At 64.1% G+C, this 56,189-nt stretch carries 54 protein-coding genes, 1 tRNA gene and 5 pseudogenes (1 of these 60 running past the window's edge); 30 read left to right on the forward strand and 30 right to left on the reverse strand.

Annotated elements, in window-relative coordinates; translation table 11 throughout:
- The 3 genes and pseudogenes from E4A53_RS12410 to E4A53_RS15100 all read left to right on the forward strand — a co-directional run.
- Positions 1-105 (forward strand): annotated as a pseudogene (locus tag E4A53_RS12410) (IS5/IS1182 family transposase); the annotation flags it as partial.
- A 129-nt stretch (positions 106-234) separates the two neighbouring features.
- A tRNA-Thr gene (locus E4A53_RS12415) sits at positions 235-309 on the forward strand.
- A gap of 455 nt (positions 310-764) precedes the next feature.
- Positions 765-857 (forward strand): hypothetical protein, encoded by a 93-nt coding sequence (locus tag E4A53_RS15100; protein ID WP_168694386.1) that lies wholly within the window; start codon positions 765-767, stop codon positions 855-857.
- Between the two features lie 121 nt (positions 858-978).
- Here E4A53_RS15100 and E4A53_RS15025 read toward each other — a convergent pair whose 3' ends face one another.
- On the reverse strand, positions 979-1,110 hold the full coding sequence (locus E4A53_RS15025; RefSeq protein ID WP_275401806.1) for a hypothetical protein: 132 nt from the start codon (positions 1,108-1,110) through the stop codon (positions 979-981).
- 141 nt (positions 1,111-1,251) lie between these two features.
- Positions 1,252-1,758, reverse strand: coding sequence for a hemerythrin domain-containing protein (locus E4A53_RS12430; protein WP_136163440.1), 507 nt, complete (start codon positions 1,756-1,758; stop codon positions 1,252-1,254).
- Between the two features lie 139 nt (positions 1,759-1,897).
- Between E4A53_RS12430 and E4A53_RS12435 the strand changes: the two genes are divergently transcribed.
- From E4A53_RS12435 to E4A53_RS12450, 3 genes are all read left to right on the forward strand, one after another.
- On the forward strand, positions 1,898-2,509 hold the full coding sequence (locus E4A53_RS12435; RefSeq protein WP_136163441.1) for a PRC-barrel domain-containing protein: 612 nt from the start codon (positions 1,898-1,900) through the stop codon (positions 2,507-2,509).
- An 85-nt stretch (positions 2,510-2,594) separates the two neighbouring features.
- On the forward strand, positions 2,595-3,554 hold the full coding sequence (locus tag E4A53_RS12440; protein WP_136163442.1) for a manganese catalase family protein: 960 nt from the start codon (positions 2,595-2,597) through the stop codon (positions 3,552-3,554).
- Positions 3,555-3,998: 444 nt separating this feature from the next.
- Positions 3,999-5,918, forward strand: coding sequence for a hybrid sensor histidine kinase/response regulator (locus E4A53_RS12450; protein WP_275401807.1), 1,920 nt, complete (start codon positions 3,999-4,001; stop codon positions 5,916-5,918).
- Positions 5,919-5,932: 14 nt separating this feature from the next.
- On the opposite strand, the gene E4A53_RS12455 is transcribed toward E4A53_RS12450, so the two are convergent.
- The 4 genes from E4A53_RS12455 to E4A53_RS12470 form a co-directional block, all read right to left on the reverse strand.
- Positions 5,933-6,520, reverse strand: coding sequence for a DUF1989 domain-containing protein (locus E4A53_RS12455; protein ID WP_136163445.1), 588 nt, complete (start codon positions 6,518-6,520; stop codon positions 5,933-5,935).
- Positions 6,517-7,221: a guanitoxin biosynthesis heme-dependent pre-guanitoxin N-hydroxylase GntA gene (gntA, locus tag E4A53_RS12460; RefSeq protein WP_136163446.1), complete on the reverse strand. Its 705-nt coding sequence runs from the start codon at positions 7,219-7,221 to the stop codon at positions 6,517-6,519. Before gntA (E4A53_RS12460) ends, E4A53_RS12455 begins: the two co-directional genes overlap by 4 nt.
- A 92-nt stretch (positions 7,222-7,313) precedes the next feature.
- Positions 7,314-8,375, reverse strand: coding sequence for a sensor histidine kinase (locus E4A53_RS12465; RefSeq protein WP_136163447.1), 1,062 nt, complete (start codon positions 8,373-8,375; stop codon positions 7,314-7,316).
- Positions 8,376-8,589: 214 nt separating this feature from the next.
- Positions 8,590-9,861: a cation:proton antiporter gene (locus E4A53_RS12470; RefSeq protein ID WP_136163448.1), complete on the reverse strand. Its 1,272-nt coding sequence runs from the start codon at positions 9,859-9,861 to the stop codon at positions 8,590-8,592.
- 183 nt (positions 9,862-10,044) lie between these two features.
- Between E4A53_RS12470 and E4A53_RS12475 the strand changes: the two genes are divergently transcribed.
- A complete protein-coding gene (locus E4A53_RS12475) occupies positions 10,045-10,308 on the forward strand; it encodes a DksA/TraR family C4-type zinc finger protein (RefSeq protein ID WP_136163449.1) in 264 nt (87 codons plus the stop codon).
- A gap of 161 nt (positions 10,309-10,469) precedes the next feature.
- On the opposite strand, the gene E4A53_RS12480 is transcribed toward E4A53_RS12475, so the two are convergent.
- Together E4A53_RS12480 and E4A53_RS12485 are read right to left on the reverse strand one after the other, a co-directional pair.
- Positions 10,470-10,949, reverse strand: a complete 480-nt coding sequence (locus E4A53_RS12480) for an Hsp20 family protein (RefSeq protein WP_136163450.1) — start codon at positions 10,947-10,949, stop codon at positions 10,470-10,472.
- A 191-nt stretch (positions 10,950-11,140) separates the two neighbouring features.
- Positions 11,141-11,359 (reverse strand): YdcH family protein, encoded by a 219-nt coding sequence (locus E4A53_RS12485; RefSeq protein WP_239018293.1) that lies wholly within the window; start codon positions 11,357-11,359, stop codon positions 11,141-11,143.
- Between the two features lie 148 nt (positions 11,360-11,507).
- On the opposite strand from E4A53_RS12485, the gene E4A53_RS14705 reads away from it, so the two are divergent.
- Positions 11,508-12,080, forward strand: coding sequence for a hypothetical protein (locus tag E4A53_RS14705; RefSeq protein WP_168694388.1), 573 nt, complete (start codon positions 11,508-11,510; stop codon positions 12,078-12,080).
- A pseudogene (locus tag E4A53_RS12495) lies at positions 12,038-12,713 on the forward strand (SDR family NAD(P)-dependent oxidoreductase). Before E4A53_RS14705 ends, E4A53_RS12495 begins: the two are co-directional and overlap by 43 nt.
- Before the next feature lie 192 nt (positions 12,714-12,905).
- On the opposite strand, the gene E4A53_RS12500 reads toward E4A53_RS12495, so the two are convergent.
- Genes E4A53_RS12500 through E4A53_RS12520 form a run of 5 tightly spaced genes read right to left on the reverse strand, consistent with a single transcriptional unit; the run spans position 12,906 to position 19,792 of the window.
- On the reverse strand, positions 12,906-16,166 hold the full coding sequence (locus E4A53_RS12500; RefSeq protein ID WP_136163494.1) for an error-prone DNA polymerase: 3,261 nt from the start codon (positions 16,164-16,166) through the stop codon (positions 12,906-12,908).
- The gene (locus E4A53_RS12505) at positions 16,166-17,980 is read right to left on the reverse strand and encodes a DUF6504 family protein (protein ID WP_136163451.1); all 1,815 of its coding nucleotides are present in this window, start codon (positions 17,978-17,980) and stop codon (positions 16,166-16,168) included. The genes E4A53_RS12500 and E4A53_RS12505 overlap by 1 nt, the downstream gene beginning before the upstream one ends.
- Complete coding sequence (locus E4A53_RS12510) at positions 17,898-18,674, reverse strand: ImuA family protein (protein ID WP_206366318.1); 777 nt, start codon at positions 18,672-18,674, stop codon at positions 17,898-17,900. The genes E4A53_RS12505 and E4A53_RS12510 overlap by 83 nt, the downstream gene beginning before the upstream one ends.
- 57 nt (positions 18,675-18,731) lie before the next feature.
- Positions 18,732-19,187: a DUF1810 domain-containing protein gene (locus E4A53_RS12515; protein ID WP_136163452.1), complete on the reverse strand. Its 456-nt coding sequence runs from the start codon at positions 19,185-19,187 to the stop codon at positions 18,732-18,734.
- A complete protein-coding gene (locus tag E4A53_RS12520; protein WP_136163453.1) occupies positions 19,184-19,792 on the reverse strand; it encodes an SOS response-associated peptidase in 609 nt (202 codons plus the stop codon). The genes E4A53_RS12515 and E4A53_RS12520 overlap by 4 nt, the downstream gene beginning before the upstream one ends.
- Positions 19,793-19,845: 53 nt before the next feature.
- Here E4A53_RS12520 and E4A53_RS12525 point away from each other — a divergent pair, with 53 nt between their 5' ends.
- From E4A53_RS12525 to E4A53_RS12535, 3 genes are read left to right on the forward strand one after another with little or no spacing between them, the layout of a single operon-like run.
- A complete protein-coding gene (locus E4A53_RS12525; protein ID WP_239018294.1) occupies positions 19,846-20,364 on the forward strand; it encodes an SOS response-associated peptidase family protein in 519 nt (172 codons plus the stop codon).
- Positions 20,365-20,378: 14 nt separating this feature from the next.
- Positions 20,379-20,798: a thermonuclease family protein gene (locus tag E4A53_RS12530; RefSeq protein WP_206366319.1), complete on the forward strand. Its 420-nt coding sequence runs from the start codon at positions 20,379-20,381 to the stop codon at positions 20,796-20,798.
- A complete protein-coding gene (locus tag E4A53_RS12535) occupies positions 20,795-21,361 on the forward strand; it encodes an alpha-ketoglutarate-dependent dioxygenase AlkB (protein WP_136163454.1) in 567 nt (188 codons plus the stop codon). Before E4A53_RS12530 ends, E4A53_RS12535 begins: the two co-directional genes overlap by 4 nt.
- Positions 21,362-21,367: 6 nt before the next feature.
- On the opposite strand, the gene E4A53_RS12540 is transcribed toward E4A53_RS12535, so the two are convergent.
- Complete coding sequence (locus E4A53_RS12540) at positions 21,368-21,739, reverse strand: PRC-barrel domain-containing protein (protein ID WP_136163455.1); 372 nt, start codon at positions 21,737-21,739, stop codon at positions 21,368-21,370.
- 191 nt (positions 21,740-21,930) lie between these two features.
- Between E4A53_RS12540 and E4A53_RS12545 the strand changes: the two genes are divergently transcribed.
- The gene (locus E4A53_RS12545) at positions 21,931-22,197 is read left to right on the forward strand and encodes a DUF2171 domain-containing protein (protein WP_136163456.1); all 267 of its coding nucleotides are present in this window, start codon (positions 21,931-21,933) and stop codon (positions 22,195-22,197) included.
- A 3-nt stretch (positions 22,198-22,200) separates the two neighbouring features.
- On the opposite strand, the gene E4A53_RS12550 is transcribed toward E4A53_RS12545, so the two are convergent.
- A complete protein-coding gene (locus tag E4A53_RS12550) occupies positions 22,201-22,779 on the reverse strand; it encodes a hypothetical protein (RefSeq protein WP_136163457.1) in 579 nt (192 codons plus the stop codon).
- A 193-nt stretch (positions 22,780-22,972) separates the two neighbouring features.
- Between E4A53_RS12550 and E4A53_RS12555 the strand changes: the two genes are divergently transcribed.
- Positions 22,973-24,076, forward strand: coding sequence for a sensor histidine kinase (locus E4A53_RS12555; RefSeq protein WP_136163458.1), 1,104 nt, complete (start codon positions 22,973-22,975; stop codon positions 24,074-24,076).
- A 30-nt stretch (positions 24,077-24,106) separates the two neighbouring features.
- Here the strand turns inward: E4A53_RS12555 and E4A53_RS12560 are convergent, their stop codons facing one another.
- On the reverse strand, positions 24,107-24,418 hold the full coding sequence (locus E4A53_RS12560; RefSeq protein WP_239018295.1) for an endonuclease/exonuclease/phosphatase family protein: 312 nt from the start codon (positions 24,416-24,418) through the stop codon (positions 24,107-24,109).
- Between the two features lie 17 nt (positions 24,419-24,435).
- Positions 24,436-24,771 (reverse strand): annotated as a pseudogene (gene ligD / locus E4A53_RS12565) (non-homologous end-joining DNA ligase LigD); the annotation flags it as partial.
- Positions 24,772-24,776: 5 nt separating this feature from the next.
- Between ligD and E4A53_RS12570 the strand changes: the two are divergent.
- The 3 genes from E4A53_RS12570 to E4A53_RS12585 all read left to right on the forward strand — a co-directional run bounded on the left by E4A53_RS12570 (position 24,777) and on the right by E4A53_RS12585 (position 26,625).
- On the forward strand, positions 24,777-25,814 hold the full coding sequence (locus E4A53_RS12570) for a hypothetical protein (RefSeq protein ID WP_206366320.1): 1,038 nt from the start codon (positions 24,777-24,779) through the stop codon (positions 25,812-25,814).
- A gap of 228 nt (positions 25,815-26,042) precedes the next feature.
- Positions 26,043-26,333 (forward strand): type II toxin-antitoxin system RelE/ParE family toxin, encoded by a 291-nt coding sequence (locus E4A53_RS12580; protein WP_136163459.1) that lies wholly within the window; start codon positions 26,043-26,045, stop codon positions 26,331-26,333.
- A complete protein-coding gene (locus tag E4A53_RS12585; RefSeq protein WP_168694389.1) occupies positions 26,323-26,625 on the forward strand; it encodes a HigA family addiction module antitoxin in 303 nt (100 codons plus the stop codon). Before E4A53_RS12580 ends, E4A53_RS12585 begins: the two co-directional genes overlap by 11 nt.
- Before the next feature lie 149 nt (positions 26,626-26,774).
- Here the strand turns inward: E4A53_RS12585 and E4A53_RS12590 are convergent.
- Positions 26,775-26,904 (reverse strand): annotated as a pseudogene (locus E4A53_RS12590) (transposase); the annotation flags it as partial.
- A 222-nt stretch (positions 26,905-27,126) separates the two neighbouring features.
- Positions 27,127-28,155: a PAS domain S-box protein gene (locus E4A53_RS12595; protein ID WP_206366321.1), complete on the reverse strand. Its 1,029-nt coding sequence runs from the start codon at positions 28,153-28,155 to the stop codon at positions 27,127-27,129.
- Positions 28,156-28,474: 319 nt separating this feature from the next.
- On the opposite strand from E4A53_RS12595, the gene E4A53_RS12600 reads away from it, so the two are divergent.
- The 3 genes from E4A53_RS12600 (at position 28,475) to E4A53_RS12610 (ending at position 32,743) form a co-directional block, all read left to right on the forward strand.
- The gene (locus tag E4A53_RS12600; RefSeq protein ID WP_136163461.1) at positions 28,475-29,416 is read left to right on the forward strand and encodes an NAD(P)/FAD-dependent oxidoreductase; all 942 of its coding nucleotides are present in this window, start codon (positions 28,475-28,477) and stop codon (positions 29,414-29,416) included.
- 147 nt (positions 29,417-29,563) lie between these two features.
- Positions 29,564-31,717 carry a catalase gene (katE, locus tag E4A53_RS12605; protein ID WP_136163462.1) on the forward strand — a complete coding sequence of 718 codons (2,154 nt, stop codon included), beginning with the start codon at positions 29,564-29,566 and terminating at the stop codon, positions 31,715-31,717.
- Between the two features lie 27 nt (positions 31,718-31,744).
- Positions 31,745-32,743, forward strand: coding sequence for a glycosyltransferase family 2 protein (locus E4A53_RS12610; RefSeq protein WP_136163463.1), 999 nt, complete (start codon positions 31,745-31,747; stop codon positions 32,741-32,743).
- 74 nt (positions 32,744-32,817) lie between these two features.
- Here the strand turns inward: E4A53_RS12610 and E4A53_RS12615 are convergent, their stop codons facing one another.
- The 4 genes from E4A53_RS12615 to E4A53_RS12630 all read right to left on the reverse strand — a co-directional run bounded on the left by E4A53_RS12615 (position 32,818) and on the right by E4A53_RS12630 (position 35,185).
- Positions 32,818-33,411, reverse strand: coding sequence for a DUF1989 domain-containing protein (locus E4A53_RS12615; RefSeq protein ID WP_136163464.1), 594 nt, complete (start codon positions 33,409-33,411; stop codon positions 32,818-32,820).
- Complete coding sequence (gene gntA / locus E4A53_RS12620) at positions 33,408-34,082, reverse strand: guanitoxin biosynthesis heme-dependent pre-guanitoxin N-hydroxylase GntA (RefSeq protein ID WP_136163465.1); 675 nt, start codon at positions 34,080-34,082, stop codon at positions 33,408-33,410. The genes E4A53_RS12615 and gntA (E4A53_RS12620) overlap by 4 nt, the downstream gene beginning before the upstream one ends.
- The gene (locus E4A53_RS12625) at positions 34,051-34,473 is read right to left on the reverse strand and encodes a hypothetical protein (protein WP_136163466.1); all 423 of its coding nucleotides are present in this window, start codon (positions 34,471-34,473) and stop codon (positions 34,051-34,053) included. The genes gntA (E4A53_RS12620) and E4A53_RS12625 overlap by 32 nt, the downstream gene beginning before the upstream one ends.
- A 400-nt stretch (positions 34,474-34,873) precedes the next feature.
- Positions 34,874-35,185, reverse strand: coding sequence for a hypothetical protein (locus E4A53_RS12630; RefSeq protein ID WP_136163467.1), 312 nt, complete (start codon positions 35,183-35,185; stop codon positions 34,874-34,876).
- Positions 35,186-35,361: 176 nt separating this feature from the next.
- Here E4A53_RS12630 and E4A53_RS12635 point away from each other — a divergent pair.
- A pseudogene (locus E4A53_RS12635) lies at positions 35,362-36,279 on the forward strand (conjugal transfer protein TrbE); the annotation flags it as partial.
- On the opposite strand, the gene E4A53_RS12640 reads toward E4A53_RS12635, so the two are convergent.
- From E4A53_RS12640 to E4A53_RS12670, 7 genes are all read right to left on the reverse strand, one after another.
- Entirely contained in the window at positions 36,245-36,535 is a 291-nt protein-coding gene (locus E4A53_RS12640; protein ID WP_136163468.1) for a type I-C CRISPR-associated protein Cas8c/Csd1, read from the reverse strand. The pseudogene E4A53_RS12635 and the gene E4A53_RS12640 overlap by 35 nt on opposite strands.
- Positions 36,532-37,203, reverse strand: a complete 672-nt coding sequence (cas5c, locus tag E4A53_RS12645) for a type I-C CRISPR-associated protein Cas5c (protein ID WP_136163469.1) — start codon at positions 37,201-37,203, stop codon at positions 36,532-36,534. Before cas5c ends, E4A53_RS12640 begins: the two co-directional genes overlap by 4 nt.
- A gap of 80 nt (positions 37,204-37,283) precedes the next feature.
- Positions 37,284-39,641 carry a CRISPR-associated endonuclease Cas3'' gene (locus E4A53_RS12650; RefSeq protein WP_136163470.1) on the reverse strand — a complete coding sequence of 786 codons (2,358 nt, stop codon included), beginning with the start codon at positions 39,639-39,641 and terminating at the stop codon, positions 37,284-37,286.
- A 421-nt stretch (positions 39,642-40,062) separates the two neighbouring features.
- Positions 40,063-40,512 (reverse strand): c-type cytochrome, encoded by a 450-nt coding sequence (locus E4A53_RS12655; protein WP_136163471.1) that lies wholly within the window; start codon positions 40,510-40,512, stop codon positions 40,063-40,065.
- Positions 40,509-41,780, reverse strand: a complete 1,272-nt coding sequence (locus E4A53_RS12660) for an alpha-hydroxy acid oxidase (RefSeq protein ID WP_136163472.1) — start codon at positions 41,778-41,780, stop codon at positions 40,509-40,511. Before E4A53_RS12660 ends, E4A53_RS12655 begins: the two co-directional genes overlap by 4 nt.
- A gap of 46 nt (positions 41,781-41,826) precedes the next feature.
- On the reverse strand, positions 41,827-43,086 hold the full coding sequence (locus E4A53_RS12665; RefSeq protein ID WP_136163473.1) for an alpha-hydroxy acid oxidase: 1,260 nt from the start codon (positions 43,084-43,086) through the stop codon (positions 41,827-41,829).
- Positions 43,087-43,121: 35 nt separating this feature from the next.
- Positions 43,122-44,477 carry an MFS transporter gene (locus E4A53_RS12670; protein ID WP_136163474.1) on the reverse strand — a complete coding sequence of 452 codons (1,356 nt, stop codon included), beginning with the start codon at positions 44,475-44,477 and terminating at the stop codon, positions 43,122-43,124.
- 387 nt (positions 44,478-44,864) lie between these two features.
- On the opposite strand from E4A53_RS12670, the gene E4A53_RS12675 reads away from it, so the two are divergent.
- From E4A53_RS12675 to E4A53_RS12715, 9 genes are all read left to right on the forward strand, one after another.
- Entirely contained in the window at positions 44,865-45,545 is a 681-nt protein-coding gene (locus E4A53_RS12675) for a DUF2848 domain-containing protein (protein ID WP_136163475.1), read from the forward strand.
- Complete coding sequence (locus E4A53_RS12680) at positions 45,542-46,840, forward strand: amidase (RefSeq protein ID WP_136163476.1); 1,299 nt, start codon at positions 45,542-45,544, stop codon at positions 46,838-46,840. The genes E4A53_RS12675 and E4A53_RS12680 overlap by 4 nt, the downstream gene beginning before the upstream one ends.
- A gap of 1 nt (position 46,841) precedes the next feature.
- Entirely contained in the window at positions 46,842-47,231 is a 390-nt protein-coding gene (locus E4A53_RS12685) for a cupin domain-containing protein (RefSeq protein ID WP_136163477.1), read from the forward strand.
- Between the two features lie 66 nt (positions 47,232-47,297).
- Positions 47,298-47,822, forward strand: coding sequence for a MarR family winged helix-turn-helix transcriptional regulator (locus tag E4A53_RS12690; protein WP_136163478.1), 525 nt, complete (start codon positions 47,298-47,300; stop codon positions 47,820-47,822).
- A 15-nt stretch (positions 47,823-47,837) separates the two neighbouring features.
- Positions 47,838-48,326, forward strand: coding sequence for a flavin reductase family protein (locus tag E4A53_RS12695; RefSeq protein WP_136163479.1), 489 nt, complete (start codon positions 47,838-47,840; stop codon positions 48,324-48,326).
- A gap of 22 nt (positions 48,327-48,348) precedes the next feature.
- Complete coding sequence (locus tag E4A53_RS12700) at positions 48,349-49,833, forward strand: 4-hydroxyphenylacetate 3-hydroxylase family protein (protein WP_136163480.1); 1,485 nt, start codon at positions 48,349-48,351, stop codon at positions 49,831-49,833.
- Positions 49,834-50,096: 263 nt separating this feature from the next.
- On the forward strand, positions 50,097-52,448 hold the full coding sequence (locus E4A53_RS12705) for a S9 family peptidase (RefSeq protein WP_136163481.1): 2,352 nt from the start codon (positions 50,097-50,099) through the stop codon (positions 52,446-52,448).
- A 384-nt stretch (positions 52,449-52,832) separates the two neighbouring features.
- Positions 52,833-55,850, forward strand: a complete 3,018-nt coding sequence (locus E4A53_RS12710) for a TonB-dependent receptor domain-containing protein (RefSeq protein WP_136163482.1) — start codon at positions 52,833-52,835, stop codon at positions 55,848-55,850.
- A 135-nt stretch (positions 55,851-55,985) separates the two neighbouring features.
- Positions 55,986-56,189: the start of a DUF885 domain-containing protein gene (locus E4A53_RS12715; RefSeq protein WP_136163483.1), read on the forward strand. Its footprint extends 1,557 nt past the window's final position; only the first 204 of its 1,761 coding nucleotides appear in the window; its start codon is at positions 55,986-55,988; the stop codon falls past the right edge of the window.

The raw sequence follows: 56,189 nt of genomic DNA on the forward strand, positions 1-56,189 counted from the left end.
GGCCGTCTCAAGGACTGGCGCCGCGTCGCCACGCGCTACGACCGGTGCCCGCAGGCCTTCTTCTCCGCCATCGCACTCGCAGCAACCGTCATCTTCTGGCTCTGATCAATGGGTCCTGACCCTAGCGATTTTCCGCATCAGCCGGCACCAAACCCGGTTCAGCGACACTGTTCCAGGGCGCCTTGACAAGCACGCCGCCCTCCGCCCATAGGCGCGCCTCATTCTGTCGACCGTGCTGCCGTAGCTCAGTGGTAGAGCGCATCCTTGGTAAGGCTGAGGTCGTGAGTTCAATCCTCACCGGCAGCACCATTTTTCGAAGTAAGTTCAAGGGGTTACCACCGCCAATTTGGCGGAAGGTCCCCCGAAATGCCTCTGCGGAATCACTGCGGAATCACCGCGACGGAAGTTCTGGGGCGCGCCGGGGTACAATTTCCTTTTCAGTGATGCCTTGGGGAGACGCGAATGTTGCTAATTCGGCGGACACGGCCCGCCGAATCGCTCAGCGAACGGCGCCGCAGACGGTCACGCCAACTGGGGCGGACGTTGCTGCTTCAACTCAGCGTCAAATCGTCGCGCATAAACGAAGGCGATTTCCTCGGCGGGAATTTCATCGCCGCCACTCCATACGGCAGCGCCGGAAGGCGGGGACAGCGGCGGGCTGAAGGTGCCTCAAACCGAAGAGCCGAACTATTGGGAGTTTGCATATTTCGCCGCTGCGTCGGCATGACCTTCAGACCGCGGACATCGACGTCCTGTCGCGGTCGATGCGGCGAACGCTGCTGTTCCGCGCGATCGCAGCGTTCGTTTTCAACATCGGCGTCATCGCTTTCGCGATCAATGTCATGTGCAGTAGCTGATCGGGCCACTCCAAAAGAGAAGCTTTGTGCGGCACAACGTATCGCCCTGCTGCCAATTAGGCCGGCAGCCGATGCGATTTCACCATGTCCATTTATGATTGCGTCATTCCGAATTCCATTATCAGGCAGCGAGCTGATGTTCGGGATCGTCGAAGCGCCTCAACCCGGCGCGCACTTCGGCTTCGAGAGGATGCGGGACGCCTTGCCATCGCCCCCAGTCGAATATCGCGGCAAGCACCGAGAGTTGCACCATCGAGTCCGGATATTCGCTCGCCGTAAGGGGAGGACATAACGATGGCCGTAATGGCGAATGGTCGCTTCGGGGGCCTGTCGAGATCGATCAGGGTCTTTTCGGCGCGCGATCCAATCGGGCATTCGATCGCCCATGTCCGCGTCAGACCGTCGCCTCGGTGAAGGTGGTCGTTTCCGGTCCAGCCAGACCGTTCTTCTTGTATTCAGCGACCAGCTCTTCCTTGCGGGCACGGAGCTGGTCGCCGAGCGTATCCATGTCGAGTCCGGCATGACGGGCCTGGCTGAACATGCCTTCCATGCGCTGCTCTTCTTCCTGGACATGGTGCTCGATCTGCTCGGACAGCACCTTGACCTTGGCGTCATAGAATTCGTCGCTCGGCGTACCGGCCTCGATCTCGGCGATGAGCACCTTGGCGCCGTCATGCTCGACATAGGCTTCCTTGAGCAGATCTTCCTCGACCTTGCCCTCGCAGGCCGGATAGAAGATCCCCTCCTCGATCTTCGCGTGGACGGTGAGTTCCTGACAGATCGTCAGCGCGATCTTCTGCTTGCGGCCGTCGCCGCTCGCCTTCTCGAATTGCTCGAATAACCCCTCGACCTTGCGGTGATCGGATTTCAGAAGGGCGATCGCGTCTTGCTTGTCGGCCATGTCAACTCTCCTCGATCGAGCCTGAACCTTCCGGGAAGCCGGTTCGTTCCGATCGCGGCACTGTTGCGAGTCGTTAGCGGCGCCGGAGAAACGCATGTCCGACCATTTCTCCCAGCTCCCCCGTCGCGTGGACGTCTAGATGGGAACGGCCGCAACCTGGATCGCCCCCGTCGCGACGATGATCGCGGCGATGATGACCGCCGCCAACCTCGGCGTGCGCATCACCGGCTGGGGCTTCGTCGTCTTTGCCATCGGATCGGTCTGCTGGTCGATCGTCGGGATCGTCTCTCACCAGCCCCATCTGCTGGTGGCCAATGCGTTTCTGACCCTTGTGAACCTGATCGGCATCTGGCGCTGGCTCGGACGCCAGGCGCAGTATGAGAAGGGCGGCCGAAAGGCGGCCGCCAAAAGCATTAACGCCGCCGGTCCGGACTTGCTGCCGGTAGGCCAGCTCGCAGGAGCGAAGCTGATCGGGCGCGATGGGGAAGCGATCGGTGAAGTGATCGATGCGATGATGTCGAGGGACGGTCGCCTGACCTATCTGGTCGTCAGCGAAGGTGGTCTCGGCGGCGTCGGCGAGCGATTGCACGCCATCGACGTCAACGAAGTATCGTTCGAGGAAGCCGGGGTCGCCTGCGGTTTCGACGAACATGCGCTGTCGAGGCGGCAGCAGCTCACCTCCGATACCTGGCCGACCCGTACTAGGCTCGGCCGGGCGGCTGGCCAGGGCCCACCCATCGGCAAAGCATGATGTCGATCAGTCAGATATATCTCCCGACGCAGGAACAGGGGTCTCTGCTGCTTTGTTTATACCAGACCCTCGAGGAGCAATTCCCATGTTCATGCATAACAAGACGCTGCAATATACCGTGCGCGTCGCCGATCCGAACCCGGCGCTCGCGTCGCTGATCCTCGAGCAGTTCGGCGGCGCCGACGGCGAGCTGGCCGCCGCGATGCGCTATTTCACGCAAGGGCTGGCCGAGGAGGATGCCGGGCGCAAGGATATGCTGCTCGACATCGCGACCGAGGAATTGAGCCACCTCGAAATCGTCGGCTCGATCGTCGCGATGCTCAACAAGGGCGCCAAGGCGCAGCTTGCCGAGGCGGCGATGGAAGAGGCCGAGCTTTACATTTCGATGACCGCTGGCGGCAACAGCCATACCCAATCGCTGCTGTTCGGCGGCGGTCCGTCGCTCACCAATTCGTCGGGCGTGCCGTTCAGCGGCGCCTATGTCGACAGCCGCGGTGATCCCAGCGCCGATCTGCGGTCGAACATCGCGGCGGAAGGGCGGGCCAAGATCATCTACGAGCGCCTGATCAATATCACCGACGATCCCGGCCTCAAGGATGCGCTGGGCTTCCTGATGACGCGCGAGGTCGCGCACCAGAAGAGCTTCGAGAAGGCGCTCTATTCGATCAACGACAATTTCCCGACCGGCAAGCTGCCCGGTCTTGCGCCGTTTGCGAGCCTGTACGTCAACACCTCGCAAGGCGACGGCGATGTCGACGGCCCATGGAACAGCGGCGAGCAATGGGACCGCATCGACGATGTCGCGGCGGCCATTCCGCTTGATGGCGGCAATGGCCTCGCGACGGTCAAGCTGGGCAAGGACGACAAGGCGGTCGTCGCTGCGCTGGCGGCACGCACAGCCTCCGACGCTTCGGCCAATCCGACCACCGGCGCGGACCTGGGCGCGGGCCCCGGCGCCGGCCGAATGTCGGACGAAGACATGGGCGGTGCGAAAGACATGCCGGAAGCCGCTGCGATGGCCGATGCCGAGACGGACCATGGTTAAGCGATCAGGTGCGAGCGCCTGGAGCGCGCTTGCCTTGGACAGTTGGGCGCTGGGTTGGGAAGCGTCGACCGTCATCGGACTGCGCATGGCGAAAATCGGCCGTGGTGACGGCAGTGCGCTTGGGGAGGCATCGCTCATGGTATCCGAGAAGGTGTCGGCCGCGATCGAGTTGAACGCGGCACTACTGCGCAGGACTGCCGGGATGACGCCGCTGGCCGGTGCCCAGCACGCCGTTGGGCTGTATCGTAGAAAAGTGCGAGCAAACCGTCGACGTCTCGGCTTGCCCGTCGAGGGCAGACGATGAAAGAAAGCCGCGCCGAACGAGCATAACGGCTGCGGACGGATCGATTCGAAACCGTCGCCTGCATCGCCTTGCTCCTAATTTCTAACCTATGTCGCTCGCGCGGCACGACAATGGGATATAAAGTGGATCGCGGGCAACGCTTGACCGACGCGGTTTCGGAAGAAGGTCGCTATCGGCTGCTAGTCGACGCGATCAGCGATTATGCGATCTACATGCTCGATCCCGACGGCATCGTGACCAACTGGAACGCGGGCGCGCAGCGCTTCAAGGGCTATGCGGCCGAGGAGATCGTCGGGCAGCATTTCTCGCGCTTCCATACGCCGGAGGACCAGCGCGCCGGGGTGCCGGAACGCGCGCTGGCGACAGCGCAGCGCGAGGGCAAGTTCGAGCGCGAAGGATGGCGGGTCCGCAAGGATGGCGAACGCTTCTGGGCGCATGTCATCATCGACCCGGTTTGGGGAAGGGACGGCGAGCTGGTCGGCTTCGCCCAGATCACGCGGGACCTGACGGAGCGGCAGGCGGCCGCGGAAATCCTTCGTCAAAGTGAGGAGCAGTTCCGGCTGCTCGTCCAGAGCGTCACCGATTATGCGATCTATCGGCTCGATCCCCAGGGCAATGTCGCCAGCTGGAACGCGGGCGCGGAGCGGATCAAGGGCTATTCGCCGGCCGAGATCATCGGCTCGCATTTCTCGCGCTTCTATACCGAGGAAGACCGCGCCGCGGGCGAACCGGCCCGAGCCCTGGGCATTGCGCGCGAGCAAGGGCGCTTCTCGGCGGAAGGCTGGCGCGTCCGCAAGGACGGAAGCCGGTTCCGCGCCAGCGTGGTGATCGATTCCATCCTGGACGAGAAAGGGCAGTTGCAAGGCTTCGCCAAGATCACCCGCGACGTGACCGAACGCGAAGAGACGCAGCACAAGCTCGATATCGCGCGCGAGGCGCTGTTCCAGTCACAGAAGATGGAAGCGATCGGGCAGCTCACCGGCGGGGTGGCGCACGATTTCAACAATCTTCTCATGGCCATTCTCAGCAGCCTGTCGCTGCTTGAAAAGCAGCTGCCGGACAATGCTTCCGCCCGGCGATTGATCGGCAATGCCCGGCAAGGCGCCGAACGCGGTGCCGCGCTCACGCAGCGGATGCTGGCCTTCGCCCGGCGCCAGCACCTCAATCCGGAACCGGTCGACGTGCCGCAGCTGGTTCGCGGGATGAGGGATTTGCTGCAACGCACGCTCGGCCCGTCGCACCCGATCCGACTCCAGTTTCCGCTGTCCTTGCCCCATGTGCTCGCCGATGCCAATCAGCTCGAAATGGCGCTGCTCAATCTGGCGGTGAATGCCCGCGATGCGATGCCGGAAGGCGGCCCGATCTCGATCGCGGCGGACGAGGGATCGGTCGAGGATGGCGAGGTCGATGGGCTCGGCGGTGGCCGGTATGTCAAGCTCGCCGTCATCGATACCGGCAGCGGCATGGACGCAGCTACCCTGGCGCGCGCGACCGAGCCCTTTTTCACGACCAAAGGGGTGGGCAAGGGCACGGGTCTCGGCCTGTCGATGATCCACGGGCTCGCCGACCAGATGAAGGGCGCGCTGGTGCTGCGAAGCGTGGTCGGGGAAGGCACGACGGCCGAGCTCTGGCTGCCGGTCACGGAGGTGCGCGAAACCGCTGAAGCCGAGACCGGGCAAGCTGCGCCGGCCGCCATTCCGCCGCAACGTCAGCTACGCATCATGACCGTGGACGATGACGCCCTCGTGCTCATGAACACGGCTGCCCTGCTGGAGGACCTTGGCCATATCGTGACCGAAGCCGGTTCGGCCCACGAAGCGATGGCCCGTCTTGACGAGGGCGTGACAATCGACTTGCTCATCACCGACCAGGCAATGCCGGAAATGACGGGTGCCGAACTGATCGAGGAGGCGCGCCAGCGCATCCCCGGCCTGGGGGTCATCCTGGCCACCGGCTATGGCGAAATTCCCGCCACCATGCCCCGCGACATCGTCAAGCTCGGCAAACCGTTTGGCCAGCCGCAATTGGCCGCCGCGATCCGGGAAATCGACGCCCGGTAGCCGGTCCGGGTCCGCTAATCGATCCGGTACTGGATCGGCTTGAACGTCCCGCCGTTCGAGGCCGGGGCCGAGCACGCGGTCAGCCCGATGATAAGATCCATGTCGGCGCGGAAGGTGATGCTGTCGCCCGCCTTGCTCATCGGCGGCAGCACCTGGAGCTTGCCGGTATCGGCGTCGACCGGCACGTTCATGAAGCAGTTGAACGCGGTCGGGATGCGATCGGACGTCACGCCATAGGGCGCCAGCGCCTCGGCGAGATTGCCGAAGCATCCGCGATGCGGCGGCAGGTCCGGATAGAAATGCAGGAAAGTATCGATCGAACAGGGCGTCAGCAGGAAATCATGCCGGCCCACGGTATCGCCGATGATCTCCAGCATCACCCGGCTGCGGTTCGAATAGAGCTTGTGCCCCGCCGTCAGGCAGATCGTTTCGGCATAATCGAGCGTGCGGCCTGACGACATCACCTCGTCGATATCGTCCGCATTGAAGGCGAGGAGATCGGCGACCTGCTCACCTTTGGGGTCGATCACGGCCAGCGTGGCGCCGCGCGGCAGCGCAAAGGCGGTGCCGCTGCGCTCGGGGATGGTGACGACGTCGCTCATTTCGATCCCGAATAGCGGAAGGGGCATTGCCAGGATTCATCGACCTGCCGGCCTGAATATTGCCGAGCCTCGCTCGCCTCGCCATGACGCGCCAGCATTGGGTTGCGCGATCCGGCCAGCGCCTCGTCGCGAACCATGATCTTCTCGCGCATGCCTTCGTACTTGCCCGCCTCGCGCAACTGCTCGAACTGGTCGTGAAGATTGAAGATCAGCGCCGGCTTGGCGAAACGCCGCGCCGGCCGGCTCGCATGGGGATGCAGCCCGACGACGAAGAACGCCTCTCCGCCGAAGCTCAGCGAGAAGTGCGAGTCTTCCGGGTTGGCGCTCACGCGTTCGTCATATTCCTGCCCGCGCCATACGTCCTTGTCCGAGAGCGACTGGACGCGATCCCACAATGCGCGTTCGAACGCCTGTTCGCCGAGATCCTCCGGCCCATCGAAAATGACCGCAAAGCTCCGAAACAACCCCGGCGCCTCGCGATAGGTCTCGGACCAGTCCAGCAGGGCGTCATGGATCCGCAGATCGTCCCACGCGCTGTCGATCGTGTCGCAGGCCAGCACCTGAAGCGTGCCGTTGGACAGGGCCGCCTTGGCACCGACGCACGGGAAGTCCGGGTCGCGGACATGATCCTCGATCAGCGATTGAAGTTCTTCCTGCGCCGGATGGCGCCAGGCGAATAGTGAAGTGCTCGGTTTTTTCATGCGTGATCATTACGCTTCGCCAGCCGTAACCGTTCCGCTTTATCGTCCTGATCCAGGTCAGCTTTTGGATTTGGCCGGGATCGCCCACTGGGCTATGCCGCCTTTTTCGGCGGTGTCGGGTCGGGGCCGTCGGCCTCCGTCGCTGCAACGTGAACGATCGAGACCGTCGTGCCGGGATACCCGCCCTCGGTTTCGATTCTCGCGTCGAGCTGGTTGGCCAGCGCTTCGACGATGCCGGTGCCGAGACCCGGCTTGGCGTCAGCCATCTTTTCGGGCGTGCCGACGCCGTCGTCGCTGACCGACAATTTCCAGCCCTTTCCGCGTGACCGATAATCGACGAGGATCTTGCCGCTGCGATCGTCGGGAAAGGCGTGCTTGAGCGCATTGATCACCAGCTCGGTGACGATCAGCCCGAGACCGACCGAGATATCCGCTTTCACCTGGCTGTCATCGGCGGTCACCATAAGCGACAATTGGTCGTGATCGTGGATCATCGAGGCGCCGAGGCTCTGGCACAGCTGAGTGAAATAGCCCCGTAGCTCGACATCGCCAAGGCGCGAGGCCGCGAGCTGCTGCTGGACAGTGGCGATCGACATCACCCGGTGATGCGCGTCCCGAAGATGGCTGCGCGTTTCGTCGGATTGCACGCGCCGCGCGCTCTGCAGCAGAACGCTGGCGATGATCTGCAGGCTGTTGGCGACGCGATGCTGGATTTCCTGGAGCAGGATCGCCTTCTCGCGGAGCAGATCGTCCTTGAGCTTCTCGCTGATGCGCGCCTCGGTGACATCGGAAATCGTCAGGAGCAGGCGCCCCTGTTCGGCATCGCCATACTCGAGCTTCTGCGCATTGAGGACGAGCCGGCGTGGTCCGGCGTCGCCCTTGAGGTCCATTTCATAAGCCTCGATCCTGGCATGACCCGACAGCGTGGCGGCGAGGAGCGAGCGGAGTTGCGGCACGTCCCATTCGCCGCTGCCCAGCTTGAAGAACGGCTGTGCGGTGACATGCTGCGGGTCAGGGGCGAACGCCCGGTAGAACGACGTGCTGGCGGCGATCACTGTCAAATTTTCGTCGAGCAGCAGTGCAGGCGCATTGGAAGATGCGAGGATGGCCAGCGCCAGATTGTGTGCGACGTCGGGATGGGTTGTTCGGTTCATGACAAAACCCCCTTTCGGGGAAAACCGGAAAGCTCGCGGGGTGAAAGCCCGATCCGGGCGATCTGCGCTCCTTGTAGCGAAAGCACGGACTCGCAACGGCATCCTACCATGAATCGTCCTGGTAACCGGCGTTTATTCGGCGCCGACGCATATTTCAGGTCAATAAGCCGCTTTGAGATAGAGCATCGACAGCAGTCGATCAGGTCGCGGATGGTCAGCGCGAGGGATAATTTTCGTATTCAAAATGGCCCGCCGTGTCGCCATGACGACCGCGAAGCCGATCAGCATATGCCATCAATGGCGTGGACAGGACGCCGTGGATTATGATCGATGCCAGAATCGCCATCCCTGCGATTGCCCAGAGTTGTCCTCGTTCGGTAAATTCACCGCGCCCCAGCGCGTAAAGCAGATAGTAGATGGTGCCGATCCCGCGGATGCCGAAGATAGCTATCAGACGCTTGGACGTTCGGGGCGCCGACGATCCGATGAACCCGATCCAGCAAGCGACCGGGCGAAAGAGCAGGATAAGGGCGAGAGCAAGCACGCCGCCTTGCCAGGTCAGCGAAGCGAGCAAGCCATGGCCAAGCGCCCATCCGAACAGGACCAGCACGAGCATCACCAGCACGCGTTCGACCTGGTTGGTCAATTCGGCCATCTTGGCGTGGAACTCGTCCTCGGGCCGGGCCGAGCGGATCGCCAATGCGGCGACGAACACGGCGATGAAGCCGTTGCCATGAAGCAACACGGCTGCGGCATAGGTCAGCAACGTCGCACCGACCGCCACAAGTCCGTCCCCGGTATCGGATAGCTTCATGTGGATCGGCTGGAACATCGCAAAGCCCATGAGACGTCCAAGTGCGAAACCGAGCCCGATCCCGATCAGCATTTCGCGGATCAAGTCGATCGCCAGCCAATGCTCCCATGTCGCCGTCCCCGCTTGAAGAGCGAGAGCGAGCAGAACGAAAGGAAAGGCGAAGCCGTCGTTCATGCCGGCCTCCGACGTCAAGCCGAAGCGCGTCTCGCCGTCGTCGCCTTTGCCGGGCGCGCCGGTTTGAACATCGCCGGCGAGAACCGGATCAGTCGGGGCGAGGACCGCGGCCAGGAGCAATGCTGCCGGTGCGCCAAAGCCCAGTCCCCAATGCGCCGCGGCGAAGACCGCCATCATGGTGATCGGCATTGCCACGAGGAGAAGACGCCAGGACGTGCCCCACGCTCGCCAGCCGAACTTGCGATCGATCCGGAGACCTGCACCCATCAGCGCCAACAGCATTACGATCTCGCTGATCGTCTCGGCGGCAGGCGTCGCCGCCGGGTCGGCTGCTGAAGCGACGCTGAGAATAGACGTGAACGAGGAAGCGTAGCCGATCGCCACGCACATGATCGGCAGCGACAGCGGCACGCGCCTGAGCAGCATCGGCAGCCATGAAATCAGCAAGATGAGGCCGCCGCCGATCAGGAGCGCGAAGAGGTGGTCATTGTGTTCCATCGCATCCCTTCGCAAAAATCCCCATCGGCTATGCCCGCAATACTGGCCGCGGGGTGATAACGCCTCAGGATGCAATTTGTCCGATCGCGCCCTTCTCCGAAGACCCGGCCGTCGAGCGGTTGGCGGGAGCATGGAAAATGGCTCGCGATTTCCTATGTCGGATGCATTGAAAGGAGTGGCCCGATGGCAAATGGATGGGCGCCTGACGGTGCTGTTCAGGACCAAATCGATGATACGGTAGCCGACGCTGTGAAGCGAGCGCGGGTGATGATGCCTGCCGGCGAAAGCGCCGATTATTGCGAAGACTGCGGAGAGCCGATTCCCCAGGCGCGCCGCGACGCGCTGCCTGGCACGCGGACCTGTATTTCCTGCCAGTCGGCCCGCGATGCCAGAATCCGCAGCGTGGGGATCAACCGGCGCGGCAGCAAGGACAGTCAGCTTCGCTAGGATGGGTAGGTCGCGGCCAAAAGCTTAGGGGGCGACTCCCAGGTCCAGGGAACGAGATCAGGAATCGCCATGATGGTCTCACCTCCTTCCGGGCTGGAATAGGTGAGACCTGCCGGCCCGTCCGATGAGGGCGGAACCGGCAAGTCGTTGAGATCGCGCAATCAGGCGGCTTCGAGCGCCGGATCGTTGCGCGGTTCGATCCGCTCGGGTGCGGAGGTGCCGCTTCCGATCGCGATCTTGCGGGGCTTCATCGCCTCGGGGACGACGCGCCTCAACTCGATCGACAGCAGGCCGTTGTCGAAGCCCGCTGCGTCGACCTCGATGAAGTCGGCAAGCTGGAAACGCCGCTCGAAGTCGCGCGTGGCGATGCCGCGGTGCAGATATTCGCGCTGACCGTCCTCCTCGGCGCGCTTGCCGGTAACGGTGAGCTGGTTCTGCTGCGCGACCACCTCGATCTCGTCGGGGCGGAAACCCGCGACCGCGAGCGTGATACGATAGCTGTCGTCACTGTCCTTCACGATGTCGAAGGGCGGATAGCCATCGGATGCGTCGCCGCGCATGCCGGTTTCGAGCAGATCGAAAAGACGGTCGAAGCCGACCGTCGAACGCCGATAGGGCGTAAAGTCGAAGTTGCTTCTCATCTCCAAATCCTCCTTTGCGAAGCAATTCAGGCATGAGATACGCCGGTGACAAAAGAGCCGACGCTCTCCATGTCCAACCGGACCCGAACATGGCGTCCGGCATAAAAAAGCTAGGAAGCGCGATTCCGGTTTCAAGAGGTTTCGTGAAGGGGCCAAAAAGGCGGAGCCGATTCCACGGCTCCGCCCGGCCGTCAGGCGACCTGATTCTCGCCGAAATCGCGGTACCAGGCCGCGATCTGGTCCTTGATCGCGAGCTTGAGCTTCTTGAGCCGCGCGATCGCGACCTCGTCGGGTCGCGGCCCGCGTGCCGCAAGCTCGATCTCGTTTTCGAGACGGGCATGCTCGCGCTTGAGATAGTCAAGGTGCTTATCGGACATCATCATCTCCGTGCCAAAGTTGAGGATGTTCACGCCCCAAGGGCGCAATACCAAGATGGTCCTCGATCGCGAATTTTCAACTCGCTACTGCACGCAGATCATACGGGTGATCACGGTGCCATAGATCGCGGAGCGGCCCTGATTTTCCAGCGACCGGATATTGCTCAGGCACGGGAAGCTCATGCATTCGCCGGCGCATTTCATCGGGCGGCGCCGCGCGACAGATGTCCCAATCCTGTTCTTGCGGGTGAGCGCCGACAACGAGGAAATCGCTGCTGACCGCCAGCCGGCGATGGTCGGTGCCGACCGGCAGCACCAGAGCATCGACGGCGCCGACTTCAAGCTCGCGACCGCCGGGGCCGCCGAGCAACAGCGTGCCGTAGCCTGTCGCCACGCCAAGTGCTTCGTGCGCGGTCGAGTGATAATAGTGATAATCCTAGATCGTATCGCGCCATTGGGGCAGCTATCCATGATCGCCGAACAACTCCTCGACGCGCTCTGCAGCTTTCTTGCCCTCGGCTTTGACCGCGTCGCGATAGAGCAGGATCGGGAGCCGCTCGTTGTTCCGCACCCAGTCATTTTCGTGCAGGACGAACTGTTCGGCGCTCCTGAAAGGAGACTAATCGGATCGTCCAACAAAGTGGGCTTCGGAACGACGGCGAGGTCTCATGATTTGACGGCAGACGTGATCAACCGGAAGGAGAACTCACGATGCCGACGCCCCGAGCAGACCAAAAACCCTCGACGGCCCTGATAGTAGGTGCGTCGCGCGGCCTTGGATACGCCCTTGCGGCAGAGTTCGTCAAAAGGGGATGGCACGTAATCGGCACTGTTCGCTCTGAAGCGCGAACCGGGTTGCACGAACTGGCCGAGGATCCATCCGGTCTGGTCGACATGGAGATGCTCGACATCACAGATCGACGTTCTGTTCGTCAATGCCGGCACCACTGCCGAGGACGCGAATGGTCTCCAGCGCATCGGGGGCGTGTCGCTGGACGAATTCGTTCGCGTCATGGTCACCAATGCGCTGAGTCCGATGCGCGTTATCGAAACTCTACAGGACCTCGTGCCGGAAGATGGTCTCATCGGTGCGATGTCGTCCGGCCAGGGCAGTATTAGCAACAATGAAAAGAGAACGCGGGAACTCTACCGCGGCAGCAAGGCGGCACTAAATATGTTCATGCGCAGCTTTGCTGCGCGTGAGCGAGAGACATCGCGCGCGATGCTCCTGCTGGCACCTGGATGGATACGCACCGATCTCGGCGGTCCGGAAGCTCCCTTCACCCTCGAGCAATCCGCTCCGCGACTGGTCGATATTCTGCTCTCGAAACGCGGAAAAGCAGGGCTGGAATGTCTCGATCGAGACGGCCTGGTCGCGCCGTGGTGAAACCGGTCGCGGCCAATCGTCCGATTACGGAGATCGCGAGGGCTGTCGTTACGTCTGGATTTGAAGCCGCATGCTTGGTGGTCGAAGCCATCGGACTCTGTTCGGCTTGCCGTAGCGCGGGATCCATCATGGACTCGCATTCCTATTGAAAGGCGGGACATTCTCCGCAGCCCGCCGCGCGTCGTGGCCGTCTCAATGAAAATCATGGCTGCGAACGCGCAGTAGTTCCTCGTCTTCGTTACCAAATGGCCGCGACGCCAATGTCCGTGCGCGCGGCGCCCAGTTCGGATCGCGCGGATCGGGACCGCCGCCACTCTTCGCGCCGTCGGCGCGGCTCGGGTGAATCGCAAAATCCATTCGCGCGATCGACCGCAGCATCTCGTCATGGTCTGTGATGCGGTCGCAGATGATATGGATGATCTCGCCCTCCTTCTGAAGGCGCCCGCGCATCGCGATCATCGAGGCGGACATGACCTGTCGCCGATAGATCTCGAACTTGTCGGGCCAGAGGATGCCGTTGGCGATGCCGGTCTCGTCTTCGATCGTGATGAACAGCACGCCGCGCGCCGAGCCGGGGCGCTGGCGGACGAGGACGACGCCGGCGACCTCGATGTTGCGGCCGTCGCGAATCGAGGGAAGGTCGGCGCAGCGCACGATATTCATGGCGGCGAGCTGGTCGCGCAGGAAGCTGATGGGTTGGGCGCGCAGCGATAGCTGGGTCGTGCGATAATCCTCGACGACCTCGCGGCCATCGGTCATCGGCCGCAGCACCACGCTCGGCTCCCGGCCTTCGGGCGAGAATTTCGCCTCGCGCTCGTCCGCCGCGGCGAACAGCGGCAGCGGCGCTTCGCCGAGACCTTTGACCTTCCAAAGGCCCTGGCGCCGGTTCTCGGCGATGCAGTGGAAGGCGTCGGCTTCGGCGAGCCGTTCGATCGCGGCGCGGGGAACGCCGGCGCGTCGCCACACCTCCTCGACGCTTGCATAAGGGGCATCGCCGCGCGCACCGACGATCGCGGCGCCGTGGACGTTGGCGAACCCGCGCACCTGCCGGAAGCCGAGCCGCACCGCCATGAACTTCCCGCGCGTGGGCTCGAGCGTGCAATCCCAATGGCTGTCGTTGATTGACACCGGCCGAACCTCGACGCCGTGCTTGCGCGCGTCGGCGACGATCTGTGCGGGGGCGTAGAATCCCATCGGCTGGGCATTGAGCAGCGCCGCGCAGAAGACGTCGGGATGATGGTGTTTCATCCAGCAGCTTGCATAGGCGATCTTGGCAAAGCTGGCGGCGTGGCTCTCGGGGAAGCCGTAGGAGCCAAACCCCTCGATCTGCTTGAAGGTGCGCTCGGCGAAGTCCTTGGGATAGCCGCGCTCGACCATGCCGCCGACCAGCTTGTCGTAGAAATGCGAGACTCCGCCCGTCAGTTTGAACGTCGCCATCGCGCGGCGGAGCTGGTCGGCCTCGGCGGGGGCGAAGCCGGCGCCGACGATCGCGACCTTCATCGCCTGCTCCTGGAACAGCGGCACACCCAAGGTCTTTTCGAGCACGGCGCGCAGCTCGGGCTTGGGATATTCGGGCTTCTCCTTACCCTCGCGCCGGCGAAGATAGGGATGGACCATGTCGCCCTGGATCGGGCCGGGCCGCACGATCGCGACCTCGATCACGAGATCGTAGAATTTGTCGGGCTTGATCCGCGGCAGCATCGACATCTGCGCGCGGCTCTCGATCTGGAAGACGCCGAGCGTGTCGGCCTTCTGGATCATCGCGTAGACGTCGGGATCATCGTCCTGCAGGTCGGCCATGCCGACGCGGATGCCTTTCATCTCTTCGAGCAGGTTGAACGCGCGATTCATGCAGCCGAGCATTCCAAGCCCCAGCACGTCGACCTTCATGAATTTCAGCGCGTCGATATCGTCCTTGTCCCACTCGATAATCTGCCGATCCTCCATGCGCGCGGGTTCGATCGGGACGAGATCGTCGAGCCGCTCCTGGGTCAGCACGAACCCGCCGGGGTGTTGCGACAGATGGCGGGGCGTGCCAATGAGCTGGCGGGCAAGGTCGAGCGTCAACCGGAGACGATGATCGTCGGCGTTGAGGTTGAGGCTCGCGACCTGTTCGTCGGTGACGCCGTCCATCGACCAGCCCCAGACGAGCCCGGTCAGCATCTTGGTCAGGTCGCGCGGCAGGCCGAGCGCCTTGCCGACCTCGGCGACCGCCCCGCGGGTGCGATAGCGCGTGACGACGGCCGTCAACGCTGAGCGATGGCGACCGTAGGTCTCGTAAATCCACTGGATGATCTCTTCGCGGCGTTCGTGCTCGAAATCGACGTCGATATCGGGCGGCTCCTTGCGCTCGCCCGACACGAAGCGCTCGAACAGTAACTCGTGCTTGATCGGGTCGATCGAGGTGATGCCGAGCAGGTAACAGACGCAACTATTCGCGGCCGAGCCGCGCCCCTGGCAGAGGATGCCGCGGCGGCGGCTTTCGGCGACGATCGCATTGACCGTCAGAAAATAGGGTGCGTAACCGAGCTGGTCGATCAGTCGCAGTTCGTGATCGATCTGGTCGCGGTATTTGGGCGGCAGGCCACCGGGGAACATCCGCGTCGCGGCTTCCTCGGTCAGCGCGGCGAGGGCCTGTTGCGCGGTCCGGTCAGCCATCACTTGCTCATAGGGATATTGATACTGGATCTCGCCGAGGTCGAACCGGCACTCGCTGGCAATGTCGGCGCTCGCCTCGATCGCGTCGGGAAAGGCCGCGAACCGGCGTTCCATCTCGGCGGGGGATTTCAGGGTGCGGTCCATATGGCGCTCGCGCCTGAGTCCGAGCGCATCGATCGTCGTCCTTTCGCGGATCGCGGTCATCACGTCCTGAAGCGGCCGCCGTTCGGGCGCGTGGTAGAGCACGTCGCCCGTCGCAACGCTGCGCACGCCGGAGCGGCGGGCGAGCGCGTCGAGGGCATGGAGACGGGCGGCGTCATCGGGCCGGCGCCGCAGCGACAGCGACAGATAGGCGCGCGCGCCGAACGTATCGCGCAGTTCGGCGAGATGCGCCGCCGTCGCCTCATCCGGCATGTCGGGCACCAGGACAGCGATCAGGCCATCCGAGTGGGCGACGACATCGCTCCAGTCGAGGACGCAGCAGCCTTTGCCGCCGCGCGCCTTGCCGACCGACAGCAGCCGCGTCAGCCGCGACCAGGCCGTGCGGTCGGTGGGATAGAGGAGTAGCGCGCGGCCATCGGTCAGGTCGACGCGCGCGCCGGGGATCATGCGCACCCCGGTCGTCTTCTGTCCGTCCCAGCCGCGCACGATGCCGGCGACACTGCCCCGATCGGCGAGGCCGAGCGCGCTATGGCCCTGCATCGCGGCGGCCGCGAACAGTTCTGCCGGCGACGACGCGCCGCGCAGGAAGGAGAAATGGCTCGTCACCTGGAGCTCGACATAGGTGGGGGTCATCAGCCGAACAGCCCGTGCATATACCAGGAGAGATCGCCGGTCGGCGCATCGACGCCATCGCCGCGGCGGAACAGCCAGAAGCGTTCGCCGCCCTCGGCCTCGACGCGGAAATAATCGCGCACCGCCCACATCTCGCGTGACGTTCGCCACCATTCGCCGTGGATGCGCTCGGGGCCGTCGCCGGCGACGATGCGATAGGGCTTGCCGCGCCAGACGAACCGACGCGGCGGATGGTCGGGGAGCAGTGCGACCACCTGTCCCAGCAGTTCGGGACGGGCGAGCAGCCGCACAGGTCGTTTCCAGCGCGGCCAGCCCGTGGGAGTCGCGAGCGCGGGCGCGCGGCACGCCGCTCGCTCGGGAACATCGCTTTCGCGAGGGGTCATGCGGAACAGCGCCTTTTCGCCGACGCGGCCCGCGAGCTGGTCGACCAGCGGCGCGATATCGGGCGCGCGGTCATGGTCGGCGAGATCGGCACAGAGCTCAATCGGGTGCAGTTCCTCGACGCGCGGGGCAGCGAGCGCCATCGCCTCGATGCCGAGACCGGGTTCGATCGTCTCGACTCGCATCGCCGCCAGTCGTTTTAAATGCTTCGCGTCACGGGTGGCGCGCGCTGTGCCGAAGGCGATGCGCTGCTCGCCGCCGTCGACGCGCAGGCACGTCAGCGCCGCGGCGCGCAGTCCGAGGCCGCGCGTTTGGAGAAGCGTCACCATATCGTCGATAAGATCGCCGATGACCTGGGTAATCGCCTCGGCGGTGCCGATCGGCTCAAGCAGGCGCCGTTCGACACGCGGCATCTCGAAGGGGACCACGGGAACGATCGGCTCGGCGACAACGCCGCGGGCCTGGTCGAGCCGCGTCACCGTCGAAAGTCCGAGCCGCTTCGCCAGCGGGCCGCGCGGCATTGGATAAAGATCGCCGATGCGTTCGAGCCCGAAGCGCGAGGCTGCCGCAAGCGCGTTCGGCGCGAGCCGCAGTGCGGCTAGCGGCAGATGCGCGATGGCTTCGGTATCGGCGCCGGGCGGGAGGATGGTGATCGCCGCGCTGCCATAGCGCGCCAGCGCGTGCGCGGCGCCGGGCGTGCCGGCGATCGCGATCGTCGCGGTGAAGCCGATGCGCCCGAGGAAGCGCAGCAGGCGGCGGCAGAAGCGTTCCTCACCGCCGAACAGGTGCGTCGTGCCGCTGAGGTCGAGCCGCAGCCCGTCGGGCTCCGCGACGCTGGCGATCGGCGTCCAATGGCAGACCGCGTGGAGAGCGAGCCGGGCGAGCAGCGCGCGATCGCTTGCCGGATCGGCATCGCGCACGTCGAGATCGGGAACGAGCGCGCGGGCGTGCGCCGCGGCCATGCCGGGGCGAAGCCCGAGGTCGAGCGCCACGGGGCATGCGGCCGTGACGACATCCTTCTGGCCGACACGCTCGATCAGGATCATTGGTCGCATGATTGCCGGGAACGAGGGCGGCCAAGCGAGCGCGGCGCCGGCCATCCCTTCGTCGGGCGGCATTGCGCGAAAGGGATGATCGGCCGCTTCGCTACGGCGGCTTCGTTCGTGCGATGCGGGGCGCTGGTGCGCCGGTAATGCGTCGATCTCGGCCTGCGTCGGTTTCGCCGGCAGCGCGCCGTCGCGCGCCCAGCGCGCGCCGGGACGCCAGCCACCGCCCTTCGGCACCGAACAGGCGCCGGGGTTGTCGTCGACGGCCGCGGGAAGCCGCGGTTCGAGCGGAACGGCGCCGCGCTCAGGCGGCCTGGTGGAGCGCTCGGGCCGGCGCAGCCGTTCTATCGCGAACTGCGGCAGGTAGAGCGAGGCGACCCGTGTCATCACACGCTTCAACTTCGAGAGAAAAGGGAGGGCCGTTCCGCTGGCGGACCAGTTCGACGGACCAGCGTTCGCGGCCGACCCCGGCATAAGGAAGACGCTCCGACGCCACGCAGCCGATCCGCCAGCGGGTCATGGCGGCCGAGGTCTGGTCGAGCGGACAGCGATCGCGCGCGCGGTGGCGGCGATAGAGCAGCATCGGCGTTTTGCCGTCCGAGGCCGCGAGCTGGAGGCGGCGTGTTGCCGTCTGGCCGGCTGCCTTCACCTCGGCGATGACGCAGGCGAGCGATCCATCGCGCAAACCATCCTCTGCGATCGCCAGCACATCGGCATCCTTGCGGCCCTGTGCATAGAGGATCGTGTCGGGGCCAAGCCCGACCTGCTCGAGACCCGGCGCATAGAGGTCGAACCGGGTGAGAGCCCAAAGTACCGTGAATCCAGGCCGCGCCGCGAACCGAGCCGCAACGCCCGCTGCAAACAGTGTCGCCGCCGCGTCGTCGTTCAGGGTGGACGACGCGGCGGCGATTTCGTGGAGGCCGGCACCATCCAGCCCATGATCGGCAAGCCGGCTATCGATGGCCTCGATCCCGAACGCAAGCGCCGGTCCGCGCGCCGCCTGCGCAGCCGCGAGCTGCGTGCGAAGCACGGCGAGCTGTTCGGCGCGTGGCCGATCGGAAAGGGCGTATTCTGCGGGCATCGGTCAACAACATCGACTCATTTGTTCCTATTATGTTCCATTGAGTCTTCGTTCCCGTCAAGCGGATTGACCGTCGCCAGCGGCAGCGGACGGCGCTAGTCCCAGAAGCCGTAGCGTCATCTCATCGCGCTTTCCGCCGAACCAGCGGTCGAGCGCTGCCGCGACGAGCGAATCGGGCCGCGCCGACTCGAAGAGTGTGAGCGAGGATCGCAGCTTCATCGCGTCGACTTCGCCGAATACGGCGACCAGATCGCTGATCGTCAAATCCTGCAAGGCGGCGACGCATTCGCGGTAGCGGACCCCAAGCACGGGATGATCGAGATAGGCGCGCGCTTCCTCGATCGACCGGATCGCGAAGTGCCGCGCCGTCGAACTGCGGCAGAGGCCGGCAAGCTGCGGGAAGACGAACCACATCCAATGCGTGCGCTTGGCGCCGCGGCGGATCTCGGCGAGCGCGGTCGCATAGACGAGCGTCTGCGCCTCCACGAAGCGGTCGAGCGATTCCGCGGTCACAGCAACGCACCTTGCGGCGGATAGACCTGGCTCGCGGTGAGGCTGCCCTTGGGAAGCACGCGCAACACGTCAGCGGCAGGCACGTCGGGATCGAGCCAATCGGCCCACTGATCGCGCATCAACGGAATGACCTGGCGCTTGTGGTAAGGCGCGATATCCTCACCGGGTTCGGTGGTCAGCATCGTGAAGGCTTCGCCGACGTCCGCGTGCGCACGCCAGATGCCGGCGATGCAGAACCAGTCGTGATCCTTCAGCGTGAACAGCCACTTGGTCTTGCGCTTTTCGCCGGGCTGCGGGTCGGTGAACTCGTAAAGACCATCAGCAAGGATCAAACAGCGCGCCGATGGAAACTCGCGGCCTTCCGACCGAAAATTATAGACCGGCCGCCCATTCTGGCCCGGCCAGCTCCACCGCCGGTTGACCAACTCGCCGGCGCCACGCGCGCCCTCGACGCTGCGCACGATCGGCGCCACGTCGGTTATGTTGATATCCTCGCGCGCCGGCACGTTCGGCGTGCCCTCGGGCATGCTGATCCTGATCTTGAGGTCGTCGAAATCCTCGACGATCGAGGCGATGTCCACCTCCAGACGATAATCGTTGCACACGCCCCTATCCGCCTTCCTTGCGATTCATCTTCGTTCCTATTATGTTCTAGACTATGGACTCGCCAACCCCTTTCGATTCGGACGCGCCGCTCGGCACTCGCCGCGCCATCATCCGGCGAAACCCCGACGATGCCAGCGAAATCGAGATGGTCGAGGCGGTCTGGGGTTCCAATCCGCGGTTCAGCGACGGCATTTCCTACCGGTTCGTGCGCTCGGAAGGGCAAGCGTTTTCGACGAACCGCTGCCTGATCCCGGCCTCCGAATTCCAGCTCAGCGCCGGCGACAAGCGCTACCGGGTCACGCTCGACGGCGGCAATCACTTCTACCTCGCGGGTGTATGGGAGCCCGCGATCGGCGACTGGCCGCTGAGCTACCGGGTCGTCACCGTGGCAGCGAACCCCGAGGTCGCGCAGCATCAGGAACGCCACGGTGCGATCATCCATCGCCGGCAGGTCATGCAGCGGCTCGACCGCACCGTGCCCGCGATCGATCTCCTCGACACGCCGCCGGCGCGCACCTTCATCGTCGAGGAAATCGTCGATGCGCCGCGGCAGAGCGCACTCGCGCTCTGAGATCGGAGCGCATTGTGGGATTTTCCGTTCCGATATCGCGCGCGATCGTCGCCGGTCTCGCGCTTTGCTTGTGGGCGTCGCCCGCCTTCGCCGATCCCTGCGAAGGATCGCTGCCCGCCAAGGGAACGACGTTCAGCGGTGTCGTGCGCTACGTCGGCGACGGCGACGGCCTATGCGTCGGACCGGCAGGGCGTCCCGATCGCTGGATCGAGGTCCGGCTCGGCGATTTCTATGCACCCGAGCTTCGCGAGCGCGGCGGGGTCGAAGCCAAGCGCCGCCTCGGGCAGCTCGTAATCGGACAGCGGCTCGTCTGCCGCGCCGGTCGCCGCAGCTACGATCGCGTCATCGGCTATTGCACGCTCGGCGGTCGTCCGCTCGGGGAGCTGCTGCGCCGCAAGGGGGGACGCGAGGGCGGACGGGGATGGAAGCGATGAACGCGATGTCCGACCTGTTCGGCGCCGCGGTTCTGCCCGGTTTGCGGTCGGCTGACGCGGTCGTCACGCCCGACGAGGAATGCGCGCTGATCGCGCATATCGACGATGCGAGCCTCAGCCCCTTCAAATTCCAGCAATGGACGGGCAAGCGGCTGACCCGGTCGTTCGGCTGGACCTATGATTTCGCGACGGGTGCCTTCGCGCCGACCGACCCCATCCCGGAATGGCTGCTGCCGCTGAGAGCCCGCGCCGAGGAGTTCGCCGGGCTACGCCATGGCGAAATCGTGCAGGCGCTGGTCATCCGCTACGATCCCGGCGCCGGCATCGGCTGGCACAAGGACCGCCCGGTATTCGAGCATGTCGTCGGCATCTCGCTCGGCGCGCCCGCGGCGCTGCGCCTTCGCCGCCGCTCGGGCGGGAGGTTCGAGCGTACGAGCGCGCCGCTGACGCCGCGCGGCATGTATCATCTCAGCGGCGAGGCCAGGCACGAGTGGGAGCACAGCATCGCCGCGATGGACGCGGCGCGCTGGTCGATCACCTTTCGCAGCCTGGCTCGCCGCTAGGTTCGGCTAGAACGGATAGTTCACCCCGTAATAGCCATAGACCTCGCGACCGTAATCTCGGTCGAAGGTCGGCTCGGCGCCGGCGCCGTAGCGCGGCGCCTTTTCGAGAACCTCCTTGTCGAGATCGACGACATAGCCGCCCTGCTCGGTATCATAGGTCAGCACGTCCCAAGGCAGCGGATAATAGTCGCTGCCGAGGCCGAACAGGCCGCCGAACTGGAGCACGGCATATTCGACGCGGCCTTCGCCCTTATCGACCATGAAATTGTAGATCGAGCCGAGCTTCTCACGGTCCCGGTTATAGACGTTCGTCCCTTCGACCTTGTTCGAGGCGATCAGGCGGTTGGTTTCGTCGGTGGCGATATCGGTGTCGGCCATGACACATCTCCTTTTACGCGAACCCCTCTCTCCTTCAGCTACGCGCCGCACGCGCGATCTTTCCATCGGGCAGCCGAGTGCCCCGGCGAAATTCGCCAAGGCGCCGGACTACCATGACGAGCCGAGCGGCAGCCTTCCTACACACTCGCGCGTTGCTCGGTGGGGACACGTGACAGGCAGGAGATATCGACATGGCCGACCTCACGGCAATCAAGGAGCATATGGAGATCATCGGCGCCGATGGCGTCCACATTGGCACAGTCGATAAGGTCGAGGGCGACCGGATCAAGATGAGCAAGGCCGACAGCGGATCGCACCAGGACCATCACCACTATATTTCAGGCGGGCTCGTCGCCGACGTCGAAGGCAACCAGGTGCGGCTGTCGGCCAATGGCGATGCCGCGGTGCTGCTCGAAGAGGAGAAGGGCGGCGAGGCGGTCGCCGAGAAGCCCGAATAAGCTTCAGTCCGCACGCCACGCGCGCATCGCGCGGTCATATTTCTCGCGCGCCGCCGCGACCCGGCGCTCGACCCTCTCGTGCTCACGTGCCTGATCGCGTTCGAGCGCGCGGCGCTCGCGATCGAGTTCGGCCTGTTTGCGGCCAAGCGCGGAACGCTCACGCTCGTGCCGCTTTTCGATCTCCGCCAGTTCGGCCTCGATCCGCGTTAGCGGCTGCCGATCGGGGCGCGGCTTGGGTTTCGGCGGCGGCTTTCGGATTGCCGGCTTCGCCTTTCGCGGCGGTGACGCGCTCGTTTCGGTCGAGCGACCTTTCGATTTCTTGCGCGAGCGCGCCTCGTCCTTCGGCAGCGCCGCCATATGCTCGGCCATCGTGCCGCGCAGGCGCCTGATCACCTTGCCGGGATTTGCGAGCGGTTCGCGCGTCAGTTCGGGATCGTCGATGCGCTCGGCGGCGCCGCTCGCGAATAGATTAGTATCGCTGCCCCAGGCTTCGAGCGCTGCCTTCTGGCTCGGCGCTGCCACATAGGCGTCGTGAAAGCCGATCGGCGTGCGGAACACTTTCAGTTTTTGCGTGCGCGCCACGAACGTCCCCTGGATTCCGCGTCAGGCCCACGTTGTCCCGATGCAGCGAACCAAACATGCGACGCGCCAGTCCGGTGATCGATCCCAAATTGACAAAATCGCTTGCTGAATGAAGAGTTGCCAGCGACTCTGAGCGGACTTCGACCAACCCGCACGATCGGTCATTCCGGGGTGGGCATGATTGGAGGCTGGCATGGACCACGTCGCGCCCGACCAGGACTATGAGCCGTTGCTCGGCGAACTCAATCGCTGGTCCGCAAGCACGGATGCCGCAGCCGCGCCGACAATGCGCGAGCGCGTCATGGCGTTCGACTGGTCGACGACACCGCTCGGCCCGAGATCGACCTGGCCCAGCGAGCTTCGCATCAGCGTCCGGCAGATGCTCGACTCGGGGTTTCCCAAGGCGATTGCGTGGGGCGAGGAACTGACGACCATCTACAATGATGCCTTCCGAACGATTCTCGGCGGAAAACCCGAAGCACTTGGGCGCTCGTTCCGCGACGTGTGGGCCGAAGCCTGGGACGAGGTCGGTCCGATCGCCGAGCGCGCGCTGGCCGGGACGTCGACCTATATCGAGGACTTTCCGCTCACAATTGATCGCACCGGTCAAACCGAACAGGCGTGGTTTACCTTCTGCTACAGTCCCTTGCGCCTCGCTGACGGCTCTGTTGGCGGAATGCTCGACACGGTTGTCGAAACCACCGGCAAGATGCGCGCGCAGGCCGACCTCGCGGTCATCAACCACGAACTCGGTCATCGCCTCAAGAATACACTCGCCCTCGTCCAGGCAATCGCGTCGCAGACCCTCGGCGACGCGACGGAACCGGAAGCGCTTGATGCCTTTACCGATCGCCTGAGCACACTCGGGCATGCCCATGATATCCTGCTCCGCCGAGAACGGGTCAGCGCACCGCTGACCGACGTGATCCTGGCATCACTCGAACCGCTCGATGCCGGCGGCCGTATCCTGACACGTGGTCCCGATCGGCAGATCGGATCGCGCACCGCGGTCGTCCTGTCGCTGATGCTCCACGAGCTTGCGACCAACGCGATCAAATATGGCGCGCTGGGCGCGGCCGAAGGTCAAGTGCATCTCACCTGGTCGATCGACGACGAGCGGTTCCGGCTGCGTTGGGAAGAGAAGGGTGGTCCGAAACCCGAGCCGTGCATGCGCCGGGGGTTCGGCTCGCGCCTTCTTCGTCTTGGCCTCGGCGGCAAAAGTCAGGTCGAGCAACATTTTACTGACGGCGGGCTTGTGTTCGAAATGACGGCTCCGATCGGAGAACTCGCCACTTGAGGATAGGCGGGCGAACGCTTCTTGGCGCTGTCACTCTTCCGAACCGCCAAAGTCCGCCGACAGCTTTTGCCGGGTCGTTCGGGCCTTGTCCCTGAGTTCGATCCAGACCGGCGTATGGTCGCTGGTCTTTTCCCACCCGCGCGGGCGCGTATCGGCCTCCGCGGCGACTAGCCTCGCGGTTGCGGCCGGATTGAGCAGAAAATGGTCGATCCTTAACCCCGCGTTTCGCTCGAACGCGCCGCGCCAATATTTCCAGAAGGTGTAGATGGTGTCGTGCGGGTGGAGATGCCGGATGGCATCGGTCCAACCCTGGTCGAGCAGGCGCTGGTAGGCCGCCTTCACCTCGGGCGCGAACAGCGCATCACCGCGGTCGCGCCGCGCTGGTTGCGCAGATAATCGACGAAGATGCGGCCTTTGCGTTGAACCTTGGGCAGCGCCGCCGTAAAATTCTCGGGGTCCGATTGCGCGACGGCTTGCGCCAGGCGGTGCGCGAAATCCTTGACCTCCGGCCATTCGGCGCGTGGCGTCAGCGGAGCGATCACGTGAACACCCTTGCCGCCTGTGACCATCGGGAATGTGGCCAGCCCGATCGACTTCAGGATGTCGCGGAACTGGAAGGCGGCCGCGCGCACCGCCTCGAAGTCGAGGCCAACATCGGGGTCGAGGTCGAACACCAGCCGATCGGCCTTGGAGACTCTCCATGACTCGCACCCTGTCCGACGCGGCGCCCGACGTCGCGTCCGCCTTCGCCGCCACCCCCGCGGCGATCCTTCTTGCCGCCGCCCGGCTCCTGCCCACGCTCGAAGCCGGCCGACAGGTCGACGCCGCCGAACTGCGCACCGCGATGTCGCATGCCTTCAACGCCAGCGATGCCGAAGGCGCCTGGGATTGGAAGACCGGCTATGACGCCTGTGAGGCGGCGACGATCCTGTTCCTGCGCAAATATGACCGCACGATCCTTGCCCGCACGCCCGCCAGTTCACTCGCGCTGATCGAGCGGATCGCCGGACTGCTGCCCAGCCACACGCGCCGGTCGGAGACGAGCCAGGCGCTCCAGCAATTCTCCACGCCTCCCGGCCTTGCTTATGTCGCCGCAGTCGCCGCCGCGATCGGCCCGAACGATCGCGTGCTCGAACCGTCCGCCGGGACTGGCATGCTCGCGATCCATGCCGACCTGGCGCGGGCCGATCTCGCGCTCAACGAGCTGGCCGAGGTCCGCGCCGCGCTGCTCGGCCACCTCTTCCCCGGCATCGCGGTGTCGCACCAGGATGCCGCGTCGATCGACGATCGGCTGTCGCCGGCGATCTGCCCGACCGTCGTGCTGATGAATCCGCCTTTCTCGGCCACGGCCGAGGTCGATCGCGCGATGAAGGACACGGCGCTGCGCCATATCGCATCGGCGCTTGCCCGGCTGGAACCCGGCGGGCGGCTGGTGGCGATCACCGGCGCCAGTTGCGCGCCGGCCGCGCCGGCATGGCGCAGCACCTTCGCGCGGCTTCAGGAGCATGGCCAGGTCCAGTTCACCGCCGCGATCGACGGCAGCGTCTATGCCCGGCACGGGACGTCGGTCGCCACGCGGCTCACCGTTATCGACAAGATCCCGGCCGACGACCCCGACCGCTTCCCCGAAAGCGTGGGCAAGGCGGCCGACACCGCGACGCTGCTCGCATGGGTGCTCGACCATCTCCCTGCCCAGAACAGTGCGCGATCGCGCAAACGTTTGTGCTCGTCGAGATAGAAGCGGATAGCCCAGATATCGCGCGGCTTGAGTGGGCGCTTGGGGCCAACGTTGACGCCTGCATTCCAGGGACGCCGATCGTGCACGGCGGGGTCGAGGTCGGAATATCCCATGACAGTTCTCCGGGGCCGAAATGGCCAGCGCGAGTATAGTTCCCATGCTCAGTTGCGTGCAGACAAGTGTCGCGCGACACTTGACGACCCCGTAAGGCCGCGATATACCCCAGGAATGGAAATCGAAAGCATCAGGCACAAAGGCCTGCGCCGCTTCTTTGAGACGGGCAACGCTAAAGGCCTGGTTGGAGATGCTGGGCGGCTGCGTAAAATGCTTGCTTTCATCGATGCTGCGGAAAGCTTCGAAGAACTGTCGGTGCCTCCGAATTTCGGATTGCATGAGCTGACAGGCGATCGGAAAGGACGCTGGTCAATGACAGTTACGAGAAACTGGCGGATGACCTTCGGGTTGAATGACGAAGGCGCGTTAATCGATATGGATCTGGAGGATTATCATGGCGCTTAAGATGCACCCTTCGCTCGCCGTCCACGTTGGCGACTGGTTGAAGACGGAAATTGTGGAGCCAGCGCATGTCAGCGTGACGGCTTTGGCCGAGCATTTTGGCGTATCGAGGCAGGCATTGAGCACTTTGTTGAACGGCAATGCGAACCTGTCTGCCGATATGGCTATCCGGTTTGAGAAGGCTTTCGGGATCAAAGCCGACACTCTGTTGCGAATGCAGACGGCCTATGAGCTGGCCCAGGCCCGCGAGCATGAACAGGACATAAAGGTTCAAAAGTTCGCCAGAGCAGCCTGAGATCGCCAACAAAGCGGTCCTACGCCGGCCTTAATCTGTCCCCTGATAGCTGCCAGTCATTCATTTTTGCTGGGTGGCGATAATCGACGGGTTTTGAGTAATGCTCAGGCACGCTTTCAAACGACCGAGCTGCGGATGCGCGACGGAGCGCGACCGCCCTGTGTCGCCGGAGGCACAAATGGCGCAGCCAGTGCCCACTCCGTGTCCGTCATATCCGATGGATATCGCAATTCCTCCCGGTTATGCTCGCGCCGGGCAATACCTTGTCCACGCCACCATTCACTCCATCTCTTCGCAAAGAGGCGTGAAGCACAACATGCGGGTATTGCTCAACAACTTCGGATCGGGCTCTTAAGTGACCGGCGATCGAAGCCGAGAAAGGTCTCTGGGAGATTGCTTTCGACGACTACATCGCGCTGATGAGGCGGATCTCTCACGACAATCCCACGACCGCCGCTATGCACTTTCCGGTGCTGGAAACAGGTCAATGAGGCCGCGGTTTCACTCGCTCATGCGATGTCGTGGTAGCCTTAAGCGAATTTCCACGCCATCGCTCTTGAACTCGCGAGCAAAGCTGCCGCCGAGAGGCCCTTCGATCGTTGCGCGCGCAAGGCGGCTGCCGAATCCTTCCTCCAGCGGTTTGCTGCGATCGCCAAGTTTGCCATGCTCGCGCCATATCATGCAGACGGTGTCGCCCTCTTCAAGGCATTTTATCTGCACCTGTCCGTGCGCAACGGCCAATGCCCCATATTTAAGCGCGTTCGTGGCAAATTCCTGGAGAAGCAGCGCGAAGTTCGTAACCGTGGCGGGGCCGATCGGAATGTCCAGGCCGGTCACGACGACGCGGCTCTCCGTCTGATCGTTCAGGTAAGGCTCGGTAACCTTATAGATCAGCGCATGAAGCGTCGCGACCTGCTCCCTGCCACGCGCTCGCGACATCGTCAGGGAATGAGCCCGCGAGAGCGATCCGAAGCGACCTTGCAGATCCGATACCAGGGCATCGACGGAAGCCGCCTTGCGGCTGCTCAAGGCCACCATGCCATTGGCCAGAGCAAACAGGTTTTTGACCCGATGGTCCATTTCTTGGAGCAGGAGATCCTTCTGCTCTTCAGCGCGCCTTCTGTCGGTGATGTCGCGTGCAATCTTCGAAGCACCGACGATCTTTCCGGCCGAATCGACGATGGGGGAGACCGACAGCGAGATGTCGACCAGGCTGCCGTCCTTCCGCCTCCGTATGGTTTCGTAATGATCGATACGCTCGCCTCGCCGGATGCGTGCAAGAATCCTGGGCTCCTCATCCTGCCGGTCCTCCGGGATGAGGACGGTAACGGGCTTTCCAAGAACTTCATGGCCGGCATAGCCGAACAGCCGTTCGGCGCCTGCGTTCCAGCTGGTGATGATCCCGTTCAGGTCCTTCGACAGGATGGCATCGTCGGAGGACTCTACGATGGCGGCCAGCCTTTCCGCCGCAAGTTCGGTTTCCTGGCGACCGCTAATGTCCACGAGCATGTTGACCGCCCCGGTCAACATGCCTGCTTCATCGAAGAGCGGTGTAGGGTGAGCAAGAAAAGATTGGTCCGAGGTTCTGACGGAGACGAATGGGGGACGTGCCCAGCCAGTCGACGGCGCAGGAGCGCTCTTATGTGCGGACGTGTCCGCCGAACACCGGCACGTGCGGCAATGGAATGTGCGCTTGGCACAGGCGTTCTGTCCGGGAGGCCGCCGTCGGCTGACCCCTGCGCCTTGGAATAAAAAAGGAACTTGGTACCGATGCGACAGTTTCGCCAGCAGCACGGAGTAGCTTTGTTCCGGACGACTCGGCCCAATCCGTGTGTGGAAGGAATGCAGCATGGGAAACCCCTCAAATCGCTATGAGGCCATCATTATCGGCGCGGGTCCCGCCGGCCTTACAGCGGCGCTCTATCTCGCCCGCTATCGGCGCAAAGTGCTGGTCGTCCATGATGGGAAGAGCCGCGCGCTGCGGATTCCAACGACGCATAACGCACCCGGCTTTCCCGACGGAATCCGTGGAACGGACCTGATCGAACAGATGACACGTCACGCGCTGGAATTCGGCGCTGAGATCGACAAGGCAGAAATCACCGACATCGAGCGAACCGGCGACGGGTTCCGACTGCAAGCTTCGGGCGGAGAGAACCGGGAGAGCCGCAGCGTCATTCTCGCCAGCGGTATCCTGCTCAACCAGATCGACCTGCCGCACGCGATCCACGAACAGGCGATCGAGGCCGGCGTCCTTCGCTATTGCCCGGTCTGTGACGGTTACGAGCATATAGATGCACGCATCGGTGTCATGGGCTGTGACAGCGATGGCGCCGCTGAAGCGCTTTTCCTCAGGCAGTATACTGCGGATATCACTTTGATGCCCTTGAGCCATCCGGAACTGTCCGCCGAGCAAGCGCGTGAGATGGGCGAGGCAGGTATTCAGGTGGAGACGGGGGCCCTGGTGCACCTCGAGCCTCACGACGATCGAATGGAGGTTCGGCTCGAAGGCCGCGATGCACCCTTATCGTTCGATGTTATCTATCCCGCTCTCGGCTGTCGGCCGCGCGCCGAGCTTGCCGCCCGGCTCGGGGTCGAATTGGAAGGAGAAGGCTGCGTTCTAGCAGGCGCCGTGAAGGACAGCGGCGTGCCGGGCTTCTTTGCGGCCGGGGATGTGGTCGAAGGCCTCGATCAGATCAGCGTTGCGATGGGCCATGGGGCTCTCGCGGCAACCAAGGCGCACAACTGGCTGCGCGAGCAGGATCGCCACACGCTTCAGGCGGAGGCCTGAACCTGCAAACGACTCGCAGGAGTAGCGATCTGGAACTTTCGAACACACGGCGCGTAACGGTCTCATAAGGCCGGGGGCCGACGAAGGTGTTCCTGTTTCCTGATAATGCCTCCGCTCCCCGCCATGCCCGAGATGGAGAGGATCGTCATGGCTGCCAGCAAGAACAAGCCCGCCAAATCACCCGGAAATGTGTCCGATGCGCTTGGCGCCAAAGTTCAGCCAAGCTACGCGGAGGAGCAGGGCATCGGCGGCGAGACCCATCAGGTGGCCGGCGGCGAGGTTACAACCCTGACGACGGCGCAGGGCGGACCCATCGCCGACGACCAGAACACGCTGCGTTACGGCGCGCGCGGTCCCGCACTGATCGATGATTTCCATTTCCGTGAGAAGGTTTTCCATTTCGACCATGAGCGCATCCCCGAGCGCGTCGTTCATGCGCGCGGCTATGGTGCCCACGGCTATTTCGAACTGACCGACAGCCTGGAGGATGTGACCCGCGCCGATGTCCTTTGCCAAGTCGGCGAGAAGACGCCAGCCTTCGTTCGCTTCTCCACGGTCGCCGGGAGCAAGGGCTCGTTCGACCTCGCTCGCGACGTGCGCGGCTTTGCGGTCAAGATTTACACCAGGGAAGGCAATTGGGATATTGTCGGCAACAACATCCCCGTGTTTTTCATCCAGGACGCGATCAAGTTCCCCGATCTCGTCCATTCGGTGAAGCCGGCGCCCGATAGGGACTTTCCGCAGGCGCAGTCGGCACACGATAATTTCTGGGATTTCATCTCCCTCACGCCCGAGAGCTTCCACATGATCATGTGGACCATGTCCGACCGGGCGATCCCGCGCTCGTTCCGGTTCATGGAAGGCTTTGGGGTCCATACCTTCCGTCTGCTCGACAAGGGTGACCGATCGACCTTCGTCAAGTTCCACTGGAAGCCGAAACTGGGCCTTCAGTCGGTCGCCTGGAACGAGGCGGTCAAGATCAACGGTGCCGATCCCGACTTCCATCGGCGTGACCTGTGGGACGCGATCAACAGCGGCGACTTCCCCGAATGGGAGTTGGGAGTGCAGCTCTTCGATGAGGCGTTCGCGGAGAAGTTCGCCTTCGATGTTCTCGATCCCACCAAGATCATTCCCGAGGAGGAGATCCCGGTCCGCATCATCGGAAGGCTGGTGCTTGACCGTGTCGTCGACAATTTCTTCGCCGAGACCGAGCAGGTCGCGTTCATGACCCAGAACGTCCCGCCGGGTATCGATTTCTCCAACGACCCGCTGCTCCAGGGCCGCAACTTCTCCTATCTCGACACGCAGCTGAAGCGGCTCGGGAGTCCCAACTTCACCCATATCCCGATCAACGCGCCCAAATGCCCCTTCGCCCATTTCCAGCAGGACGGGCATATGGCGATGCGCAATCCCGTCGGCCGCGCCAATTACGAACCGAACAGCTGGGGTGCCGAAGGCGGGCCGCGCGAGGATCCGGTTCGGGGTTTCCGCAGCTTCGCCGCGAGCGAAGACGGGCCCAAGGCGCGGCTGCGTCCCGAGAGCTTCGCCGATCATTACAGCCAGGCACGGCAGTTCTTCATCAGCCAGACCCTCATCGAGCAGAAGCATATCGGCGACGCGCTGGTGTTCGAGCTGAGCAAGTGCGAGCGCCCCGACATCCGCTCGCGCGTGGTTTCGCACCTGATCCATATTGACAAAGGCCTTGCGGCTACCGTTGCGGACGGGCTCGGCCTCGACCTTCCTCAACCCGCCAAGGCGGCGAGCAGCGTGATCGACGACCTGCCGCCATCCGATGCGCTCAGCATCATCAAGAATGGCCCGAAAAACTTTGCCGGCCGCAAGCTCGGCATCCTCATTACCGATGGAGCGGACGCCGCACTCTTCAACGCGCTCGTGGCGGCGATCGAAGAGGAAAAGGCCATCTATGAGGTCATCGCCCCGAAGATCGGCGGCGCGACCCTGTCCGATCGCAGCAAGGTGCCGGCGGATCAGAAGATCGATGGCGGGCCTTCGGTCCTGTATGATGCCGTCGCGGTGATCGCGTCGGAGGGGGGGGCCGCGCTGCTGGCGGGAGACGCCACGGCGAAGGATTTCGTGACCGATGCATTCGCGCATTGCAAATTCATCGGCTATTCGCTCGAGACCATGCCCCTGTTCGAGAAGGCCGGCCTCGCGGGCGATCTCGACGAGGCCTGCATCGAATTGGGCGCAAAGGGCGACGCCGTGTCCTTTATCGAAGCATGCCGGGCACTGCGCTTCTGGGACCGCGAAGCCAACGTGGATCTGGACGCCAAGGGGTAAGCAGCGGTGTCCTCCCATCGTGCGCCTATGAAGGCGACCTATGTCCTTCCGATTGCCGCACCAACCTCACAGGTTCGAGCGCTGACCGGCTATCTTCATCGCCTCAGCCGCGTCATCGCCGAAGTGATAGTCGTGGACGGCTCGCCCCGCGAGGTGTTCGAGGCGCATGCACGCGCCTGGTCAAGGCCGGTGCGGCACATTCGCCCGACGTCGCGGACGACGAACGGCAAGGTCGGTGGCGTGATGACCGGTGTCCAAGCCGCACGCCATGAGCATATCATCGTCGCGGACGATGACGTTCGCTTTCGCCGGGAGGAACTCGAACGCATGCTGACCCTGTTGCAGCATTTTGAGGTCGTGCGTCCGCAGAATATCTTCCGCCCCCAGCCATGGCATGCCCGCTGGGATACGGCGCGCAGCCTCTTGAACCGCCTGGCCGGCGGTGATTGGCCCGGGACGCTCGGCGTGCGCCGATCGGCTCTGCTCGATGCAGGAGGCTATTCGGGCGAGGTGCTGTTCGAAAATCTGGAAATGGTCCGCACCATCAAGGCCGCCGGCGGACGCGAGGCGGTGTCGCTCGATCTCTTCGTAGTGCGGCGGCCACCTCCTGCCCGGCATTTCGTATCGCAGCGCGTTCGCCACGCTTATGACGAGTGGGCGCGGCCCGCACGCTTTGCCGCCCAGCTTGCCCTATTGCCGGGCGGACTGCTTCTCCTTCTCCTTGGCGGACCGGCTGCGCTCATCGCCGCGGCCGCCTGCGGCGTGGCGGCCGCCGAATTCGGCCGCCGAAAAGGAGGTGGCCGAACGGCCTTCTCGCCGAGCAGCGCCTTCTGGGCTCCTGCCTGGCTTGCCGAGCGCGCCGTCACCTCGTGGATAGCGCTGAGCATAGGGCTTTTCCTGGGCGGCGTGCGTTATCGCACCTCCCGGTTGCGCTATGCCGCTACTCCGCGCCGCTTGCTTGAACAGACGGTGCGGGAAGCGTGCGACAAGGGCAGGTTGGAAATGCCGCGGACCAACGCAGCTTAGAATTTGGGCTGAGTTCCGCCTCCGATGCTTCCGTCAAAAGAGGCCATGAACGACAAAGCTCACCGGCCGGATCATCAGTCCCGCGTGATGGCATATTGGATCGGCTTAAAACTTCCGCCGTTCGAATCATAAGCCGAACAGGCTGTCATGCCGATGACAAGGTCCATAATCGCCCGGAATCGAATGCTGTCGTTCGGCTTACTGAGGGGCGGCAAAACCCGCAGCCGGCCGGTTTCGCCGTCCACCGGCACATTCATGAATATATTGAAGGCCGTGGGAACGTCGTCGCTCACTATGCCGTGGGGCGCCAGCGCCTCGACCAGATTGCCCATGCATCCGCGATGCAAGGGCTTGCCGGGATAGAAGTGACGAAATGTCGCTTCGCTGCATGGGGTAAGCAGGAAATCATGCCGTCCCACCATATCCTCGATGATCTCCAGCATCGGTTGCGATTTGTTCGACCACAACCGATTGCCGGTCGTCAGAAAGATCGTCTCTTCATAATCGAAGGTCCGGCCATTCGAGATGGCCTCCCGCATATCATTCTGAGCAAATGCGACGAGATCGCTGACCTGCTGACCGCAGGGATCGATCACAGTCAGGACCGCTCCGGCAGGTAGCACAAAGGCAGTCCCGCTTCTGGGAGGAATTTCCATCATTTCCGTCATGCACGCGGATCCTTGAACGGACACTGCCAGTCCGCACCTACCTGCCTTCCGCTATATTGCCTGGCCTCGCTGACTTCGCCATGGCGGGCCAGCATGGGGTTGGACGACCCCGCCAACTCCCCGTCGCGCTCCAAAATACGCTGACGCATTCGTTCGTATCGGCCTTCCTCGCGGAGGCGTTCGAACTGGTCGTGCAGGTTGAAGACCAGCGTAGGCGCTGGAAAGCGGCGTGCAGGCCGTGAGGCATTGGGATGGAGGCCAACGACGAAAAACGCCTCGCCTCCGAAGCTCAGCGAAAAATGCGGGTCATCCGCATCCGGACTGACACGATGGTCGAACGGCTGGCCGAGCCAGTGGTCCTTGTCCGCGAACGACTGAATGCGCTCCCACATCGCCTTTTCGAACGCGGCTTCGTCGAGATCCTGCGGTCCTTCAAAGGCGATCGCAAGACTCCTCAGTCCCTCGGGACTACGCCGATACTCCGCCGCCCATTCGAGAAGTTCTCCGTGAATCCGTAAATCATCCCAGTTACTGGTGAGCGACACGCATGGAACAACCTTGAGTGTTCCGCGCGCCATGGCCGATTTCGCGCCGACGCACGGGAAGTGGTTCTCTGTAACTCTATTTAGGATTCCCTGTTCAAGCTGCAATGGATCCACGGCTTCTATCATTTCCTTTTGGCCTCTCCAAATCACGGCTAATCGCCATTGCTCCTGCTTCCTCAAGAACACTGCTCCGGTTCAAGGGTTCCTCGCAGAATTGCCGACTGCGTGAGTCGGCCAGCGCCATTATGTCCACGAAAAGTCTTTTGTTCCGGTCGGACGGAACTACCGAGCGTTTTTCAGCCGCCGCTTCGGCGGCAACCATGCTCCTCACATTATAAATGTCAGTGGCATGTCCCAGGGAGCCGCGCGTCGTGACGCCCAAGATCGAAATGTCGCTTTTGGACTGGTCTATCAAGCGCTTGTGCTCAAGAACCTGAAGGAGCCCGTTCAGCTCCAACCGTGGATCGAGGCCTGAGGCGATAGCGATAGCTCGCGCTTCTACCTTGGTGACGGTCACCTAATTGGTTTGGCCAAGCTTCGTTAGGAGCGTTGCAGCTTTCACGGCCTCTTTGATCGCGGGAAACTCCGCTGGCCCGTTCGGGTCCAGAACGAGCTTGCGACCGTGGTGAATCACCACGCGCCCTTGACCTCCTTTTCGCTCGCCGTGGCCATATATCCCCCTCGTCAGCTAACAGCCAGCGGGAGGGCTGTCCAACACGTCGCGTGACAAAGTGGCCCAACTCCTATTGTCTCAACCAAGCTCGGCTTGGCGGGAGCGTCCAACCCTCCGGCGACACGAGAGCTTCTATCTTACGATGTGAACGATTGGCCGGAATCTTCTCGTTGTCCTCGAAAGAAGACCTTCCGGACTGTCGAACATTGCAGCCACGCCGAGCCCGCCCTTTCGATGTCCGCTTTCAGGCGATTGGCAGTGGAGCTTCAAGGGCCGAGATTAGGGCGCGAAGCTGACACGCCAGCTCGCCGTTCAGGATGTCCGCTATCCCAATCAGCGCTCCTGAAGCCAGACTTACCGGATCGTCCGACCTTGCCGTCGAATCGTTTTCAGCGAAGGAGCCCTTTAGAATATTCCCCAGCGGCAACTCTAAGGAGATATCCTGCCTTAGGCATGGCAAGTCGTCAGAGATTTCGTCGACGCAACCGTCTTTGACCACACCGGCGCGTGAGGATTCGAGGTTCGCGCTTTGCTCCCGACTCAGAACAACTGCCAATATTGCCGCATTTGGTACGGCTTTGCGCGATCGTCCTATGCCATTTTCTGTCTCTCTTCGCCAGACTATGACCACGCCATTGGGTTGTTGAAACCCGCCGATTTCTGCGTCTCTTAATCGTCCCCGCAACGCCGGATGTCGCTCGCCGGCACCGAACTCGGGGACCAGGATGCTCGCTCACCCGCATCCGGCGGCAATGGTTCGCCAAGCGCAAGTCGGTCGCCGCGACCCTCAAGGAGGTGATGACCAACGAAGCGTCGGTGCTGCTCGATTCCGACGCTTCGAACAAGGCGGCCGATGCCGACGCCGCCTTGCAGGAACTCGGTGCCGATCATGCGGGGATCGCTTATGTCACCGCGACGATCACGGTCTGGGACACCGACCCGGCGCGCGCAGCCGAGAAACTCCGGCTGGTCGAGAAGGTGGTCCAGGGCCGCGACTTCACCTGCACCGTCGAGGGGATGAACGCGATCGAGGCATGGCTCGGGAGCCTGCCCGGCCACGTCTATGCCAATGTCCGGCAGCCGCCGGTCTCCACGCTCAATCTCGCCCACCTGATCCCCCTGTCAGCGGTGTGGGCGGGAGCGGAACGGGACGAGCATTTCGGTGACGCCCCCTTGCTGTACGGCAAGACCGAAGGCTCGACCCCGTTCCGCTTTTCCCTTCATGTCGGCGACGTCGGTCATACGCTGATCGTCGGCCCGACGGGCGCCGGCAAATCCGTCCTACTGGCGATGATGGCGATGCAGTTCCGGCGTTACACCGGCGCGCAGATATTCGCGTTCGATTTCGGCGGGTCGATCCGTGCAGCGACGATCGCGATGGGCGGCGACTGGCAGGATCTCGGGAGCGCCCTGCACGACAGCGATCGCGTACAGGGTGCCGCGGACGAAGATGCCGCATCGTCGGGCACCAGCTCGACCCAGGTCGCGTTGCAACCGCTTGCCAGGATCGATGATCATGGAGAGCGCGCCTGGGCGACCGAATGGCTGGGCGCCATCCTCGTCGGCGAAGGCATCCAGATCGACCCGCAGGCCAAGGACCATCTCTGGTCCGCCCTCACGTCGCTCGCATCGGCCCCCGTTCGCCAGCGGTGCGGCCCAGCACATAAGCGCTCTTGTCCCACAGGAAATTGGGCGCAATGCCCACTGTCCGCTTGACGGCGGCGGGCACCATGTAAGTCTTGGGGCGAGGCTTCTTGCCCGAAAGATCGTGGAGATCCTTGACGTCGACCACCCCACCGTCACGATCCAGAACGATACACCAGCCGAATTTCTCGGGGCTTCGGCCCGGCTCCGCCACACCGTCCAGCCGGTGATAATAGCTGTCGAGCGCTTGGAGGATCGTCATCCCACCACCTCGTTCGACAGGAAGGGTGGAACCTCGATCACGCCATCCTTCATTTCCGCACGGAAGAAGCGGGATTCGTTGCCATTCGCGAAATCAATGTCGTGCAGCATCCAGCCGAAGTCAGCATCGCGCCTGTCCGCCGGCAATTCGCAAGACGGCAGCGGATCGCCATCCGCGATCAACGCAAATTCGGCATCGAACTCCCGCGTTCCCAAGCAAGGCCGGTGAAAGCATTGCCCCTGCGCCGCCCGGCGATTGAACATGCTGACATGCTTGGCCGCGCCGTCATCCGGCCCGGCCTTGGCGGTCATAGTGAAATGCGCTTCGATCACATAGGCGACGTCGATCAGGACCAACGCCGCGCGCTGCTGGCGATTCTCGTCGACGACGATGCCCAGCCCCTCGGTCGTGCCGCGCTTCATGGCGCTGGCCGCGTTCGCCGCGCTGGCCTTCGCGCCCACCTCATTGCGGCGGATCGATTGAAAGCGGATCGGCTTCAATACGTGGATACGGTCCACATGCCAGCGGATCGCCGGCTTCCAGTGGATCGCCTCCAATATGCCGCGCGCTGCCGAGGGCGTCATCACGTCATAACTGACGCGCTCAACCTTCATCTCCGGGCGCGTAAAGCAGGCCCTCGCGCCCCAGACATGCAATCTGATGCCCATATGGCGAATCCCCCCTTTCGGATATGTTCCTTTATTGTTCCGTGTTTATCAAGGGGGTTGGTTGATCCTTTATGGAGGAATCAGAATAAATTATCCTCGATCGACCGCCATGTCGGATCATCGAAGCGCAGACCCACTGCGGGATCGTAGAGCGACTGGTTTCTCAGAACGACGAAGCGATCGCCATAATCATCAGGGCGTATCGCCTGCGCGGCGCCGGCGCTGAGCAGTTTCTCGCGCGCCTTCGCGGGCACTGGGACGATATATTGCTGAAGTTTGCGCTGGGCGCCCGCCGGCAGGAACGGCCTGTCTTCCATGTCGCGGATCAAGGTCTCGATCTCCCCACGACCTTCCTCATTCTCCCCCCAAGGCACGATCACGGGGTCCATCGCATCGTCGATCATGCGGAATGCCCGCGCGATACGCGCAAAGGGAAATTCCAGCTTGCGAGCGGTATCGCGAATGGCCGACATGATGGGAAAACGCGCGCCATCCAGCGTCGCCGCATCGAGCGCGTCATAACCCTGCTCCCAATAGAGCCAGCGATAATATTCCCGCACCGCGTCCAGCCCAAGCACATCGCCGTTCCTGGTGCGCAGGACGCTCTTCGCCGCCTGGTAAAAGGGCTTGATCATGTCCGGAACAGGCTTGCGCCCTTCTACCGGCGCCGGCTCGAACACGACCGTCCGGCCGAATGCTTCCCCAAGCGGCCCCAATTCACCGTTGCGATTGGCTCTCCCTGCACTTTGCGCGATGCTCGCCAGGCCCGCGGCGGCGCGCCAGACCTCCGGGAAACTGATGTCCACCCCCGCCTCGATCAGGCTGGTGGCGACCAACCGCGCCGGCAATCCCGTCTTTAGCGCCTCGCGGGCCTTCGCCAGAACCGCGCGGCGATGGCGCGCACACATCAGCGTGGTCAGGTGAATGGCGCCATCTTGCTCCCGGATCGCCTCGAACAGTGCGCGCGCATGGGCGCGGCTGTTGACGATGCACAGCATCTGCGGCTGTTCGGCGAATCGGGCGGCGATCTCCTCATCGCTTACGGGCTCGCGCCGCCATTCGACATTCACTCGCTTCAGTTTGTCATACAGCCCATTGGGATCGGGCGCGAGTTCACGTTCATCGGGTATCGTCAGTCCTTCGACGGCATTTTTCCCGCTTTTCGGCAGCGCCTCGTCCTGCGTCCGTAGCGCCGGTTGTGTCGCCGTGCACAGGATGACGCTCGCACCATAGTTACGCGCCAGTTCGTCAATCGCCGCCACGCACGGACGCAACAGATGCACCGGGATCGATTGCGCTTCGTCGAGAATGATGACGCTCTTTGCCAGATTGTGCAGCTTGCGCGCCTTGCTGGTGCGGGATGCGAACAGACTCTCGAAGAATTGCACCGCCGTGGTCACGACGATCGGCGCATCCCAATTTTCCGCGTCGCGGCGCAGCTTGGCGAGGCCGCCCGGCCCCTCCACTTCCTCATCATTGCCGCTCGCCGGCTGCTGCTGATCCCAGTCGAAACTGGAATGGTGCTCAAGAACAGCATCACCAAGCCCTATATCTTCACGGAAGATTTTTGCAGTCTGTTCAATAATAGATGAAAAAGGGATAATATAAATAACACGCTGAAGATTGTGCACCTCCGCATGTCTTATCGCGAAACTGAGCGAGGTCAGCGTCTTACCGCCGCCGGTCGGCACGGTCAGGGTGAACAAGCCCGGCGGCAGCGCCGCCTTCGCGTTGGCATGGTCGAGAATTTCAGAACGAAGCTGGTTGACCGGCGTGTCGTCGCGACGATGTCGCGTCACGAAGTCGCTCACACGCCTGATATGCCCCGGCTGGATAACGCCGCCCCGGGGCGGAGGCTCCTCTCCCCGGGACCGCGCATAGAAGACTTCGGTTTCGAGGAAATCGGCATCGACAAGGCAGGAAAACAGCATTCGGACGAGGAACGCCAATGAAAAGCCTCGTTCGATGACGTTGGGATCGAGCGTCGGCAAACCGGCCGGCAGCGTCTCGGCGGTCGGCAGGTCCGATACATAGTCCTGCCAGCCTTCATAATCCTCAACCTCTTTTGCCAGCCGCAATAACAGGTTGCCGCCCTCATGGCCGGCTCCATCCATCAACCCCGCATGATGCCCCGCGATGCCGAACGCCATCATGCGGCCGATCTGACTGCCATAAAGAGCGACGGCTTCCTTGGCCCCCGCCGTGCTGTGATCCGGCCCTTTGAGACCAGCCTTGTCGGCAGGCCGGCGAATATAGGCCTGATAGGCAAGCGCAGCCTTGCCAATGTCATGCAACAATCCCATGGCCAGCGCCATCCTCGACGCGCCGAACCATCTGGCAAAGTCGGCTGCTCTTCGGCCGACCGCCGCAAGGTGATGCGGCAGGGGTTCCCAACTCTCTTCGGGCCGCCCTTCGACCGAATGTGCGAATCTCTTCATGGCCCCCGCCCTTAAGGCAATTATTTCATTCGCTTAAACAACGTCTGCCTGTCCAGCGAAAGACCGACTCGCGCCTCGTGAGCGGCCCAAGGGAACGGCCGCTTTTCGATGTCCTTTCCCGAAACCAGTCAGTCGGCACCGGCCAAGCTCCCAGTCATTCGCGCGGCGAATATCTGCGGCGCGATCGAACGGCCGGAACCCTCGGCGGCTCTCCGGAAGGAACCGTTCCGGATCGCCCGACAGGTACCGAATTCTTCGAATTATGCGCGTTTGGAAAATGCAAACTTCTCTGTTCTCGCTCCAAAACAGGAAATTACAAGCGGAGGCTAGTTCGCGCCCGACTGCATCGCGCACCATTTTTCCCTGCGACCAGAACCGGTAACCGGCCATCGCTGGCCCCCACCGGCGCAGGGGAGAGGAATCAGTCGAAGGCGATCGAATCCAGCTCGGCCGGGTCGATTACCTCGCGCGCACCGGCGGGGAATGCGTTGGCGTGGAGGATGGCGGCGACCATGTCGATATTGCCTTGGGGCCCGGCTTTTCCCGGCGTGTCGGGCAGCGGCGGCATCGTCGTCATGATCTTTTCGTAGAGTTGGCCGACGGTCATCCCGCGCCAGCGGCCGAGGAATTCGGGATCGGCCAGCGCCGGCCCCGATTCGCCGCCGTTGAACAGCTCGCCATGGCAGGCGGAGCATTGGCGGATATAGAGGCCCATGCCCCGCTGCGCCTGCGCCGCGCTGTAGACGCCGTCGGCAACCGAGCGCCGCTCCGGGGCCTGCCCCGCCGAAGCGAAAGCGGCGACGGCGGCCGCCCCGCCGCCGAGCAGCATCAGCAGCGGGGCACCGGCCCTGGCCAACACGAAACGGATCACAGGCGATACTCCTCCCACGGCAGGCGCACCATGCCGCGCTTCACCGCCGCCAGATTCGGTGCGCCGGCGATCCCCATCGATACCGTCAATTCGGCGGCGAGCAACTCCATCACCCGCTGCACCCCGACCGAGCCGAAAGCGGCGACGCCCCAGGCGGGCGGGCGGCCGACCATCACCGCCTTCGCGCCCAGCGCCAGCGCCTTCAGCACGTCGCTGCCGCGCCGGATGCCGCCGTCGAGCATCACCGGGATCCGCCCGCGCACAGCCTCGACGCATTCGGGCAGGGCGACCAGCGTCGGCACCGCGCCGTCATAAGCGCGGCCGCCATGGTTGGAGACGACGATGCCGTCCGCCCCGTACTTGACCGCGGCGGCGGCGTCCTCCGCATTCAATATGCCCTTGACCACTACCGGCAGCGGCGAGGCTTCCTTCAGCCAGCTTATATACTCCCAGCTCAGGCTGGGGATCACCGGCGCGAGCACTCCCGACCGGTAATTGTGGAACTTGTTCCGGATGTTGCGGTCGCGGTTCGGAGTATAGGGGTGGTCGACCGTCACCCCCAGCCAGGCGGCGCCGGCATCGGTATATTGCTTCGCCCAGGTCTGGGCGAGCTGCCTGTTGCGATGGCCGAGCTGGCATATCCACCAGTTCGGGCACTGGCCCGCCTGCTTCAGATCGTCGATGAAGGCGAGCGCGTTGGTGACGCCGTAGAAGGCGTTGGCGTCGTGCGCGCCGATCGCGGCCAGCCGGTCCCCGTCCGGCACGACGGTGTTCTTCGTGGTTGGATCGAGGATGATCGGATAGGCGAGCTTCTGGCCCAGGATTTCGACCGACGTGTCGATCCGGCTGACGTCGACGCCGACATGCTGGCGCAGCCTGGTCAATTCATAGGCCCTGATATTGTCGGTCAGCGTATATTCGTCTTCCGATCCACTGCTGACATATTCGAAATGCGCGACGTCGAGGGTGCGGGCGGACGCCTGCTCGATCTCGTGGATGTTGACCGGCCCCATCACCTTCATCCCGTGCTGGGGCGGGTATTGCTTGCCGTTGGTCGCGTCGAGGGCGAACGGGCGCGGCCCCGGTATCGTCTGGGCGACGGCGTTAACGGAATAGCCGGCGGCGAGCGCGCCGAGCGCCGCCATGAACTGGCGCCGGCCAGCGCCCGATTCCTCGAACGCGCGCAGGCTATCGAGCGCGACGCGGCCGGGGTCTTCCTCTCCCTGAGTATAGCCCCCGGTCAGCCATTTCTGAAACTGGTTGGTCATGCGAACCTCTTCCCGAATAGCGGCATGCGTTGAAGGTGGCGGCCGGTCAGCCCGGCTTGTACGCCTTCCACGCGGGGCGGATGAAGCTGCGGTCGACGCCACGCATCGTGCCGGCGCCGGACAGGGCGAGGGCGATGCGGGTTTCGCCCTCCAGCACCTCTATAACCCGCTGCACTCCTTCCTGGCCGAACGCGGCGAGACCCCAGAGATAGGGGCGGCCAATCATGATCGCCCGAGCGCCGAGCGCCGCCGCCTTGACGACGTCGCCGCCGCGCCGGACACCGCCGTCGACGAGGACCGGGATCTTCGGCCCGACCGCGTCAACCACTTCCGGCAAGGCGTGGAGGGTGGAGATCGCGCCGTCGAGGGTGCGGCCGCCGTGGTTCGACACCGAAATCGCGTCGGCCCCGGCGGCGACGGCGCGCTTCGCGTCCTCTCCGGTGGTGATACCCTTGATCACCAGCGGCAGCTTGCTGGCGCCGCGCACCCATTTCAGCCAATCCCAGTTCATCCGGGGATAATAGGGAAAGATCATCCCCGGCTGGAACTGGACGCTGCCACCGTCGCCGGTGTTGTAGCGCGGCGTTTCCGACCACTGGGCTTCCCAATGGTCGCGGCTCGGCCGGTCGCGGGCACCGGTATAGGGATAGTCGAGCGAGACGCAGAGCGCGGCGGCGCCCAGATCCTCGTTGGTCTTGGCCCAGCGCTCCGCATCCGCCTGGGTATGATAGCCAAGCGACGATGCCCACCAGACCGGCATCGTCCCCGCCTTGGTCATGTCGGCGATCAGGCCGTGGCGCGGCCCGACCAGAATGGCGCCAGACTTGTGCGCGGCGAGGATGGTCAGCCGGTCGCCGTCCGGGTGCATCAGCCGGCGCAGGCCGACCGGCCCGAGCAGCACCGGGTGCGGATAGGTCTTGCCGAACAGCTCGACCGCGGTGTCGACCCGCGACACGTCGACCATCACCTTGCGCCGCACCCAATAGTCGGCGAAGGCGGCGCGATTAGCCTTCAGCGTCAGTTCGTCGGCAGCGCCGGCGCGGATATAGTTGTAAGCCAGTTCGCTGATCTTGCGGCGGCCGACATCCTCGAACTCGTGCAGGTTGACGACGTTCATGATGTCCTGGGAATAAACCGGGATCGTGACCGTCTCGAACCCTTCGCGGTTGGCGGCACGTTGCGCGTCGGCGGCGGACGGCGCAGCCTGCGCCTGTGCCATGCTCGCCACGCCACCGCCGGCCAGCCCGAGCAGCGTGCGTCGCCGTGGCGAGAAGCCAGCGTTTCCTTGTCCTGATACAACCCGCATCGCCCGGTTCCTCTCCCTCTTCTCAATCTGTTTCGTCAGGCCATCACCGGCCCGGCCTCGTCGCGGATATCGACCTTGTACGTCTCGCGGATCAGCCAGGCCGCCAGCGCCGAGATCAGGCACATCGCCGCCACATAGGCGGAAATCGGAACCGAGCTGCCGTAGCGGGCGAACAGCGCCGTCGCGATCAGCGGCGCCAGCGCGCCGCCGATCAGCGTGCCAAGTTGATAGGCCAGCGACATGCCGGAATAGCGCACCCTGGTCGCGAAGGTTTCGGTATAGAGCGCGGCGAGCGGCCCGAAGATCATGCCGTTCAGGAACTGGCCGACGCACAGGCCGATCGCGGCGCTGGCCAGCGTGCCGCCGGCGATCAGCGGAAAGACGGCGAACGCCCACGCGGCGAGCAGCAGCGCGCTGATGCAGATCACTCCGCGCCGCCCGCGCCGATCGGACAGCCAGGCGCCGAAGAACACGCCCGGCACCATCATCACCGCGCCGAGCAGCACCGCCGCCAGCATCGTGCTGGTCGTCATCCCGCCCGCCGGACCAGTCCCATAGGCGAGCGAAAAGGAGACGAGCAGGTAGTAGGACGTCTGCATGCCGACGAAGGTACCGGCGGCGAGCAGGATCTGCCGGGGGTACTGACGCAGCGCCTGTAGCGCCGGCGACTGGCGTTGCTCCTGCGCCAGCCGGTCGGCCGCATCGGCCCGATCGATGCCGAGCTTCGCCGCCAGCTCTGCCGCCGCATCGGCCTGACGAGCCTGTTCCGCTTCCTGCAATTCCCGGAAGGCGGTGGTTTCCTCGAACCGCATGTGGATGAAGATGCTGAGCATGACCAGCACGACGCTGGCGATGAACGGCAGGCGCCAGCCCCAGGCCATGAAATCGTCCGGCGACAGCGTCGACGAGGCGATCAGGAAGGCGAGATTGGCGAGGATCGTGCCGATCGGCGCGCCAGCCTGCGCGAAACTGCCGTACCAGCCGCGCCGGTCGTCGGGCGCGTTTTCAAGGATGATCAGCACCGCCCCGCCCCACTGGCCGCCGAGCGCGAACCCCTGGACGAAACGAAGGGCGACAAGCAGTAGCGGCGCGAGATTGCCGATCAGTTGATAAGGAGGCAGCAGGCCGATCAGCGTCGTGGCGCCACCCATCAACATAAGCGCGATGACGAACATCCGCTTGCGCCCGATCCGGTCGCCGAAATGGCCGAACACCGCCGCCCCGACCGGGCGGGCAAAAAAGCCGACAGCGAAGGTGCTGAACGAGGCGATCAGCGCGACGAATGGCGAAACGCCTTCCGGGAAGAACACCGTCGGAAAGACGATCGCGGCGGCGGTTGCGAAAATGAAGAAATCGTAGAATTCGATGCTGGTGCCGACGAGCGAGGTCATCGCCGTCTTTCGCAGATTATGCGCGACTGCCGCCTGCTGCGAACCGCCCGTTCCAGTCACCACCCGAATCCCCCCGCGCCAATTCAACCTTTATTGTTCTTTACGTCGGCACGCCCCGGCCCCGGCGCGTGCGCGCGACGTTATCAGCGACCGTTCCGCAATGGTACGGCACATGGCCGGCAGCACGGCGGAGACACCCTCCATGACGCCAGAGCAGGATGGCGAACTACTTGTTTTTGCATCCGTCCCCGCTACGTACGGCTTGCTCGCCGCTTCGATTCGGTGATCAGACTATCTATTTTCATTAGCTTGTCTAGTTAAGATAAGTAGCTTGCTTGCAAATCTATTCGCCGATAGATTCGTACCATCATCGGGAGCGGGCAGGGAATGATCGAACTCATCGTGCAGGACGCCGGCGGCAAAATGGCCCTGCCCTTCGTGCCCACGCAACTGGTCATCGCCGGCTGGACCGGCCGCGACGCCGCCGCACTGGAAGCGCATATCGCCGAGTTGGAGGCGCTGGGCATCGCCCGGCCGAAGGCGGTACCGATTTTCTACCGCGCCGCCGCCTCGCTGCTGACCACCGCGCCGGTCATCCAGACAGTCGGTCGCGATGCATCCGGCGAGGTCGAGGCGGTGCTGTGGAAGCACGGTGGAGCGCTGTATGTCGGTGTCGGCTCCGACCATACCGACCGCAAGCTGGAAGCGAGCGGCATTACCCTCTCCAAGCAGTTGTGCGCCAAGCCGGTTTCGACAACCGTCTGGCGGTGGGCGGAGGTTGCCGGCCATTGGGACCGGGTGGTGCTGCGCTCTCGGCTGCCCTCGTCCGATGCGCTGTATCAGGAAGGCGCCGCCGCCGCGCTGCGCCGCCCGGACGAATTGCTCGCCCTCTACGAGGCGCGCGCCGGGGCATTGCCGGACGGCGCGGTGATGTTCTGCGGGACGCTGGCGGTGCATGGCGAGATCCGCTTTTCCCCCGACATGGAGTTGGCGCTGATCGATCCGGTGCTGGGCCGGACGCTCACCCACCGTTACGCCGTCGACAGTCTGCCGATCGTCGAGGCATGAGCGCCCACGCCAGCCGCGCCGCGATCGACGCGGCCCTGATGCGCGCCGACCAGCCGGAGGCGGAGGGCGTATTCACCCTCAGGCTGGACAAGGAGGCGCGCGCCTTCGCCGAGGCGGCCGACGCACGCCGGGCGGCGCGTTCGCGCGCGCCGTTCCTGGGCGTGCCGATCACCGTCAAGGACAATTTCGACCTGATGGGCCATCCGACCACCGCCGGGTCGCGACTGCTGGCCGATGCGCCACCGCCCCGGCAGGACGCGGCCGTGCTGGAACGGCTGCGCCGCGCCGGCTTCATCATCATCGGCCGGACCAACATGACCGAATTTGCCTTTTCCGGCCTGGGCCTGAATCCGCATTTCGGTACGCCGGCGAATCCCGCCTTTCCCGGTGAGCGGCGCATCCCCGGCGGATCGTCGTCCGGCGCGGCGGTATCGGTCGCGCTGGGCATCGTACCGGCAGCGATCGGCACCGATACCGGTGGCTCCGTCCGTATCCCGGCAGCGCTGTGCGGCCTGAGCGGCTTCAAGCCCACCGCCGACGCGGTGACGCGGGCGGGCGTACTGCCGCTGTCGACGACATTGGACAGCGTCGGCGTCATCGCCAAATCGGTGGCGGACTGCGCGGCGCTGTTCGACGTGATCCGCGACCGGGCGGGACCCCCGCGCCATCCGATGCCGGCGCGGCGCATCCGGCTGGGGCTGGTCCGCAACTATGTGATGGACGGGATCGAGCCGGCGGTCGCCGACGCCTTCGAAGCGGCAGTCGCGCGGATCGAGGCCGGCGGCATAGCGATCGAGCGGATCACGCTGCCCGAACTGGACGGGATTCCGGCGATGATGCGCGAGGCGAGCTTCGCCGCCGCCGAGACCGCCGCCTGGCACGCGCCCTATCTGGCCGCCGGCCGCAGCGACGCCTACGACCCACGGGTGCTGACCCGCATCCGCGCCGGCGAGACCATGGCCGCCCCCGCCTATGTCGCGCTGGTCGCGGCCAGGGCAGCGATGATCGAGGCAGTCGGCGCGAAGGTCGCCGGGCTCGACGCGCTGCTGTGGCCGACGGTGCCGTTCGTCGCCCCGACGATCGCCACGCTGGCCGACGACGACACCTATTACGCGACGAACGCGCTGGCGCTGCGCAATTCGACGGTCGCCAACCTGCTCGACGGCTGCGCCATCTCCATCCCCTGCCCGACCGACGGGCCACCGGTTGGCCTGACCCTTGCCGCGCTGTCCGGTCGCGACGACCATCTCCTCAGCGTTTCCGCCACCGTCCAGACCGTGTTGAAAGGAGGCTGACATGGCCATTCCGAAGGAACATCGAGAATTCCACCCGATCGCCATGGACGATGACGGTTGGCAGTTACCGGAAGGTTATGCTCCGGGCGCTGGCGTCGACGAAAAGATCCTGTCCGGCCGGCTCGACCTCGCCGCCAAGCGCGGCAGCCGCACCCGATTGCTGCGCTTCCAGCCCGGCGTGTTCACCACCCGGCCCTTCGTCCACGATTACTGGGAAGAGGTTTTCCTGGTAAGCGGTGACCTGACCGTCGGCAACGACGAGAATGGCGACGGCGGCGAGCGCTTCGTCGCACCGACCTATGCTTGTCGCCCGCCGGGTGTATTCCACGGGCCGTTCAAGTCCGAAGGCGGCTGCCTGTTGCTGGAAACCCATTATTACGATCCGGCCTGACCCCTCCGGAAAGTGTTTTACAAAGCTTTCTTTGAAAGCTAATCGAATCCGTGAGGAGATTCTCGAATGCCTCTTACCGTCAGCCGCCCCGAACTGCTCGTCAACGGCAGCGACGAGCTTTTCCGCCAGGTGATTCACGACGCCCTGGGCTTCAGCGCCCGGCTTCAGGAAATTCGCGGCAAGCTGGGCGAGGTCATCGGCCTGTCCGGCCCGGCCTATTCGATCCTGATCGCCATCGAATATCTCGGCAAGTGTGAGGAAGTCGGCGTCAGCCGGGTCAGCGAGCATCTGCACCTGTCCGGCGCATTCGTCACCATCGAGGTCGGCAAGCTTGCCAAGGCCGGGCTGGTCGACAAGCGCGGCCACCCGGAAGACGGCCGCCGCGTGATCCTGACCGTGACCGCCAAGGGCCACGCACTGCTCGACACGCTGGCCGAGACGCAGCGGCCGGTCAACGACACGATCTTTGCGATGCTGGACGACAAGCAGTTCGCTGCCTTCGCCGAGATCATCGCGCTGCTGGTCAACGGAACCGAGGACGCACTGGCACTGCTGCACCTGCTGTCCGAACAGCGGCGCCGCCGGGCCTGAGCGGGAGCGAGCGGCGTGACCTTCGACCAGCGGGCCTTTCGCGACGCGCTTGGCCGCTTTCCTACCGGGGTCGTCGTCGTCACCGCCCATGCCGAGGGCGGCGACCCGGTCGCAATCACCGTCAGCTCGTTCAACGCCGTCTCCCTCGAGCCGCCATTGGTCCTGTTCAGCATCAGCAAGGCAGCGATCAGCCTGCCGGTGCTGCTCGCAGCAGAGCATTTCGGCGTCAGCGTACTGCGTCACGACCAAAGCGAGCTATCGAGCCGCTTCGCCGGGCGGCGCGGTGCGAAATGGGCCGGCCTGAAGCCGGCGCGTGGCATCACCGGCTGCCCATTGATCGACCCGTGCCTGGCGGTGTTCGAATGCGCGCCGCACGCGGTGCACGAAGGCGGCGACCATCTGATCATCGTCGGCCGCGTGCTTGAGTTCGAAACACGGCCGGACGGCGCGCCGCTGGTCTTCTTCCGCGGCGGTTACCACGCAATCGCCGAACATGCCGCCTGACCGCTGAGGAGAGAGACAGACGATGAAAACCGGCTCCGACCATCTCGCCGCGCTCCGCGATGGCCGCATCGTCTATTTTCAAGGGGCAGAAGCCGGCGACGTCACCGCTCACCACGCCTTCCGCAACGCCGTGGCGTCGGCAGCAGCGCTTTACGATTTCCAGGCCGCCAATGCCGAACTGATGACCGTCGCCAGCCCGACCAGCGGCGGCCGGGTCAACCGCGCCTGGGCGTTGCCGGACAGCTACGAGGCGCTGGTCGCGCGGCGACAGGCGATGGAGGCGTGGGCGGGCACGCATTACGGCTTCATGGGTCGGTCTCCCGACCATGTCGCCTCCTGCTTGGCCGGCATGGCGATGGCGCCGGAGGTGTTCGAGGCCTACGACCCGGCGCGGGCCGCGGCATTGCTCGACTATTTCGCCTATGCGCGCGACAACGACCTGTTCCTGACCTACGTCATCATCAACCCGCAGGCGGACCGGTCGAAAGCCACGCATGCGCAGGCCGACGAATATCTGACCGCCGGCATCGTCGACGAGGATTCGACCGGTCTCACCCTGCGCGGCGCGAAGATGTTGGCGACCAGCAGCATCATGGCCAACGAGGTGTTCGTCAGCTGCATCCAGCCGCTCGGCCCCGGCGACGAGAAATACGCCGTCTCGCTCGCCCTGCCGATGAATGCGCCGGGGCTGAAGCTACTATCGCGCAAGTCCTATGAACTGGCAGCACCGAGCGTCTACGACAACCCGCTGGCCAGCCGCTTCGACGAGAATGACGCCGTCATCTATTTCGACGACGTAAAGGTGCCGTGGGACCGCGTGTTCGTCGCCGGCAACACCGCGATGATGCTGAAGCAGTTCCACGCCACCCCAGCGCATGTGCTGCAGAATTACCAGTGCCAGGTGCGACTGGCGGTCAAGCTGCGCTTCCTGATGGGCATCGCCCGGCGGATCGCCGAGATAAACGGCACCATAGCCCTGCCCCCGGTGCGCGAAACGCTGGGCCAGCTCGCCGCCGAGGCGGCGATGGTCGACGGGCTGGTCCACGGCATGGAAGCGAAGGGGACGGTTCGCAACGGCTACTACATCCCCGACGCGCACCTGCTCTATTCGGCGCAGGTGCTGACCCAGCAACTCTACACCCGGATCATCGCGTCGCTGCGCAACCTGGCCGGTGGCGGGCTGATTATGCTGCCGTCCGGCGTCGAGGATTTCGCCAATCCGGAGATCGCCCGGCTTATCGGCAAGACGCAGCAGTCGCCGACCGCCTCGTCGGAGGAAAGAGTGCGCTTCTTCAAACTCGCCTGGGACGCGATCGGCTCCGAATTCGCCAGCCGCCATACCCAGTATGAGATGTTCTACGCCGGCGCCAGCTTCGTGACCAAGGGCCATAGTTTCCGCACCTACGACTGGGCCGGGGCCGGCGCGATGGTCGATCGGATGCTGTCCAGCTACCCGGCGCCGACGCTCTCCGCCCTATCCGGCGACGCGGTGACAATCCCGGCGTGACGGCGCGCCGGCCCCGGCCGATGCCGGCTGTGCTCCACGGGTTGGTCCACCCGATACACGACACTCGATCACGGCATCGCGGGAAATCCGACGGCGCGGCACAAAAGCGCCTCAGGACTCAAATACCCCTTTATCTGAAAGCTATTTCAGATAAGGTAGAGTCTTATAAGATATACGATCGTGGTTGACGCGTACGCATGCCCCGCCGACGGCCCCTCAGCGGAGCCGGAACGGGACTCCAAACGGGCAAAAGGGAGACGATCATGAAAAGACATGTCACGGCGCTGACGGTTGCCATATCCTTTCTTGCATTGGCGGCGGCGACACCGACGCCGACACTGGCGCAGGTGACCGCGGCCGATATCCAGCAGTCGGTTCACCTGCAGGATTCCTGGCTGTATCTGACCCGTGACGTCGCCGACCCCGCACAGTGGGTGCCCGGCGGACGCAGCTTCACCTACCGCAAGACGGTGGAGGGCGGCTTCAACTTCGTCACCTACGACGTCGCGTCCGGCGCCAAGCGCCCGGCGTTCGACCACGCCGCGATCGCCGCCTCGCTCAGCAAGGCGAGCGGCGAGAAGGTCGAGGCGCTGCGCCTGCCGATCAACTCCTTCAGCTATACGAGCGAGGGCAAGGCGATCGAATTCGGCTTCAGCGAGGAACGCTGGCGCTGCACGCTGGCGGATGCCAGTTGCGCGCCCGCCCCGGTCACTCGTCAGCCGCGCGGCTTCGGCGTCGTCCGCGACCTGAAGGTGCCGGCCGACAACACGCCTCACCGCTCGCCGGACGGCAAGTGGGAAGCCTATGTCGAGAATTTCAACATCGCGATCCGGCCGGTCGGCGGCGACACATGGACGCGGATCAGCTTCGACGGGTCGGAGGCCAATTTCTACGATTCGGAATCGATCGTCTGGTCGCCGGATTCGACCAAGCTCGCCGCCTATCGCGTGGTCCCCGGCTATCGGCGCGAGGTAACGCGCGTCATCACCTCGCCGTCCGATCAGGTGCAGCCGAAGACGATCTACCAGCTTTATCCGAAGCCGGGCGACCCGGTGGATATCGACCGCCCGGCCCTTTTCCACGTCGCCGGGGGCAAAGGGCGCCAGATCGCGATCGCCGAGACGCTGTTTCCCAATCCCTACCGCATGTCACCGATCAGTTGGCGCAAGGACAGCCGGACGATCAGCTTTCGCTACGACCAGCGCGGTCACCAGTTGAACCGGCTGGTCGAGGTCGACGCAGAGACGGGCGCCGCGCGCACCGCCGTCGAGGAGCGCGCCAGCACCTTCATCAACCAGGGTTCGCCCAACCGCCAGTTCCGCCACGAGGTCGGTGGGATGGGCAACGAGGTCATCTGGATGTCCGAGCGGGACGGCTGGAACCACCTCTATTTGTTCGACGGCCGCACCGGCAAGGTGAAGAACCAGATCACCAAGGGCGACTGGGTGGTGCGCGAAGTCGTCAAGGTCGACGACGCCAAGCGCCAGATCTGGTTCGCGGCCGGCGGCATGCGACCGGGCGAAGACCCCTATCTGCAGCATTATTACCGGGTCGACTTCGACGGGCGGAACCTGACCCCGATCACCACGGTCAACGCCTATCACGATGTCGCCTTCTCCCCCGACATGGCCTATTATGTCGACACCTATTCCAAGATCGACCTGCCGACGGTGTCGGAGTTGCGCCGCTCCAGCGACGGTTCGCTGGTCGCGACGGTCGAGACGGCCGACGTCAGCCGGCTGATGGCCGCCGGCTTCCGCCCGCCGGAGGCGTTCGTCGCCAAGGGACGTGACGGCAAGACCGACATTTACGGCGTGATCGTGCGGCCGCGCAATTTCGACCCCAACAAGAAATATCCGGTCATCGAGAACATCTATGCCGGGCCGCATTCCAGCTTCGTTCCGAAGAAATGGTGGCCGTTCGGCTACCAGTCGAGCGGCGACAAGACGATCGGCATGCAGTCGCTCGCCGACCTCGGCTTCATCGTCGTCCAGATCGACGGCATGGGCACGCTCAACCGGTCGAAGGCGTTCCACGACGTGGCGTGGAAGAACATCGCGGACACCGGCTTCACCGACCGCATCCTGTGGCACAAGGCGGCCGCCGCCAAATACGACTGGTACGACACCAGCCGCGTCGGCATCTACGGCGGCTCGGCCGGTGGCCAGAACACGCTGCTCGCGCTGCTGTTCCACCCGGAATTCTACAAGGTCGGCATCGCCTATAACGGCTGCCACGATAACCGGATGGACAAGATCGGCTGGAACGAAGCGTGGATGGGCTGGCCGATCGACGAAAGCTATGCCGCATCGTCCGGCGTCGACAACGCCTGGCGGCTGCAGGGCAAGCTGATGCTGGTGGTCGGAGAACTCGACATGAACGTCGATCCGGCATCGACCTATCAGGTGGTCGACGCGCTGATCAAGGCGGGCAAGGATTTCGACATGCTGACCGTCCCCGGCGGCGGCCATGGCGTGCTGCGCTCCGTCGGGCCGGTCGATTACGGCCTGCGCCGCCACTATGATTACTTCCTGAAACATCTCGCCGGCGTCGACACGCCGAACTGGAACACAATGCCGAAATCCGTTCCGGGCGGAACCGTTCCTACCTCCTGACCGGCTCCCTCCCCCGGGGAGGGGCGATGCGCGACGGACGCATCGCCCCTTCGACGGGCCGCCGCCCCATTTCATCCTGGCATCGAACCGACTGCTGGCACGACCGGATCTATCGACGGGCGGGCCATGGGATAGTTGCGCCAGCGCCACATAACTCGAAAGTATAATATCTTTTACAAATAGCTATTATTCATATTGCATATCGTGAAGACTCGGCTAGCGTATACTTTATATCGGCTGCGAGAGAGGCACGGTGCGAAACCTCCCCGCCGCCCCGGCAGACAAGGCCATGGAGCCCGAACGTACCGGCCCAGGCTTTGGGATATTATATAATACGTTGATTCCTAACGATATTATTGTCCGCTTGATCAGAAGGGGGAAAGGATGAACTTCAAATCCATCAGGCAGCCGCTGCTAGCCTCGACCATCTTTGCGACCTGCATGCTGGTCGCCACGCCAGCCTGGTCCCAGGTGACCGATGTAAGCGAACTGAATGCGGGTGATGGCACGATCGTCGTCACCGGTTCCCGCATCGCGCGGCCGGATCTGACGATCTCCAGTCCCGTCGGCGTGGTCAGCGCCGAAGAAATCACGCTGCGTCAGCCCAACACCGCCGAAGACCTGCTGCGCGACATGCCGGCCGTCCGCGCGGCGAACGGGCCGGGCGTCAACAACGGCAGCAACGGCTCCGCCACGATCGACCTGCGCGGCGTCGGCGTGAACCGCACGCTGGTGCTCGTCGACGGCCGCCGCGTCGTTCCCTACGACCTGAACGGCGTCGTCGACCTCAACACCGTTCCGACCGCGCTGATCGACCGGGTCGACGTCGTGACCGGCGGTGCATCGTCGGTCTACGGCGCGGATGCCGTCGCCGGCGTCGTCAACTTCATCACCAAGCGCAACTTCTCCGGCGTCGACCTGTCGGCCAACTACCGGATCACCGAGCGCGGCGACGGGCAGCAATATCGCCTTGCTGTCGTCCTCGGCACCGATCTCGACGACGGGCGCGGCAACGCCGTCGTCAGCATGGCATACGACAAGCGCGTGCCGCTGCTCGCCCAGTCGCGCCCGGTCGGCGAGATTCCGCGCAGCGCCGCCAACGGCCTGTTCAACGGGTCGCAGAACACGGTTCCGATCCTGTTCACCAGCCCCAACCCGGTGCAGCTTGGCCTGGGGGCCGGGTCGCAGGGCGCCGTCCTCGACACCGCGACCGGCACGCTGCGGATCGCCAATCAGGGCGACTTCTACAACTCGAACGACCTGACCTATTACGCGACGCCGCTGGAACGCTACAGCGGCTACGCGGCCGCTCGCTACGAGATCACGCCGGGCATCGAGATGTATTCGTCGATGAACCTGACGCACAACAAGGTGCGCACCGCCATCTCCGCCAGCGGCACCTTCCAGAACATCTACCAGATGCCGCTCAGCAACGCCTATCTGCCGGCGGGCGTGCTCGGCCAGTTCTGCAACGCCTACGATACCGACCCCAGCGTCTCCGGCATCCAGTCGCTCAGCGCCGCCCAATGCGCCGCGGCCGCGATTGCGCGCCCGGGCGACCCGGATTACCGCGAAATCTCGATCATCGGGCAGCGCCGCTTCGTCGAGCTCGGGCCGCGCGTCCAGGACATCGAATCCACCCAGTACCAGTTGCAACTGGGCGTGCGCGGCAACATAACCGACACGCTGCAATACGACGTGTTCGGCCAGTACGGCGAAACGTCGCAGACGATGGTCAATGACAACTGGGGTTCGTCGACCAAGCTGCAGCAGGCGATACGCTCCTACCGCGACGGTTCCGGCGCCGCAGTCTGCCAGGACGTGGCGAACGGCTGCGTGGCGATCAACCTGTTCGGCCCCGCCGGCAGCATCGACAGCGCGATGGTGGACTTCATCAACCTCGACGCCCAGACCACCCGCAAGTCCACGCTCGCCGTGGTTGGCGGCAATCTGAGCGGCGACCTGTTCGGGCTCACCAGCCCGCTCAGCGACAAGCCGATGGCCTTCTCGCTGGGCGCCGAGTACCGGCGCCTGACCGCGGCGGCACGCCCCGATGCCGCACTACAGATCCAGAACGAGGTGTTGGGCACCGGCGCACGCACGCCGCCAGATTTCGGCGAAATCTCGGTTCGCGAAATCTTCGGCGAAATCATCGCGCCGATCATCCGCGACAAGCCGTTCTTCCACGATCTGCAACTCGAAGCCGGCATCCGCTACTCTGATTACAGCACCACCGGCACCAGCACGACGTGGAAGGCCGGCGGCAGCTACGAGCCTTTCCCCGGCTACAAGTTCCGCGGCATGTATCAGGTCGCCGTCCGTTCGCCGAACGTCCAGGAACTGTTCCAGTCGCCGGTCCTTGGCTTGGCGACGCGGCAGGAAGATCCCTGCCAGGGCAGCCTGCCGATCGGCAACGCCGGCCTGACCGCCCTTTGTATAGCCACCGGCGCGCCGTCGGCGACGATCGGCGCCATTCCCAACCCGTCGGCCAACCAGGTCAACCAGACGACCGGCGGCAACCGCAACCTCGATGTCGAAAGGGCGAAAACCTATACGCTCGGCGTCGTGCTGACCCCGCCGCAGTTCAGCGGCTTCTCGCTGACCGTCGACTATTTCAACATCAAGATCACCGACGCGATCTCGCGGCCCAACGCCAACGACATCATGGACGGCTGCTTCGCGCCGGCGCTCAACCCGCAATTCACCTACAATGCCTTCTGCCAGCTGATCCAGCGCAACCCGCTGACCGGCGGCCTGAACGGCACCGGCGAGACGCCGGGCGTGATCCTGGCCAGTTCCAACCTGGGCAAGATCGAAACGGCCGGCATCGACCTTGGCGTCCACTACAGCCTGCGTCTTGCCGACATCGGCATCGGCGGCAACGATCCGGGCAAGGTTCAGCTCGGCTTCAACGGCACCTGGCTCGATTATTATCACTTCCAGGCGACGCCGAACTCGGTCGATCGCGATTGCACCGGCTACTACAGCTCAAGCTGCGGCAACCCGCGCTCCACGTTCCGCTGGAACGCGCGCGCGACCTACAGCCGCGACCTGTTCGACGTATCGCTGCTCTGGCAGCATGTCAGCCGCGTGGTGATCGAGCCGCAACCGAACGGCCCGCGTCTGGACCCGACGTCGTTCACCACCGTGGTCTATCAGGGCGTCACCCACACGAACGTGCCCGCCAACGGCATCTACGAACCCTATCGTCAGATCAAGGCATTCGACTATTTCGATCTGTCGACCAAGGTCCGGGTGAACGAGATGTTCGAGCTGAACCTGCTGGTGAAGAACCTGTTCGACAAGCAGCCACCCGAGGTCGCCGGCGTCGGCGTCAACACCGCCGTCTCCTACGACGTGTTCGGCCGCACCTACAGCCTGACCGCACGCCTGCGGTTCTGAGCGGCAGGGGCGTGAAAGGAAGCGGGCCGGGGGTGACGCGCATCACCACGGCCCGCTTCCGCCGTTGAAGGAAGGGCGCGCCACCATATCCAGCCCCAGCGCGCCGGGGCGCCGGATCCGAAAAGGGGGACTCTCATGTGGAGCAAGGCGGGTTGGAGTGCCGTCGCGGCGATCGCCGCGGCCAGCGGCGTCGGCGGCTGTGCCGAAACGGCGGATATGAGCGGAGTGCTGGCGGATTTCGAATCCTATACCAACTGGCATGAGGCGCGACCGGATGCCAAGGCGCTCAACGGCCAGCCCCCCCTGCCCTGGCCGGACGTCAGCCCCGACGGCATCAAG

This window comes from Sphingomonas flavalba (assembly GCF_004796535.1).
GTDB lineage: Bacteria > Pseudomonadota > Alphaproteobacteria > Sphingomonadales > Sphingomonadaceae > Sphingomonas_L > Sphingomonas_L flavalba.

Coding starts and splice junctions, on each gene's coding strand:
- E4A53_RS15100 (WP_168694386.1), top strand. CDS start 765: ATGCGGCGAACGCTGCTGTTCCGCGCGATCGCAGCGTTCGTTTTCAAC.
- E4A53_RS15025 (WP_275401806.1), bottom strand. CDS start 1,110: ATGGTGCAACTCTCGGTGCTTGCCGCGATATTCGACTGGGGGCGATGG.
- E4A53_RS12430 (WP_136163440.1), bottom strand. CDS start 1,758: ATGGCCGACAAGCAAGACGCGATCGCCCTTCTGAAATCCGATCACCGC.
- E4A53_RS12435 (WP_136163441.1), top strand. CDS start 1,898: ATGGGAACGGCCGCAACCTGGATCGCCCCCGTCGCGACGATGATCGCG.
- E4A53_RS12440 (WP_136163442.1), top strand. CDS start 2,595: ATGTTCATGCATAACAAGACGCTGCAATATACCGTGCGCGTCGCCGAT.
- E4A53_RS12455 (WP_136163445.1), bottom strand. CDS start 6,520: ATGAGCGACGTCGTCACCATCCCCGAGCGCAGCGGCACCGCCTTTGCG.
- gntA (WP_136163446.1), bottom strand. CDS start 7,221: ATGAAAAAACCGAGCACTTCACTATTCGCCTGGCGCCATCCGGCGCAG.
- E4A53_RS12465 (WP_136163447.1), bottom strand. CDS start 8,375: ATGAACCGAACAACCCATCCCGACGTCGCACACAATCTGGCGCTGGCC.
- E4A53_RS12470 (WP_136163448.1), bottom strand. CDS start 9,861: ATGGAACACAATGACCACCTCTTCGCGCTCCTGATCGGCGGCGGCCTC.
- E4A53_RS12475 (WP_136163449.1), top strand. CDS start 10,045: ATGGCAAATGGATGGGCGCCTGACGGTGCTGTTCAGGACCAAATCGAT.
- E4A53_RS12480 (WP_136163450.1), bottom strand. CDS start 10,949: ATGAGAAGCAACTTCGACTTTACGCCCTATCGGCGTTCGACGGTCGGC.
- E4A53_RS14705 (WP_168694388.1), top strand. CDS start 11,508: ATGCATTCGCCGGCGCATTTCATCGGGCGGCGCCGCGCGACAGATGTC.
- E4A53_RS12500 (WP_136163494.1), bottom strand. CDS start 16,166: ATGACCCCCACCTATGTCGAGCTCCAGGTGACGAGCCATTTCTCCTTC.
- E4A53_RS12505 (WP_136163451.1), bottom strand. CDS start 17,980: ATGACACGGGTCGCCTCGCTCTACCTGCCGCAGTTCGCGATAGAACGG.
- E4A53_RS12510 (WP_206366318.1), bottom strand. CDS start 18,674: ATGCCCGCAGAATACGCCCTTTCCGATCGGCCACGCGCCGAACAGCTC.
- E4A53_RS12525 (WP_239018294.1), top strand. CDS start 19,846: ATGGACTCGCCAACCCCTTTCGATTCGGACGCGCCGCTCGGCACTCGC.
- E4A53_RS12535 (WP_136163454.1), top strand. CDS start 20,795: ATGAACGCGATGTCCGACCTGTTCGGCGCCGCGGTTCTGCCCGGTTTG.
- E4A53_RS12540 (WP_136163455.1), bottom strand. CDS start 21,739: ATGGCCGACACCGATATCGCCACCGACGAAACCAACCGCCTGATCGCC.
- E4A53_RS12545 (WP_136163456.1), top strand. CDS start 21,931: ATGGCCGACCTCACGGCAATCAAGGAGCATATGGAGATCATCGGCGCC.
- E4A53_RS12555 (WP_136163458.1), top strand. CDS start 22,973: ATGGACCACGTCGCGCCCGACCAGGACTATGAGCCGTTGCTCGGCGAA.
- E4A53_RS12570 (WP_206366320.1), top strand. CDS start 24,777: ATGACTCGCACCCTGTCCGACGCGGCGCCCGACGTCGCGTCCGCCTTC.
- E4A53_RS12580 (WP_136163459.1), top strand. CDS start 26,043: ATGGAAATCGAAAGCATCAGGCACAAAGGCCTGCGCCGCTTCTTTGAG.
- E4A53_RS12585 (WP_168694389.1), top strand. CDS start 26,323: ATGGCGCTTAAGATGCACCCTTCGCTCGCCGTCCACGTTGGCGACTGG.
- E4A53_RS12595 (WP_206366321.1), bottom strand. CDS start 28,155: ATGTTGACCGGGGCGGTCAACATGCTCGTGGACATTAGCGGTCGCCAG.
- E4A53_RS12600 (WP_136163461.1), top strand. CDS start 28,475: ATGGGAAACCCCTCAAATCGCTATGAGGCCATCATTATCGGCGCGGGT.
- katE (WP_136163462.1), top strand. CDS start 29,564: ATGGCTGCCAGCAAGAACAAGCCCGCCAAATCACCCGGAAATGTGTCC.
- E4A53_RS12610 (WP_136163463.1), top strand. CDS start 31,745: ATGAAGGCGACCTATGTCCTTCCGATTGCCGCACCAACCTCACAGGTT.
- E4A53_RS12615 (WP_136163464.1), bottom strand. CDS start 33,411: ATGACGGAAATGATGGAAATTCCTCCCAGAAGCGGGACTGCCTTTGTG.
- gntA (WP_136163465.1), bottom strand. CDS start 34,082: ATGATAGAAGCCGTGGATCCATTGCAGCTTGAACAGGGAATCCTAAAT.
- E4A53_RS12640 (WP_136163468.1), bottom strand. CDS start 36,535: ATGACGATCCTCCAAGCGCTCGACAGCTATTATCACCGGCTGGACGGT.
- cas5c (WP_136163469.1), bottom strand. CDS start 37,203: ATGGGCATCAGATTGCATGTCTGGGGCGCGAGGGCCTGCTTTACGCGC.
- E4A53_RS12650 (WP_136163470.1), bottom strand. CDS start 39,641: ATGAAGAGATTCGCACATTCGGTCGAAGGGCGGCCCGAAGAGAGTTGG.
- E4A53_RS12660 (WP_136163472.1), bottom strand. CDS start 41,780: ATGACCAACCAGTTTCAGAAATGGCTGACCGGGGGCTATACTCAGGGA.
- E4A53_RS12665 (WP_136163473.1), bottom strand. CDS start 43,086: ATGCGGGTTGTATCAGGACAAGGAAACGCTGGCTTCTCGCCACGGCGA.
- E4A53_RS12670 (WP_136163474.1), bottom strand. CDS start 44,477: ATGACCTCGCTCGTCGGCACCAGCATCGAATTCTACGATTTCTTCATT.
- E4A53_RS12675 (WP_136163475.1), top strand. CDS start 44,865: ATGATCGAACTCATCGTGCAGGACGCCGGCGGCAAAATGGCCCTGCCC.
- E4A53_RS12680 (WP_136163476.1), top strand. CDS start 45,542: ATGAGCGCCCACGCCAGCCGCGCCGCGATCGACGCGGCCCTGATGCGC.
- E4A53_RS12685 (WP_136163477.1), top strand. CDS start 46,842: ATGGCCATTCCGAAGGAACATCGAGAATTCCACCCGATCGCCATGGAC.
- E4A53_RS12690 (WP_136163478.1), top strand. CDS start 47,298: ATGCCTCTTACCGTCAGCCGCCCCGAACTGCTCGTCAACGGCAGCGAC.
- E4A53_RS12700 (WP_136163480.1), top strand. CDS start 48,349: ATGAAAACCGGCTCCGACCATCTCGCCGCGCTCCGCGATGGCCGCATC.
- E4A53_RS12705 (WP_136163481.1), top strand. CDS start 50,097: ATGAAAAGACATGTCACGGCGCTGACGGTTGCCATATCCTTTCTTGCA.
- E4A53_RS12710 (WP_136163482.1), top strand. CDS start 52,833: ATGAACTTCAAATCCATCAGGCAGCCGCTGCTAGCCTCGACCATCTTT.